Source organism: Pseudomaricurvus alcaniphilus (assembly GCF_011440395.1).
Lineage (GTDB): Bacteria > Pseudomonadota > Gammaproteobacteria > Pseudomonadales > Cellvibrionaceae > Pseudomaricurvus > Pseudomaricurvus alcaniphilus.
Map to the genome: position 1 here is coordinate 1 of NZ_JAAOIX010000015.1, position 55,518 is coordinate 55,518.

General features: G+C 56.4%; 41 protein-coding genes, 1 tRNA gene and 1 pseudogene. 15 read left to right on the forward strand and 28 right to left on the reverse strand.

The genetic code is table 11. The features are described 5' to 3' along the window. Positions 1-3,740: 3,740 nt before the first annotated feature. Entirely contained in the window at positions 3,741-4,163 is a 423-nt protein-coding gene (locus G8764_RS21210; protein WP_166168035.1) for a hypothetical protein, read from the reverse strand. Between the two features lie 567 nt (positions 4,164-4,730). Next, on the reverse strand, positions 4,731-5,039 hold the full coding sequence (locus tag G8764_RS21215; protein ID WP_166168038.1) for a hypothetical protein: 309 nt from the start codon (positions 5,037-5,039) through the stop codon (positions 4,731-4,733). Between the two features lie 369 nt (positions 5,040-5,408). Between G8764_RS21215 and G8764_RS21220 the strand changes: the two genes are divergently transcribed. Next, positions 5,409-6,395, forward strand: a complete 987-nt coding sequence (locus tag G8764_RS21220) for an integron integrase (protein ID WP_166168041.1) — start codon at positions 5,409-5,411, stop codon at positions 6,393-6,395. 13 nt (positions 6,396-6,408) lie between these two features. Here the strand turns inward: G8764_RS21220 and arsJ are convergent, their stop codons facing one another. From arsJ to G8764_RS21235, 3 genes are all read right to left on the reverse strand, one after another. Continuing rightward, positions 6,409-7,638 (reverse strand): organoarsenical effux MFS transporter ArsJ, encoded by a 1,230-nt coding sequence (arsJ, locus tag G8764_RS21225; protein WP_166168044.1) that lies wholly within the window; start codon positions 7,636-7,638, stop codon positions 6,409-6,411. A gap of 4 nt (positions 7,639-7,642) precedes the next feature. Next, positions 7,643-8,647: an ArsJ-associated glyceraldehyde-3-phosphate dehydrogenase gene (locus G8764_RS21230; protein WP_166168046.1), complete on the reverse strand. Its 1,005-nt coding sequence runs from the start codon at positions 8,645-8,647 to the stop codon at positions 7,643-7,645. A 97-nt stretch (positions 8,648-8,744) separates the two neighbouring features. Next, positions 8,745-9,119 (reverse strand): thiol-disulfide oxidoreductase DCC family protein, encoded by a 375-nt coding sequence (locus tag G8764_RS21235; protein ID WP_166168049.1) that lies wholly within the window; start codon positions 9,117-9,119, stop codon positions 8,745-8,747. 143 nt (positions 9,120-9,262) lie between these two features. Here G8764_RS21235 and G8764_RS21240 point away from each other — a divergent pair, with 143 nt between their 5' ends. Beyond that, complete coding sequence (locus G8764_RS21240; protein WP_166168051.1) at positions 9,263-10,075, forward strand: hypothetical protein; 813 nt, start codon at positions 9,263-9,265, stop codon at positions 10,073-10,075. A 283-nt stretch (positions 10,076-10,358) separates the two neighbouring features. Further along, positions 10,359-11,240, forward strand: a complete 882-nt coding sequence (locus G8764_RS21245) for a HEAT repeat domain-containing protein (protein ID WP_166168054.1) — start codon at positions 10,359-10,361, stop codon at positions 11,238-11,240. A 993-nt stretch (positions 11,241-12,233) separates the two neighbouring features. Here the strand turns inward: G8764_RS21245 and G8764_RS21250 are convergent. Together G8764_RS21250 and G8764_RS21255 are read right to left on the reverse strand one after the other, a co-directional pair. Continuing rightward, complete coding sequence (locus tag G8764_RS21250; RefSeq protein ID WP_166168056.1) at positions 12,234-13,259, reverse strand: M14 family metallopeptidase; 1,026 nt, start codon at positions 13,257-13,259, stop codon at positions 12,234-12,236. Continuing rightward, positions 13,256-14,740, reverse strand: a complete 1,485-nt coding sequence (locus tag G8764_RS21255; RefSeq protein ID WP_166168058.1) for a glutamate-cysteine ligase family protein — start codon at positions 14,738-14,740, stop codon at positions 13,256-13,258. The genes G8764_RS21250 and G8764_RS21255 overlap by 4 nt, the downstream gene beginning before the upstream one ends. 487 nt (positions 14,741-15,227) lie before the next feature. Between G8764_RS21255 and G8764_RS21260 the strand changes: the two genes are divergently transcribed. The 3 genes from G8764_RS21260 (at position 15,228) to G8764_RS21270 (ending at position 19,659) form a co-directional block, all read left to right on the forward strand. Then, entirely contained in the window at positions 15,228-17,162 is a 1,935-nt protein-coding gene (locus tag G8764_RS21260) for a DEAD/DEAH box helicase (protein WP_243748944.1), read from the forward strand. Between the two features lie 348 nt (positions 17,163-17,510). Further along, complete coding sequence (locus G8764_RS21265) at positions 17,511-18,425, forward strand: dimethylarginine dimethylaminohydrolase family protein (protein WP_166168061.1); 915 nt, start codon at positions 17,511-17,513, stop codon at positions 18,423-18,425. Positions 18,426-18,429: 4 nt separating this feature from the next. Then, on the forward strand, positions 18,430-19,659 hold the full coding sequence (locus G8764_RS21270) for a Zn-dependent hydrolase (RefSeq protein ID WP_166168064.1): 1,230 nt from the start codon (positions 18,430-18,432) through the stop codon (positions 19,657-19,659). A 175-nt stretch (positions 19,660-19,834) separates the two neighbouring features. Here the strand turns inward: G8764_RS21270 and G8764_RS21275 are convergent, their stop codons facing one another. From G8764_RS21275 to G8764_RS21305, 7 genes are all read right to left on the reverse strand, one after another. Continuing rightward, on the reverse strand, positions 19,835-20,239 hold the full coding sequence (locus G8764_RS21275; RefSeq protein ID WP_166168068.1) for a group II truncated hemoglobin: 405 nt from the start codon (positions 20,237-20,239) through the stop codon (positions 19,835-19,837). 104 nt (positions 20,240-20,343) lie between these two features. Then, positions 20,344-21,090 carry a 23S rRNA (guanosine(2251)-2'-O)-methyltransferase RlmB gene (gene rlmB, locus G8764_RS21280; RefSeq protein ID WP_166168134.1) on the reverse strand — a complete coding sequence of 249 codons (747 nt, stop codon included), beginning with the start codon at positions 21,088-21,090 and terminating at the stop codon, positions 20,344-20,346. A 284-nt stretch (positions 21,091-21,374) separates the two neighbouring features. After that, positions 21,375-23,960, reverse strand: coding sequence for a ribonuclease R (rnr, locus tag G8764_RS21285; protein WP_166168071.1), 2,586 nt, complete (start codon positions 23,958-23,960; stop codon positions 21,375-21,377). 267 nt (positions 23,961-24,227) lie between these two features. Further along, complete coding sequence (locus tag G8764_RS21290; protein ID WP_166168074.1) at positions 24,228-25,610, reverse strand: FAD-dependent oxidoreductase; 1,383 nt, start codon at positions 25,608-25,610, stop codon at positions 24,228-24,230. After that, a complete protein-coding gene (locus tag G8764_RS21295; protein WP_166168077.1) occupies positions 25,607-25,870 on the reverse strand; it encodes a 4Fe-4S dicluster domain-containing protein in 264 nt (87 codons plus the stop codon). Before G8764_RS21295 ends, G8764_RS21290 begins: the two co-directional genes overlap by 4 nt. A gap of 142 nt (positions 25,871-26,012) precedes the next feature. Next, positions 26,013-27,515: a CoA-acylating methylmalonate-semialdehyde dehydrogenase gene (locus G8764_RS21300; protein WP_166168080.1), complete on the reverse strand. Its 1,503-nt coding sequence runs from the start codon at positions 27,513-27,515 to the stop codon at positions 26,013-26,015. A gap of 197 nt (positions 27,516-27,712) precedes the next feature. Then, positions 27,713-28,519 (reverse strand): enoyl-CoA hydratase-related protein, encoded by an 807-nt coding sequence (locus G8764_RS21305; protein ID WP_166168083.1) that lies wholly within the window; start codon positions 28,517-28,519, stop codon positions 27,713-27,715. Between the two features lie 189 nt (positions 28,520-28,708). Between G8764_RS21305 and G8764_RS22375 the strand changes: the two genes are divergently transcribed. The 4 genes from G8764_RS22375 (at position 28,709) to G8764_RS21325 (ending at position 31,789) form a co-directional block, all read left to right on the forward strand. Beyond that, positions 28,709-29,530 (forward strand): hypothetical protein, encoded by an 822-nt coding sequence (locus G8764_RS22375; protein ID WP_207952026.1) that lies wholly within the window; start codon positions 28,709-28,711, stop codon positions 29,528-29,530. A gap of 165 nt (positions 29,531-29,695) precedes the next feature. Then, positions 29,696-29,782, forward strand: a tRNA-Leu gene (locus G8764_RS21315). Between the two features lie 442 nt (positions 29,783-30,224). After that, the gene (locus G8764_RS21320; protein WP_166168086.1) at positions 30,225-30,548 is read left to right on the forward strand and encodes a helix-turn-helix domain-containing protein; all 324 of its coding nucleotides are present in this window, start codon (positions 30,225-30,227) and stop codon (positions 30,546-30,548) included. Positions 30,549-30,550: 2 nt separating this feature from the next. Next, entirely contained in the window at positions 30,551-31,789 is a 1,239-nt protein-coding gene (locus G8764_RS21325) for a type II toxin-antitoxin system HipA family toxin (RefSeq protein WP_166168089.1), read from the forward strand. A gap of 230 nt (positions 31,790-32,019) precedes the next feature. Here G8764_RS21325 and G8764_RS21330 read toward each other — a convergent pair whose 3' ends face one another. The 5 genes from G8764_RS21330 to G8764_RS21350 form a co-directional block, all read right to left on the reverse strand. Continuing rightward, on the reverse strand, positions 32,020-33,435 hold the full coding sequence (locus tag G8764_RS21330) for a PQQ-dependent sugar dehydrogenase (RefSeq protein WP_166168092.1): 1,416 nt from the start codon (positions 33,433-33,435) through the stop codon (positions 32,020-32,022). Between the two features lie 691 nt (positions 33,436-34,126). Further along, positions 34,127-35,404: a TRAP transporter large permease gene (locus tag G8764_RS21335; RefSeq protein ID WP_166168095.1), complete on the reverse strand. Its 1,278-nt coding sequence runs from the start codon at positions 35,402-35,404 to the stop codon at positions 34,127-34,129. Between the two features lie 11 nt (positions 35,405-35,415). Further along, complete coding sequence (locus G8764_RS21340) at positions 35,416-36,009, reverse strand: TRAP transporter small permease (protein WP_166168098.1); 594 nt, start codon at positions 36,007-36,009, stop codon at positions 35,416-35,418. A 69-nt stretch (positions 36,010-36,078) separates the two neighbouring features. Then, complete coding sequence (locus G8764_RS21345) at positions 36,079-37,074, reverse strand: sialic acid TRAP transporter substrate-binding protein SiaP (RefSeq protein WP_166168101.1); 996 nt, start codon at positions 37,072-37,074, stop codon at positions 36,079-36,081. A 192-nt stretch (positions 37,075-37,266) separates the two neighbouring features. Beyond that, positions 37,267-40,641: a glycoside hydrolase family 2 TIM barrel-domain containing protein gene (locus tag G8764_RS21350; RefSeq protein WP_207952027.1), complete on the reverse strand. Its 3,375-nt coding sequence runs from the start codon at positions 40,639-40,641 to the stop codon at positions 37,267-37,269. 136 nt (positions 40,642-40,777) lie between these two features. On the opposite strand from G8764_RS21350, the gene G8764_RS22635 reads away from it, so the two are divergent. Beyond that, entirely contained in the window at positions 40,778-41,155 is a 378-nt protein-coding gene (locus G8764_RS22635; RefSeq protein WP_243748949.1) for a hypothetical protein, read from the forward strand. 15 nt (positions 41,156-41,170) lie between these two features. Here G8764_RS22635 and G8764_RS22640 read toward each other — a convergent pair. Both G8764_RS22640 and G8764_RS21360 read right to left on the reverse strand, forming a co-directional pair. Beyond that, positions 41,171-41,305, reverse strand: a pseudogene (locus G8764_RS22640) (hypothetical protein); the annotation flags it as partial. Between the two features lie 36 nt (positions 41,306-41,341). Next, positions 41,342-42,037: a DUF2914 domain-containing protein gene (locus tag G8764_RS21360; protein ID WP_166168104.1), complete on the reverse strand. Its 696-nt coding sequence runs from the start codon at positions 42,035-42,037 to the stop codon at positions 41,342-41,344. Between the two features lie 229 nt (positions 42,038-42,266). Between G8764_RS21360 and pbpG the strand changes: the two genes are divergently transcribed. From pbpG to G8764_RS21375, 3 genes are all read left to right on the forward strand, one after another. Continuing rightward, complete coding sequence (gene pbpG, locus G8764_RS21365; RefSeq protein WP_166168106.1) at positions 42,267-43,163, forward strand: D-alanyl-D-alanine endopeptidase; 897 nt, start codon at positions 42,267-42,269, stop codon at positions 43,161-43,163. Between the two features lie 7 nt (positions 43,164-43,170). Further along, the gene (locus G8764_RS21370; protein WP_166168108.1) at positions 43,171-44,151 is read left to right on the forward strand and encodes an alpha/beta fold hydrolase; all 981 of its coding nucleotides are present in this window, start codon (positions 43,171-43,173) and stop codon (positions 44,149-44,151) included. Between the two features lie 188 nt (positions 44,152-44,339). Then, the gene (locus G8764_RS21375; RefSeq protein WP_166168111.1) at positions 44,340-47,015 is read left to right on the forward strand and encodes a PAS domain-containing hybrid sensor histidine kinase/response regulator; all 2,676 of its coding nucleotides are present in this window, start codon (positions 44,340-44,342) and stop codon (positions 47,013-47,015) included. A gap of 26 nt (positions 47,016-47,041) precedes the next feature. Here G8764_RS21375 and G8764_RS21380 read toward each other — a convergent pair whose 3' ends face one another. The 4 genes from G8764_RS21380 to G8764_RS21395 all read right to left on the reverse strand — a co-directional run bounded on the left by G8764_RS21380 (position 47,042) and on the right by G8764_RS21395 (position 51,341). Beyond that, the gene (locus G8764_RS21380; protein WP_166168113.1) at positions 47,042-49,375 is read right to left on the reverse strand and encodes a TonB-dependent receptor; all 2,334 of its coding nucleotides are present in this window, start codon (positions 49,373-49,375) and stop codon (positions 47,042-47,044) included. A 72-nt stretch (positions 49,376-49,447) separates the two neighbouring features. After that, a complete protein-coding gene (locus G8764_RS21385) occupies positions 49,448-50,398 on the reverse strand; it encodes an AEC family transporter (RefSeq protein ID WP_166168116.1) in 951 nt (316 codons plus the stop codon). A 183-nt stretch (positions 50,399-50,581) separates the two neighbouring features. Continuing rightward, positions 50,582-50,722: a hypothetical protein gene (locus tag G8764_RS21390; protein ID WP_166168118.1), complete on the reverse strand. Its 141-nt coding sequence runs from the start codon at positions 50,720-50,722 to the stop codon at positions 50,582-50,584. A 97-nt stretch (positions 50,723-50,819) separates the two neighbouring features. After that, positions 50,820-51,341: a nuclear transport factor 2 family protein gene (locus G8764_RS21395; RefSeq protein ID WP_166168121.1), complete on the reverse strand. Its 522-nt coding sequence runs from the start codon at positions 51,339-51,341 to the stop codon at positions 50,820-50,822. 140 nt (positions 51,342-51,481) lie between these two features. Here G8764_RS21395 and G8764_RS21400 point away from each other — a divergent pair, with 140 nt between their 5' ends. Continuing rightward, positions 51,482-52,240 (forward strand): SDR family oxidoreductase, encoded by a 759-nt coding sequence (locus G8764_RS21400; RefSeq protein WP_166168123.1) that lies wholly within the window; start codon positions 51,482-51,484, stop codon positions 52,238-52,240. Between the two features lie 66 nt (positions 52,241-52,306). On the opposite strand, the gene G8764_RS21405 is transcribed toward G8764_RS21400, so the two are convergent. The 3 genes from G8764_RS21405 to G8764_RS21415 all read right to left on the reverse strand — a co-directional run bounded on the left by G8764_RS21405 (position 52,307) and on the right by G8764_RS21415 (position 55,131). Continuing rightward, positions 52,307-53,470 (reverse strand): sulfotransferase family protein, encoded by a 1,164-nt coding sequence (locus G8764_RS21405; RefSeq protein ID WP_166168126.1) that lies wholly within the window; start codon positions 53,468-53,470, stop codon positions 52,307-52,309. Then, positions 53,463-54,479, reverse strand: a complete 1,017-nt coding sequence (locus tag G8764_RS21410; RefSeq protein ID WP_166168128.1) for a hypothetical protein — start codon at positions 54,477-54,479, stop codon at positions 53,463-53,465. The genes G8764_RS21405 and G8764_RS21410 overlap by 8 nt, the downstream gene beginning before the upstream one ends. Positions 54,480-54,834: 355 nt before the next feature. Next, on the reverse strand, positions 54,835-55,131 hold the full coding sequence (locus G8764_RS21415; protein WP_166168130.1) for a hypothetical protein: 297 nt from the start codon (positions 55,129-55,131) through the stop codon (positions 54,835-54,837). Between the last annotated feature and the right edge of the window lie 387 nt (positions 55,132-55,518).

Here is a 55,518-nt window from a genome sequence, read left to right on the forward strand (position 1 = left end):
CCGGCTAGTCGCTCAATGCCGCGAGACTTGTTCTTTAGCAGTAAGCTAGACCTTAATAAGCTCTTGCTTCGTTTCATAACGCCGCTGTAACTGGCGCGAAATACGGAGCTGTTTTTTGTGCGACAATGAGCGCAGCGAACGCACAAAAAACGGCGTAGTATTTTGCGTCCGGTTCACAGCTTTGTTAGCTGCGCGCCGCCCACAAAGTTGATTTGGCCACGTTTTCAGCATTGTTGATTCACCGCGACGATTTTAAGGCTTAGTGGCAACGTACTGCAAAACCCGGAGTTACCAGGTATGAGCATGTCTCGAAAGTTACGCCGAACTATGCGGGCCACCGGGCCCAGTACAACACTGATTAAGAGCTGTGAACCCAAGGAACGAACGCGTGCTGAGGATTCACCGCTACCTAAGTTCAATGGTGCACGACTCTCTACGTGCACCGAACTTGCCACACCCTCGACACTAAAATGTCTATTCATAATGCCTTCCTTGACGGCCCCTACAACCATGACTGCGCCTGCTAACGCCGCTGTAACTGGCGCGAAATACGGAGCTGTTTTTTGTGCGACAATGAGCGCAGCGAATGCACAAAAAACTGCGTAGTATTTTGCGTCCGGTTCACAGCCTTGTTAGCTGCGCGCCAGCAACAAAATTGATTTGGCCACGTTTTCAGCATGGTTGATTCAACGCGGTGGTTTTAAGGCTTAGTGGCAACGTACTGCAAAACCCGAAGCTGTCAGGTATGAGCATGTCTCGAAAGTTGAGCCGAACTATGCGGGCCACCGCGCCCAGTACAATACTGGTTTAGAGCCGTGAACCCAAGGAACGAACGCGTGCTGTGGGTTCACCGCCACCCAAGCTCAATGGTGCACGATTCTCTACGTGCACCGAACTCGCAGGACCCTCGACACTAAAATGCCTATTCATAATGCCTTCCTTGACGGCCTCAAACAACCATGACTGCGCCTGCTAACGCCGCTGTAACTGGCGGAAAATACGGAGCGGTTTTTTGTGCAACAATGAGCGCAGCGAATGCACAAAAAACTGCGCAGTATTTTGCGTCCGGTTCACAGCTTTGTTAGCTGCGCGCCGGCAACAAAATTGATTAGGCCACGTTTTCAGCACTGTTGATTCACCGCGACGGTTTTAAGGCTTAGTGGCAACGTACTGCAAAACCCGAAGCTGCCAGGTATGAGCATGCCTCGAAAGTTACGCCGAACTATGCGGGCCACCACGCCCAGCATAATACTGGTCAAGAGCCCTGAACCCAAGGAACGAACGCGTGCTGTGGGTTCACCGCCACCCAAGCTCAATAGTGCACGATTCTCTACGTGCACCAAACTTTCCAGGCCCTCGACACTAAAATGCCTCTTCATAAAGCCTTCCTTGACGACCTCCTACAACCATGACTGCGCCTGCTAACGTCGCTGTAACTGGCGCGAAATACGGAGCTGTTTTTTTTGCGACAATGAGCGCAGCGAATGCACAAAAAACTGCGTAGTATTTTGCGTCCGGTTCACAGCTTTGTTAGCTGCGCGCCGGCCACAAAGTTGATTTGGCCACGTTATCAGCATTGTTGATTCACCGCGACGGTTTTGAGGCTTAGTGGCAAAGTACTGCAAAACCTGGAGCCGCCAGGTATGAGCATGTCTCGAAAGTTGCGCCGAACTATGCGGGCCACCGCGCCCAGCATAATACTGGTTAAGAGTCCTGAACCCAAGGAACGAACGCGTGCTGTGGGTTCACCGCCACCCAAGCTCAATGGTGCAGGACTCTCTACGTGCACCAAACTTTCCAGGCCCTCGACACTAAAATGCCTCTTCATAAAGCCTTCCTTGACGACCTCCTACAAACATGACTGCGCCTGCTAACGCCGCTGTAACTGGCGGAAAATACGGAGCAGTTTTTTGTGCAACAATGAGCGCAGCGAATGCACAAAAAACTGCGTAGTATTTTGCGTCCGGTTCACAGCTTTGTTAGCTGCGCGCCGGCGAGAAAATTGATTTGGCCACGTTTTCAGCATTGTTGATTCACCGCGACGGTTTTGAGGCTTAGTGGCAAAGTACTGCAAAACCCAGAGCAACCAGGGATGAGCATGTCTTGAAAGCTGCGCCGAACTATGCGGGCCACCGCGCCCAACACAATACCGATTAAGAACCGCGAACCCAAGGAACGAACGCGTACTGTGGGTTCACCACCGCCCAAGCTCAATGGTGCACGACTCACTACGTGCACCGAACTTTCCCCACCTTCGACACCAAAATGCCTATTCATAATGCCTTCCTTGACGGCCTCCTACAACCATGACTGCGCCTGCTAACGCCGCTGTAACTGGCGCGAAATACGGAGCTGTTTTTTGTGCAACAATGAGCGCAGCGAATGCACAAAAAACGGCGTAGTATTTTGCGTCCGGTTCACAGCTTTGTTAGCTGCGCGCCGGCCACAAAGTTGATTTGGCCACGTTTTCAGCATTGTTGATTCATCGCGACGGTTTTAAGGCTTAGTGGCAACATACTGCAAAACCCGAAACTGCCAGGTATGAGCATGCCTCGCAAGTTGCGCCGAACTGTTCGGGCCACCGCGCCCAGTACGATACTGGTTAAGAGCCGTGAACCCAAGGAACGAACGCGTGCTGTGGGTTCACCGCCATCCAAGTTCAATGGTGTACGATTCTCTACGTGCGCCGAACTTGCCACACACTCTACACTAAAATGCCTATTCATAATGCCTTCCCTGACGGCTCCCTACAACCATGACTGCGCCTGCTAACGCCGCTGTAACTGGCGCGAAATACGGAGCTGTTTTTTGTGCGACAATGAGCGCAGCGAATGCACAAAAAACCGCGTAGTATTTTGCGTCCAGTTGACGGCCTGGTTATGAAATGACTGCACACACTCTCCATGCTCTAAGCTTCGGCGCGAGCACGTAGCTACGTACTTGCGCCGTTTTTCACTGCCGAACTATCCGCTGAGCTAAATTCGCATGTGGCAGCAGGAACAGCGCTACCAAAACCCGAATATTACAACAAGCCTTACCGAAGACACACCCCATAAAAACCGCAATTTCTGACTCCAGCGCCGCTCTTAAACTCTGCCCGAGGAACAGCGCTGCCGAGGCAAGATCCGGCATCTTGCTTAATGCCGAGAGGCTTGTTCTTTAGCAAGACACTCGACTTCAATAGACTCTCGCCTCGTTTCATAACGCCGCTGTAACTGGCGCGAAATACGGAGCTGTTTTTTGTGCAACAATGAGCGCAGCGAATGCACAAAAAACGGCGTAGTATTTTGCGTCCGGTTCACAGCTTTGTTAGCTGCGCGCCGGCCACAAAGTTGATTTGGCCACGTTTTCAGCATTGTTGATTCATCGCGACGGTTTTAAGGCTTAGTGGCAACATACTGCAAAACCCGAAACTGCCAGGTATGAGCATGCCTCGCAAGTTGCGCCGAACTGTGCGGGCCACCGCGCCCAGTACGATACTGGTTAAGAGCCGTGAACCCAAGGAACGAACGCGTGTTGTGGGTTCACCGCCATCCAAGTTCAATGGTGTACGATTCTCTACGTGCGCCGAACTTGCCACACACTTTACACTAAAATGCCTATTCATAACGCCTTCCCTGAGGGCTCCCTACAACCATGACTGCGCCTGCTAACGCCCACATAAACGGCAGCCGAAGCGAAGCGTAGGCTGTCCAGTGGAGGCCGCGTTTTTTGCGGCCGGAACGAGTTTGATGTGCTTGTTAAGGCTTTGTTGGAATAACATAGTATTCGTCGATTAGTATTTGCATAGATTGCTCTTCAGTAAGACTTGAGGAAGAACAAAGAACCACGCCATCTACGACAGGCATTGAATATGAATCTCCGTATGCCAGCGGAATACCGCCTACAAATGATACCCCGACACCGCTAAAGTTTTGATCACTGTCTTGTATTAAAAGCGATTTATAGTCATTGCCTTGGCATACTTCATCAGCTGTTTTTTCCCAGCCTGACTTTGATTTGCCCTCTACTTTCCATATGCCACCACTACTTACCTCGCGAATAAAGTACAAGCCGTCAGAAATTGGCTTTACGAAGTCGATCGGGCGGTCGAACTCACTTACAGGGGTAGTAAGGCAACCGGCCAAGATTAACGGAAATGCAATTAGTAATATTTTCTTCATGGTTAATTTTGATGTTTGGTGTGGGTGAGCCTTAACGCCGCTGTAACTGGCGCAAAATACGGAGCGGTTTTTTGTGCAACAATGAGCGCAGCGAATGCACAAAAAACGGCGTAGTATTTTGCGTCCGGTTCACAGCTTTGTTAGCTGCGCGCCGGCCACAAAGTTGATTTGGCCACGTTTTCAGCATTGTTGATTCACCGCGACGGTTTTAAGGCTTAGTGGCAACGTACTACAAAACCCAAAGCTGCCAGGTATGAGCATGTCTCGAAAGTTGCGCCGAACTGTGCGGGCCACCGCGCCCAGTACAATACTGATTAAGAGCCCTGAACCCAAGGAACGAACGCGTGCTGTGGATTCACCGCTACCTAAGCTCAATGGCGCACAATTCTCTACGTGCACCGAACTTACCACACCCACAACACTAAAATGCCTATTCATAATGCCTTCCTTGACGGCCCCCTATAAGCATGACTGCGCCTGCTAACATTTGTATATCCGTCTTAACGACGGTGTCGTCGCGACGGATATTTGGAAAAAAACATTATTCATAGCGCCGCTCTAACCCGATCAATCATTTTCTTTGGGGTAGTATTCTATTTTCAACGGCCGTATCAAACCATAGAGCATGAGCCCTGAGGACACCAAAGCAGAATTAAACAAACCAAAGAAAATTGCTAAGCTCAAGCCAATAAATGGCCCAGCTAAAATCGCTCTAAACCCGGTCAATGGTTGATCGCCCCATTGGAGACTCACAAGCCCTGCCGATGCCAGAAAGCCGCAAATAGCGAACAAAGGAACCAGAGAGACAATCAGGCCAAGCATGACAATTTTGAATACTGCCTTGGTGCGAAGCCTTTTAACGTCTATATTTTGCAACTTGCTCTCCTTGTCATCACAGCATAGCGCTCGTACCCCTCGGGTACCTCAGCCAGCCAGTCCATTCCTTCCGGGGTAATTGATCGGATTCCTGCCGTTTCGCTCATAAGCTTTTACCCCCCAAAAGCTACCATGACTGCGTGCATTTTGTCATTAGATTATGCCGCCAGCATGTGGCAAATACGTCGGGCCGACGGATATCCCCCATGGACGGCGTGCCTCTCAGCCCCGTCATATCTATAGTTTCATACTTTTTGCTGACACTTTCAAAATAACCGTCCCGAAGGCGCTTTTGCTCGAAATTTGGGCTTTATTTAACCACTAAAATTCGGGAGCATTAGGCCCAATGCGAAACAAGGAACACATGTCATGGACGACATCCCCGGGCCACTACCACTTCAACCTGTAAAATTTATGGACAAGTTCAGGGCGTTTATACGTTCCCGCCAATTGGCCTATCGCACTGAAAAAACCTATTGCAACTGGGTCAAGGATTTCATTCGCTTTCATAAGATGGCCCGCCCGGAATCTATGGGGGCAGCGGAAGTGGATCAATACCTGAGTTATTTGGCCCTGCAGCGCAGCGCATCCATCAACACTCAGAAAACGGCGTTAAATGCGCTGGCGTTTCTGTACAGACAGTATTTATCGAGGGATCTCGGCGAGCTCAATTATTCACCCAGCTCTCGCCCTCGCACACTGCCCGTGGTCTTCAGCCACACGGAGGCGATGACGATTATTGAGAAGCTCAGTGGTGTTCACAAGCTCTGTGTGTCACTGATGTACGGCTCTGGCCTGCGAGTGATGGAAGCCGTCAGGCTGCGGATCCAGGATATTGACCTGGCCAACGACTGTATTATCGCAAGGGAAACCAAGGGCAGAAAGTGGCGCCGGACGCTGTTGCCCAGTAGCTTGATTGATGCTTTAAAGTTGCAGATCGAATATGCCCTGCTGTTACACAAGCGGGATCTCGCCGACGGCTTTGGCGCGGTCTATCTGCCCGATGCGTTGGCGCGTAAATACCCCAGTGCCCCAACCGAGCCGGGCTGGCAGTACCTGTTTCCCGCAGCACACCTGGCCATGGATCCGCGCGCTAACATCAAGCGCCGCCATCATATCGGCGAGCAGCAAGTGCAGCGGGCCGTGAAAATGGCGCTGCGCAGCTCCGGTATTTTCAAAAAAGCCGGCTGCCATACCTTTCGCCACAGTTTTGCCACCAATTTGCTGCGAGCGGGGGCCGACATTCGCAACATTCAGGAGATGATGGGTCATAACGATTTAACCACCACCCAAATCTATACCCACGTGGTGGGCATTCAGGAGCGAGGCTTAACCAGCCCGCTGGATGCAACGTAATAAAGAGGGCAGCTCAGCCCCTCACCACTCCACCTTCGGCTACCGCCGGCAACCCCCGCGCGCACCAACCCGCCAACAACACCATCGACGACGACACCAGCAAACAGGCCTCAAGGCCGTACCACTGGTACACCCCGCCCGACAGCACCGTGCCCGCCAAGCGGCCCGCTGCGTTAGCCATATAATAGAAGCCCACATCCAGTGATACCCCTTCTTCCCGGGCGTAGGCAACGATCAGGTAAGAGTGCAGGGCCGAGTTGATGGCGAACACCGCGCCGAACAGCAAGAGTCCGCCCACCACCACCCACTGCGGCGGCCAGGCCAACCAGCAACCCACGGCGATCAGCAGCGGGATGCCCGCCAGTACCAGTGCCCAACTGACCAGTGCAGCGCCCGTAGCAGGTGCATCACCGCGACCGCGGCTGGTGAGGCGCGGCGCTTGCGCCTGGATAATGCCGTAGCCGATAACCCACACCGCCAACAGCGCGCCGACCGCGGTGTGGGACCAGCCCAACTGGCTTTGCAGGAACACCGGCAGAGCCACCACGAACCACACATCGCGGGAGCCAAACAGAAAAAAGCGAGCGGCGGAGAGCCGGTTGACCGCCGGGCATGTTGAAAACACGTCAGTGAATTTGGGTTTAAAGCGGGTCTTGCCCAACTGCCGGTCCAGCAACAGCAAACTGCCCAGCAATACCAGCACCAGTGCGGCGGCCATTACCCCCAGTGCCGCGCGAAATCCCAACTGCGCCAATAGCAGCGCGCCGAGAAAGAAGCCCACACCTTTAAGGGTATTCTTGGAGCCGGTCAACAGCGCCACCCAGCGGTAGAGCTTGCCCTGCTCGGTGCCGGACACCAGCGTCTTGATGCTGCCCTTGGCGCTCATTTTATTGAGGTCCTTGGCAATGCCCGACAGAGCCTGGGCCAGCATTACATAGGCCACGGTCAATAGCGCAGGGTCCACCATCAGCATGGCCAGCGCCACCACCTGCAGCGCCAGGCCGATGTGCAGGGTCGCGTTGAGGCCCAGCCGCGCCGCCAGCCAGCCGCCCACCAGGTTGGTGACCACGCCGAAAAATTCATACAGCAAAAACAGCATGGCCACTGCCAGCGGGCTGTATCCGAGCTGGTGAAAATACAGCACCACCAGCATGCGCAGGGCGCCATCGGTAAGGGTGAAAGCCCAGTAGCTGACCGTGACAATCAGGTACTGGGCGACGGCGCGGGGCAAGGAGCTGAACATTAACTTACAGCGAGCGCGCGACCAGCCGCGCCACCTCCATCATCCGGTTGACGTAGCCAATCTCATTGTCGTACCAGGCCAGCACTTTCACCTGGGTATCGTTGATAACCATGGTAGAGAGCGCATCGACAATGCCGGAACGGGTGTCGTTGGTGTAATCCACCGACACCAGCGGCCGGGTTTCGTAGCCCAGCACGCCGCGCAAGTAACCGTCCGCCGCCTCCTGCAAGGCGCCGTTGACCTGCTCCGCTGTCACCGCCTGCTGCACTTCAAACACACAGTCGGTGAGGGAGGCATTGGCCAGCGGCACCCGCACCGCGATGCCGTTCAGGCGGCCCTTCAGTTCCGGGAAGATCTCCGTAATAGCCGTGGCCGAGCCGGTGGAGGTGGGGATCAGCGACATGCTGCTCGCCCGGGCGCGGCGCAGGTCCTTGTGGTATTCGTCGAGGATGCTCTGGGTGTTGGTGATGTCATGGATGGTGGTAATGGCGCCGTGGCGGATGCCGAAACGCTTGTGGATTACATCCACCACCGGTGCCAGGCAGTTAGTGGTGCAAGAGGCGGCGGTGACGATCTGCTGGGAGCCGTCGTAGCGCTGGTGATTCACCCCCATGACGATATTGAGGGTGCCGTCCTTCACCGGCGCCGACACCACCACCTTCTTTACCCCGGCGCTAAAGTAGGGTGCCAAAGCTTGCTGTGACTTGAATTTACCGGTGCACTCCACCACCAGGTCAACTCCCAGCTCGCCCCAGGGGGTGGCCTCGATGGCGGCATTGCTGGAGTAGCCGAGTCGCTGGCCGTCGATCAACAGGTTGTCGCCGTCGCTGCTGACCTGCCGCTGCCACTGGCCGTGCACCGAATCGAACTGCAACAGGTGAGCCGCTGCCTCGGCGTCGCCGCCCAACTCATTGACATGCACAATCTCGATGCCGTCCCAGCCCCAGGCGGCGCGCAACGCCAGCCGCCCCATGCGTCCAAAACCGTTGATGCCTATCCGCACTGCCATTGGCTGCTCCTTGCTATTCGCTCTATACATTTAACCGGGAAAATTGCATGCACAATAAATCCGCAAGATGACAGTTATATGACAATCAATTCCAGCCCTACAAGCGACCGGTCGCACACAACCGCCGCCGCACCCAGCGCCGATACCAGGCCCCCAGCAGGGGCTTGATCAGCGGCAAGCCGATCAACCACGCTACCGGGGATAACCAGCGCGTGCGCCGCAGCAAGACAATATAGGCATCCAGCTCCCGGTAGATCCGCCCAGACTCGCTGCGCACGTGCAATTCCAGCATGGCCGCCAGCGGATCAATGCCCAGCGCCTTCAACTCCTCGTCGCGGCCGGTGATATCGACCCAGTGAATCCGTCCCCCGCGCTCCCCGGCCAGCCGCTCGAAACGGCGCCGGTCGCGCACGCAACCGGGGCAAGCGGCATCGTAATACACCCACAAAGGTTCTTCCGCTGCTTCTGCCATACCCGCCCCCTGCACTACTGGCCCCGGGCCCAAAAAATAATCTGCGCCGCAGCGACAGATTTTTATCCCGCCCCGGCTCTATAAGTGTACCCCCCCAACGAGCTCCCGGTACACCGAGCTCTTCATACCGCAAGGAGTCAGTCATGACCTTCAAGCACCTGCCATTCAAACCTCTCGCCCTCGCCATTGCCGTAGCCCTGGCAGCCCCGCTGGGCTGGGCCGACGACCACGACGAAGACGACGACGAAATCCCCTTTGATGTCGCCGAGATCTTTTTTGAGTTGAACGATACCGACGGCGATTTAGGCATTCACGCCCTGATCGATGGCGAGCCCTGGAAGCGCCTGGTCATCGAAGACTCCCGCGGCCGCAAGCTGCTCAATGTGCGCGTGCAGCGCACCCTGCGCCGCCAGGGCCTGACCGAGTTTTTCTTTGAGAGCGCCGAGCCCACCTTTGATGAACTGGACCCGCTGGATTTCTTCCGCCGCTTCCCCAAAGGTGAATACGAAGTGGAGGGCGTTACCCTCGACGGCCAGGAGATGGAAAGCGAAACCTGGGTCAGCCATCTCATGCCGGAGCCGCCGCAACCCACCGTCAACGGAGTGCCCTTCGCAACCGAGTGCGATGACGAAGAGCCGGACGAATACAACCCAACTATCGTCGACAGCCTGCCAATCACCATCGCCTGGCCCGACGTCACCATGTCGCACCCGGACGCTGACGGGGCCGGGGCCGGCGTGCAACCGCCAGAGCCGGTAACCATCGTCAATTACCAACTGGTGGTCGAAGTGGAAGACGCTGTCTTCAGCCTCATCCTGCCGCCCGGCGAGACCTCCGTCACCCTGCCCGACAGCCTGCTGGGAATTGGTGATGAGTTCAAATACGAAGTGCTGGCCCGGGAGGAAAGCTACAACCAGACCGCAACCGAAAGCTGCTTTGTACTGGAGCTGGACTAACCCTTCCCAGGCACCGGCTTCGCCGCACGGTGCACACAACCGTGCGGCGACTTATTCGCTTACAACAGCCCTACAAGGAACACAAATGCTCCACGCATAAGTCCACGTCAGTTAGTGCTCACTACGGCCGCTGAACACTGAACACTGAACACTGAACACTGAACACTGAACACTGAACACTGAACACTGAACACTGAACACTGAATACAGAGCACTGAAGACAGAGCACTGAGCACTGAGCACAAAGCACACACTACATTAAGCAAGATAAAAGGAGCGCCAAATGCAGCCCCTGCAGCTTCCAAACCTGACCATTGCCGCAGCAATCAGCGCCGGCGCCCTGCTACTTGCAGCCGTATTAATCGTCACCGACGACTCGCGGCCGGCAACGCCCCCCAACCAACTCGAATCTCTCCCGGCCGCAACCACCCGTCCCGCGCCAACCCAAACCCTGACAAGCTGGCCGAGCACCGACAATCGCACCACTGCAATAACGACCGGCACACAACCGGCAACCTCCCAACCCCAGCGCGCCCTCACAACCATCCACCAGCCAGCGACCAAACTCCACTCCGGGTCGAACCTCACCGGCACTGACCCTGGCCACGATAACTCACTAGACGCCAACCCACTCGACTCGGCTACGCTCGACTCTGCTCTTCTCGACTCTGACACTCTCGACTCTAACACTCTCGACTCTGGCACCCTCGACTCTACTACTCTCGAATCAAGCACCCTCGGCCCGGGTTTTGGCCACGATGACAACAACAGCTACGACTTCCACTCCCTCACCGACACCATTTACGACCCGCAACAACCGCCCAACCAGCGCGAATACGCCATCGAATCACTCACCGACCTCGACCTGCCCCTGTACGACCAAAACCTCGCCCTGCTGGCCCTGTCCCACGCCCTGCAAGACCCCAACCCACTGCTGCGCTCCGCCGCCATCGACAGCCTCGGCCTGATCCAACACCCCCAAGCCACCCAACTGCTGCTGCAAGCACTGGAAGACCCGGCCCCACAACTGCGCGAAGACGCCCTCTACGCCCTGCTAGACCAGATCGAATCCGACCAAATCAACACCCTGGTCAATGCCCTCGGCAACAGCCAGGTCTCCATCCGCCAACTCGCCGCCGAAGCCATCAGCCAGGCAGAGCAGTAAAACTGCACTCCACTATTACATATCGCACGATGCCTACCTCTCCCAAAACCTTCCCTGATTTCCACCAAAACCAACCGCCATCCAGCTAACGTGCAAACATCATCCAGCTGGCGCGAAAGCAGGTCTGGCTTCGGGTGCTTGCTTTCAAGACCCTCGACAGCATGGATGCTGTCGTGGAGCCCCCAGGGATGGGTGCACGGCGAGTCTTGAAAGCAAGCACCCGGAGACAGGCCGGGAGAAGAACTAACACCCAACACCCAAGCACTAAGCTACCGGCTCCCCCTCATCCAGCTAGCGTACAAACATCATCCAGCTGGCGCGACAACAGGTCTGGCTTCAGAGACTTCCTTTCAAGACCCTCAACAACAACCAGCCCCCCATCCGCCAACTAGCCGCCAAAACCAACCGTCATCCAGCTAACCGCAAATATCGTCCAGCTAGCGCAATAGTAGGTCTGGCTTCGGGGGATTGCTTTCAAGACCCTCGACAGCATGGATGCTGTCGTGGAGCTCCCATGGATGGGTGCACGGCGAGTCTTGAAAGCAAGCCCCCGGAGCCAGGCCGGGAGAAGAACTAACACCCAACACCCAAGCACTAAGCTACCGGCTCCCCCTCATCCAGCTAGCGTACAAACATCATCCAGCTGGCGCGACAACAGGTCTGGCTTCAGAGACTTCCTTTCAAGACCCTCAACAACAACCAGCCCCCCATCCGCCAACTAGCCGCCAAAACCAACCGCCATCCAGCTAACGGCAATTATCGTCCAGCTAGCGCAATAGTAGGTCTGGCTTCGGGGGCTTGCTTTCAAGACCCTCGACAGCATGGATGCTGTCGTGGAGCCCCCATGGATGGGTCAACGGCGAGTCTTGAAAGCAAGCCCCCGGAGCCAGGCCGGGAAAAGAACTAACACCCCAACGACTACAAGGCATACGCCAACTATCACCGATAGCGAACTTATTCAGCGCAGCAATTAGTAAAACTCATGCCCAAGTACTAAGCAATCGGCTCACCCCTGGGCGATACCGCATAAAACAGGCAATCGCTCTTGGCGATGGTAGGATTGGTAGTAATCATAAAGGCCTTAAACGGCTGCGCCGGATACAACTTGCCGGCCTCCACTCGCAACAACTTGTGACGAATATCCCGACGCCGGCCATCCACGGCAACAAAACAATCCAGCCCCTGCGGCCCCACCCAACCCAACTGCGTCTCCGGACTCACCACACCAAAATTAAGATGCTCAATATCGGGGAACAACGTGATATCCGCATTCACCGCCGGCTGCAACTCATAGGCCAGACTCGCCTCCGCCTCAATCTCAATGCGCACCGGATTGGTCAACACCTCCAGCCCCCAATCCGCCTTCTCCGGCTGCAAAATCCGCTCGCCATTTACAAAGCGCAACAACCCTTCGTAGGCAGTTTGGTGCGCGTGCTCATCCTGGGCACCGCCACACTCGATGGTCACCGTGGGTACATCCCGCTCTGAATACTCCATCAGCGCCCCCAGCTTCAGATCGGTAATAATCAGGCGCTCGGTAAACAGAGTGGCCAGCGCCTGGTGAGCGCCGTCGTTGCGCACACTGATGGCGAAAGACGGCCCAGTGCCGGAAGTGTTATGGATATCCACCAGCGCCTCCGGCTGGGCCTCGTGCAGGATATCCAGCAATGCGGCGGCGGTCTGGCCCTCGATGCCGTCAAAGGGCTGCTTGAAGCAGCGGTTAAAGTCCCGCCCGCCGGGTAACTGTCGATAACTAAAGCCCGGCGCCAGCTTGGCCGCCAGCACACTGCCGATAAAACACACCAGGTTCACCGCCGGTGTCTGCTGTTGCAGCAACCACTTGTGCAACGCCAGAAAGCCGGACGGCTCATTGCCGTGCAGCAGGGTCGCCAATGCCCGGGTGCGGCTGCGATCGCGACCATCGACCCGAATCAGGGTAGAGTTTTCCAGCTTCTGCAAAAATTCATCGGGGCTGCGCCCCAACTGCGCCGGAGTCGGGTTGTCGAGCAGGTCGATCATATCTTCATACTCCACTCGTGCAGGGGCCGGCGGCTGTCGGAGTTGGCCATATACTGCTCCAGCATCAATTTATAGGCCTCGCGCTTGCCGTGCCGCCGGCGGTATTTTGCGGTCACCGCCCGCTGCCAGCGCGAGCCGCTGATTCCCGCCTCCAGCCGAGCGCCTATCACGCTCAGCAGGCGCCGGATTTCAATGCTGTCCAGCTCCGTTGTCGCCAGCGCCTCCTGTGCCCGGGGCAGCAAGCTGGCGGCGATCTCCGCCAGTGGCTGCTCGCGCAATTCAAACTGATTCTGGCCGGGCCAAATCAGGGTCGCATCGAGACCGTATTTGGCCGCCCGGTAGAAGTTGTGCTCGGCGTAGTGAAACGGCATCACCGAGGCCAGCTGCGGCATTTCATCCACCAGCGCCAGCGCCGCGCCGATCATAAACAGGCCGTTGGCGCTCATATCGATGGCCGTCGGCCCCGCCGGCAGGGCCCGCATCTCAATGCGCAAATGGCCGCCCTCGTTATGGTCGTACACCGCCCGGTTCCAGGGCCAGGTGGTGCCGTGGTGCAGCCGCAACTGCTCCAGCGCCGGGGTGCCACCGGCGGCCAGCACCTGGCGCGGATCCTCCTCGCCGACGATCGGGATAATCGGTTTATAGAGCGCCACCGCGGCGGCAAAGGTCTCCCAGGCACTGCGCACCCAGCCGTTGCCAAAATACACCCGCGGCGGCTGGGACAGATCCCGCTCGTGCTCGGTGCGGCTGTCGATGGACTGTTTAAACAGGGCGATGCGGGTTTCATCCCACAGGTTTTTCTGGAACAGGCTCGGCGAGTTGGCCGCCAGCCCCAGCACCACCGGGGTTACCAGCTGCACCGCGTTGTAGTAGTCCGCAAAGCGACTGGCCGGCACCCGCCAGTGCAACTGGTAGGAAGTATTGGCGCCTTCGAGGGTGACATCATCGGCCTCGAAATTAAGCTCGTCGCGGCCGCCAATATGGATCTGGAAAGGCCCGCCGCGCATCTCGCACAGGGCTTTTGACAACACGTGGTAGCGCGGCACATCGGTCATCATACTGGCGTTGATGTTCTTCTTGCGCAGGGTCGGCAGGATGCCAATCGACACCAACTTGCCCCCCAGTGGCGCAGCCACCTCGTTGATCCGCTCCACCGCCCGGTTCAGTTCATTTTCGCTGCGCAGGAAGGGGGAGCCGCTAAACGGCTGTGGCGACAGGTTGTACTCCAGGTTGAAGCGGTTCAGCTCCATGGTCAGCAGCGGGTCTTCCAGCCGCACCTCGATGCGGCTGTTGATCGGCTTTACCCGACAATCGGCATCGACAATATAGAATTCCACCTCGGCGCCGATCGACCCGGGCCCTTCACCAAAGCCCTGCCGCTGCAGCAGCTGTTGCAATACGCTCAAATCCAGGCGCACCCGGTCACTGAAGTTCTTATAATCGAGCGGTTCAAACTGCTCTTGCGCTATAGATAACCCCATAAAAAGTCACTGTGTCGGCGAATTACCGAAAGCATAAACGCCCCGCCGGACAGAAACAACGTGACCCGGGTTATCCACTTGCCGGGCTCGGGTAAAACCGCGCCCCGCGGCAAAAATTACGCCAATTCAAAAATAGCGCTGCCATTTGCCGGCTAATATGTGTACAATCCGCTCCCTTTTGTGATTTGGGATCACTGGCTAACACGCCTTTCTCTGGGCCGATCGTGACATCCTCGGCGGATGGACGCGATCAATAATGAACGCCCACGACTATGGAATGAGGGGAGTAACGCTCCCGGAACCGTCAACAACCCTGCGGGGTTTTCACAGTTCAACTCACAGCGGTTTTATAGAGGCTTACAGTCACTGCCCCCTCCACCCAATTGAAACTATTGGGTACGACAACTCGTGCATGAGTAAAATCGACGCCTCCGCTGCGCCGTGTCTTGCTATTGCCCGTGAAAAGTGCCCCCCAACAGGTGACTTAATGACCAGTGACTCTATGACCGACACGTCCATAACCGAACAATTTATTGCCAGCGCCACCAAGGCCAGCGAAAGCTCCAGGACCGACGCTAGCAGCAACGACGCCAAGCCCAGCGACAACAACAAGGAAGCCGCCCCCGGTGTGCGCTTTGCCGACCTCGGCCTGGCCGACGCAGTCCTGCAAGCCGTGCACGCGGTAGGCTACGAAACCCCCTCCCCCATCCAGGCGCAGAGTATTCCGCACCTGCTGGCGGGCAAGGACATTCTCGGCATGGCCCAGACCGGTACCGGTAAAACCGCGGCCTTCGCCCTGCCCCTGCTGACCAACATCGACCCGCGCCTGAACAAGACCCAGGTGCTGGTGCTGGCGCCGACCCGCGAGCTGGCCATCCAGGTGGCCGAGGCCTTTCAATCCTACGCCTCGAAGATTCCCGGCTTTCACGTCCTGCCCATCTACGGCGGCTCCGACTACCGCGGCCAGATCCGCGGCCTGCAGCGCGGCGCCCAGGTGGTGGTCGGCACCCCCGGCCGGGTTATGGATCACCTGCGCCGCGGCACCCTCAAGCTCGACCACCTGCAGAGTGTAGTGCTGGACGAAGCCGACGAAATGCTGCGCATGGGCTTTATCGACGACGTCACCTGGATTCTCGACCAGACCCCGAGCGAGCGCCAGGTGGCCCTGTTCTCCGCCACCATGCCGCGCGAGATTCGCAAGATTGCCGACACCTACCTCAGCAACCCGGAAATCATCAAAATCGAGTCGCAGACCAAAACTGTTGAGAAGATCGAACAGTTCTACTGGCTGGTGCGCGGCGTCAACAAACTGGACGCCCTGACCCGCATCCTCGAAGTGGAAGACTTCGACGCGATCATCATGTTTGTGCGCACCAAGAATGCCACCGCCGAACTGGCGGAAAAACTGGAAGCCCGCGGCTACTCCGCGGCGGCCCTGAACGGCGACATGAGCCAGCAACTGCGCGAGCGCGCCATCGAGCGCCTGAAGAGCGGCGCCCTCGATATCATTATCGCCACCGACGTCGCCGCCCGCGGCATCGACGTATCCCGGGTCAGCCACGTCATCAACTACGACATTCCCTACGACAGCGAAGCCTACATTCACCGCATCGGTCGCACCGCCCGCGCCGGTCGCAGCGGCAAGGCCATCCTGTTCGTCGCACCCCGCGAGCGCAACATGCTGCGCACCATCGAGCGCACCACCCAGTCACCGATCACCGAGCTGGCACTGCCCACCAAGGCCCAGGTGGCGGACAAGCGCATCAATGAATTCAAGCAGCAGATCAACGCCGCCCTCGAAGAACAGGACCTGGGCTTCTTCCGCGACGTACTGCTCAGCTACAGTGAAGAGAGCCAGGCCGAGCCGCTGGACATCGCCGCCGCCCTGGCCTACCTGGCCCAGCTGGACAAACCACTGCTGCAACCGAAAGACATCGTCGAAGACAAGCCGGTACGCAAGGAGCGCGACTTTGACCGCGATCGCGGCGAGCGCAACAGTCGCCGCGGCGAACGCGGCGAGAGAAGCGAACGCAAACCCCGCGAGCGCGCCAGCGATGCCGAACTGGAAACCTTCCGCCTGGAAGTGGGCCACGAGCACCAGGTGCGCCCCGGTGACATCGTCGGTGCCATCGCCAACGAGGCGGACATTGCCAGCTCCCACATCGGCCACATTCGCATTCACGACAACTTCACCACCGTCGACCTGCCCAAGGGCATGCCCAACGACCTGATGCAGCACCTGAAAAAAGTGCGCATCCGCGGCCAGCAGATCAACCTGTCCCGCTTTACCGGCAGCGTCCCGGCGGATGATTACAAGAGTGAGAAGAAGCGCAGCTTTAAAAGCCCGCGCTCACACGACCCACGCCACCCGGCCGAAGCCCGCAAAACACGGGTGAAGAAGCCACATCGCGGCCAGGGCTAACAGGCCCGCCGCACCTCGGTTAAAAACACGGTCAGCAGCCCTCCCCAGCGGCGGCTGACCGCTGTTCCTGTTTCTCCCCAGGAACCTGCTCCCCATTTTTATACTCGTGCACAACCCGGATAAATCCGCGCTAAACGCGCAGCAGCCATAATTTATCCAATCCCCAAAGCCCACCGGCACCTGGCCCTGCGCCCCCGCGCGTGTTTTTCTGTTGCCCCCCAATCGACGGTGGTTCACGCGGCGCCAAATCCGTGTAAAACTGCAATCGTTGCCTGGAGAATCACACCGTGAAGCGGATTACAGCGGCGTGCACCAGGCGTGCTGCAGCAGACTCTGGAGTGTTAGCCAATGACTGAATTCACCTTCCAGAACCGCCAGCGGGGCGGCGGCACCACACCATTGCAGGACTGGGGTATCGACTCCGAAACCGGCGTCCTGCGCGACGTCCTACTGGGCCCGCCGGACAACTTCCAGTGGCTGGCCAGCAACGCCACCTCCCGCCGCTCACTGCGCAAAGGCTTTAAATTTGACCAGCAGGCGGTATACCGGCAACACGCCGCAATGCGCGCCTGCTACGAAGCCGCCGGCGTCAAGGTGCACATGCTCGAGCCCGACCCGGCTCTGCCCTACCAGATTTTTACCCGCGACTCCTCGGTCATGACCCCCTGGGGTGCCATCGTCAGCCAGATGTCCAACCACTGGCGCCGCGGCGAATACGCGGAGATCGTGCGCTTCTACCAGCGCCAGCAGATTCCGGTCTACGACATGATCACCAGCGGCACCTTCGAGGGTGGCGACTTCCAGGTGATCAAGCCCGGCGTGGTGTTGTGCGGCTATTCCGGCGACCGCACCTCAAAGGCCGCCATCGACCAGGTATCCGCCTGGTTCGAAGCCGAGGGCTGGGAGTTCTTCAGCTACGAATTCGATCCCTTCTACCTGCATATCGACGTCGTCTGCTCCATGCTGACCGACGGCCTGGCCGCGGTATGTGTGGATGCGGTCGAACCGGAGCTGATCCAGTGGCTGTCCGGCCACGGCATCGAAGTGGTGGATATTTCTTTCCGCGATGCCATCCGGCACATGGGCTGCAATGTGGTGTCACTGGGGGGCGACCGGGTGTTGCTGCCCGAGGAGGCCACCCGCTTGCAAGAGATTTGTCGCGCCCACGGGCTCGAGGTATTTTCGGTGGACGTTTCTATGATTTCAGCCGGTGGCGGCAGCCTGCACTGCATGTGCCAGCCACTGCGCAGAGACAGGGTATAAGGCGATGTCGCCCCGGATAAACGGCGAGCGCCTCTGGCAGACGCTGATGACCATGGCCGAGATCGGTGCCACCCCCAAGGGTGGTTGCAACCGCCAGGCCCTCACCGACCTCGACCAACAGGGCCGCGACCTGTTTGTGAGCTGGGCCAAAGCCGCCGGCTGCAGCATCCGCATCGACAAGATGGGCAATATTTTCGCCCGCCGGGCCGGCCGCGACAACAACCTGCCGGCGGTGGTAACCGGCTCACACCTCGACACCCAGCCCACCGGCGGCAAGTTCGACGGCGTCTACGGGGTACTGGCCGGGCTCGAGGTGATCCGCAGCCTGAATGATCACCAGATCGAAACCGATGCCCCGCTCGAGGTCAGTGTCTGGACCAACGAGGAAGGGGCGCGCTTCTCCCCGGCCATGGTCGGCTCCGGGGTCTGGTGCGGTGAGTTCAGCCTCGACTACGGCCACAGCCGCAGCGACAAGGAGGGCTGCCGCCTCGGTGACGAACTGCAGCGCATCGGCTATCTGGGCCCGGCCGACTGCGCCCCCTTTCCGATTAAAGGCTTTATCGAGTTGCACATCGAGCAGGGTCCGATCCTGGAGCAGGAGGAGTTAACTATCGGGGTGGTACAGGGCGTGCAGGGCATGAACTGGTTTGACCTCACCCTGCACGGCTCACCGGTTCACGCCGGGCCGACGCCAATGGAGCAGCGCCGCGACCCCTTTATGGCACTGCACCCTATCCTCAGGGATCTCTACGTCCTGGCGGAGGAGTTCAAGCCCTGGTCCCGGGTCACCTTCGGCGACCTGCAGGTCGCTCCCGGCTCACGCAATACCGTGCCGCAAACCCTGACCCTGGCGGTGGACTTGCGCCACCCTGAACAGGTGACTCTGGATACCATGGAGGCTCGCTTGCGCCAATTGGTGGAACGGCATTGCCAGTCCCTCCAGTTAGCGTTCGACATCCGCGAGGAGTGGCGCTCCCCGGCGGTATCCTTCAACCAGGACTGTATTGATGCGATTGAAACCGCGACGACTGCGCTGGGCTACAAACACAAGGCGATGTTCTCCGGCGCCGGCCACGATTCGGTCTACGTCTCGCGTGTCGTGCCGACGGCAATGATATTTATTCCCTGCAAGGACGGCATCTCCCACAACGAAGCCGAATACGCATCGCCCCAAGATATCAGCGCCGGTGCCAATGTGCTGCTGCACGCCCTGCTGCAGTTGAGCAAGGCCTGAGCTCGCCGCGCCACAAGGACTGATAGTCGTTCTTTCGTAGCCGCTACCTGAACCTGGTAGGGGCCACCCCTGCGGGGCGCACCATCATGGCGGCATTTTTCATTCGAGACTGTGGCAGGGCCAGACATGATTGCAATAAGAGGTCAATGTCCCGGGCGATTATGCTGCCGGACAGTCAATCCCGGTTGCGACAGAACTCCGCCGGCACCTCCAACTGCTTGAGCAAGTAATCCTTTAAATCCTGCGGGTAGTCCTGGTCCTGCAGCGCTCTCTCCATGCACAACAGCCAGGCATCGCGCTCCACAGTACCGATTGGCAGATGTTTATGCGCCGCGGGAATTCGAATCGGGCCGTACTTCTCCCGGTACAGGGTCGGGCCGCCGGTCCAGCCACAAAGAAAGCGCGCCAGCTTGTCCTCGGAGACGCTCAGGTCAGGCGCGTGCAGGGCACGAATACCTGCCGCCTCCGGCAAGCTGTCCATATAATAGTAGAAGCGCTGCACCAGCTTGAGAATACCCGGGTACTCGCCCGCGGCTTTGTAGGTGGCGTCGCCCTTGCCGTAACGCGGCTGTTCACTCATCTAACACCTGCACCAAATCTTGCCCTGACGGCACCTGAAACCAAAACCCATGAGCCCACAAGCTCAACCAGCTCTGCCCTGCCTATCGGCCCCAGGCATTATCCCTATCCCAACTGCCGCTGCCGCACCGCCTCGAACAGGCACACCCCGGTGGCCACCGACACGTTCAGGCTGCTGACCTCGCCGGCCATGGGAATCTGCAGTAATTCGTCGCAGCATTCCCGGGTCAGGCGGCGCATGCCGTCGCCCTCGGCGCCCATCACCAGTGCCAGCGGCCCGCGCAGGTCCGCCTGGTAGAGCGACTGCTCCGCCTCGCCGGCGGCACCCTTGATCCACACCCCCAGTTCCTGCAGCTTTTTCATTACCCGCGCCAGGTTGGTCACCGGAATATAGGGCAGCACTTCGGCGGCGCCACAGGATACCTTGCGTGCGGTCGGGGTGAGGCTGGCGGAATTGTCTTTCGGCGCAATCACCGCGTGCACGCCGGCGGCTTCGGCACTGCGCATGCAAGCGCCGAGGTTGTGCGGGTCGGTGACCCCGTCCAGTATCAGTAACAGGGGGTCAACCGGCAGTGTTTCCAGTAGCTGGTAGAGAAATTTTTCATCGTGCAGCTCACCGGGGAAGCTCATGGCCACCACCCCCTGGTGGTTGCCCTCGGCGGCCAGTTTGTCCAGCTCTTTGCGGCTCACCTGGCGCACCTTGATATCGGCGCTGGCCGCCGCCTGCAACACTTTCTGCAGGCGTTGGTCCTGGCGCCCCTGCAGCACCAGCACTTCATTGACGCGCTGCGGCGCACTCTTTAGCAGCGCCTGCACTGAATGCAGGCCATATACGGATTCCAGTTTTGCCACGCTATCTCTCGAGTCAGTCTGTTGCCGGGTGGAAACCCCGGGTGGTTTGAGTTTGGGATCGGTCAAAAAGCCAGCTGGTGTCTATCCAGAAACGCCGTTTTTGGTATGCCCGCGCAGGTGGCGGGCCGGTGTGCCACATTCCAGTAACTGCTTGAACCCTATGGATCCCCGCCTGCGCGGGGATGACGGCTTGGTTGTTACTTTTGATCGCTTTACCACTACTGGACCCCGCCTGCGCGGGGATGACAAAACAACAGCCTGGGTAAACGGGGACTAGCTACCCACTAGCTACCCTGCTTGGCCGCCCCGGAGCCAGACTTGCCGCGCCGGGAGCGCCGGGACTTGCCCGACTTCGGGGTGGCCTCGGCTTGCGCAGCGGATTTCGCCTTGGCTGCAGCTTTTGCCTTGGGTGCTGCTTTTGCCTTAGGTGCTGCTTTGGTCTTGGGTGCCTGGGCCTTGGAGCCTGATTTTGCCTTGGACGCTGCCTGGCCTTTACCAGCAGCAGCACCTCGACTCCCGCCTTTGCTGCCGCTTTTACGGCTGTCGCCGCGCTTGCCGGACTTCTTCTCGCCATCGGCGGCGGCCAGGCGGGCGCGATTGCCCCGGGTGTTGATCTTCTTGCTGTCGGCGGAATCCTTGCGGTTGCGAGTACCGACACTGACCAACTCCAGGTCCACCTTGCGGTCGTCGAGATTGACGCTCGCCACCTGCACCGTCAGCTCGTCGCCGAGCCGGAATACCTGGCCGCTGCGCTCACCGATCAAGCGGTGGTGGGCCGCCTCGAAGTGGTAGTAATCGTGGGGCAGGTTGGTGATGTGGACCAGCCCCTCCACGTAGAGATCCTTCAACTCCACAAACAGGCCAAAGCTGGTAACCCCCGCCACCACGCCGCCGTAAGTAGCTCCCACATGGTCTTGCAGGTATTCGCACTTGAGCCAGCTGGTGACGTCGCGGGTGGCGTCGTCGGCGCGGCGCTCGGTCAGCGAGGCCTGTTCGCCAATCTGTGCCATATCGGCCACGCCGTAGGGATAGATAGTCTTCTTCGCCAGCACACTGGCGCCGCGCACCCGCTTCACCTGGCGCGAGGATTTGTCCGAGCGCACCACGTGGCGAATGGCGCGGTGCACCAGCAGATCCGGGTAGCGACGGATGGGCGAGGTGAAGTGAGCGTAAGCGCTGTAGGACAGGCCAAAGTGGCCCTTGTTATCGGGCTGGTATTTGGCCTGGCTGAGGCTGCGCAACATCACGGTCTGGATCAGGTTGCTGTCCGAGCGCCCCTCCACCATCTGCAGCAGCTTCTGGTAATTTTGCGGCTTTGGCTCGCCCTTGCCCGGCAAGCTCAAACCCAGTTCACCGAGGTAAGTGCGCAGGTTTTCCAGCTTCTCTTCCCGCGGCCCTTCGTGCACCCGGTAGAGCGCCGGCAACTCGTGCTTTTCCAGGAAGCGGGCGGCGCAGACATTGGCCGCCAGCATGCACTCCTCGATCAGTTTGTGGGCGTCATTGCGCACCACCGGCACGATCTGTGAAATCTTGCGGTTCTCATCGAACTCAATGCGGGTTTCCACGGTTTCAAAGTCGATCGCACCGCGCTTGTTGCGGGCGCCGCGGAAGGCCCCATAGAGACGGTGCAATTCTTTTAACTGCTTGAGCACCGGCCTGGTTTTTTCCCCGACCTGACCCGCCAGTGCCTCGCCCACCTGGGTATAAGTCAGGCGCGCGTGGGAGTGGATCACCGCTTCGTAAAACTTAAAGCGGCTGACACTGCCCGACGACGACACAGTCATTTCACAGGCCATGGCCAGGCGGTCTACCTGCGGGTTGAGGGAACAGAGACCGTTGGACAGGGCCTCGGGAAACATCGGCACCACGTAGTCGGGAAAATACACCGAGTTGCCGCGCACCTGGGCCTCGTGATCCAGTGAACTGTTGACCGGCACGTAGTGGGAGACATCGGCGATAGCCACATACAAGCGCCAGCCACCAAAGGTTTTGCTTTCACAGAACACCGCATCGTCGAAGTCCCGGGCATCCTCGCCGTCGATGGTGACAAACGGCAACTTGCGCAAATCGACCCGGTGCTGCTTGTCGGCTTCCGCCACTTCCTGGGGCAGCTGCTTGGCCTCCGCCTGCACCTCGCTGGGCCACAGGTGGGGAATGCCGTGGGAGCGGATGGCCACATCGATCTCCATACCCGGCGCCATATGATCACCCAGCACTTCCAGCACGCGCCCCACTGGCGGGCCGTTGCGGGTCGGCTGCTGGGTCACTTCGACAGTGACAAACTGGCCGCGCCGGGCGCCTTTGCCGGCCCCGGATGGAATCATAAAATCCTGTGACAGGCGCGGGTTGTCGGGGCGCACAAAGTCGATACCGCTCTCGCTGAAATAGCGGCCCACCACCTGGTTGGTGTTGCGCTTCAGCACCTCGACAATGCTGCCTTCACGGCGGCCCTTGAAATCGCTGCCGGTTTCCCGCACCAGCACTTCGTCGCCGTCGAGCACGCCGCGCATCTGGCGATAGGAGAGGTGCAGGTCGCTGCTGCCATCGGCAGGAATCACAAAGCCAAAGCCGTCGCGGTGGCCCTGGACGCGGCCGCGCACCAGGCCCATTTTGTCGATCACGCCGTAACCTTTGCGGCGATTGCTGAGTAACTGCCCGTCCCGGGACATGGCGATCAGGCGGCGACGCAGCGCCTCGATGGAGTCTTCGTCGGTCAATCCCAGTTCGTCGCAGAGCGCTTCGTGAGTCATGGGGCCGCTTGCCTGTTCCAGTACCTCCTGAATATATTCCCGACTGGGGATGGGGTTCTGGTATTTTTCGGCTTCACGTTCCTCATAGGGGTCGCGAATGGTTTGCTTGCGTTTGGTCAAAATAGGATCCTGTGTGGCTTGGCAGTTAGTTGCCGGTAACCCCCAACTATACCGGAAAAGCGTGACCTTATAACCAGTAAACCGGTAAACACGCTGAGTTTTCGCGCTATTTAGCAACAAAAGCGTCAATCCGCCTTGTTCGCACCGCCAGAGCGCCCCGGCGGCCCATTTTTTACGTTGCGACGCGCCAGTTGTTCGGCATTGGTTTGCGCGAACCTGGCTTATGGCCTCCGGTTAAAGCTTGCCATTACTACTTGCCAGTACTCACTAATAGTCCTTCGGCAGTTGTGCCTTGCGCTCTTCCAGCCGACTCAGCATCTGCTCGATGCTGGTCAGTTTGGCTCGCGCCCGCTGCTGGGCACAGCCGGCTTCGCACTCCAGGCGATCAAGGTAGAGCCAGTCACTGTAGGACACCCAATCGATGGCCCGGTTGTTGAGCTGGTTGACCACCTCTTTCCCGGTCAGGGTGGCGCAGGCCAACTTGCCCGCCTGCAGGTCCGCCAGCAAACTGGCAACGGTGTCGCGGGCGCATTTTTTGTTGTTGCCGATAATGCCCCGCGAACCGCGCCGGCTCCAACCGGTGACATAGGCGCCGGGAATTTCCGTCACCCGACCGTCGAGATTGGCAATCACCCCACGGCGCTCGTCAAACGGCAAGCCCGACAAGGGGTAGCTGCGGTAGCCGATGGCGCGCAACACCAGCCCCGTATCCAGAATCGATTCCTCTTCGGTGGGGCGCGCCTGCAAACGCCCCCGGGCATCGTGTTGCAAGTGGTTGCGCACCACCAGCAACTGCTCCACCTTGTCTGCTCCCAGCACTTCCACCGGCGAGGTCAGAAAGCGCAGCACGATGCGCTTGCGGGCCCCGGAAGCAGGACGCGCCGCCAGTTGCTGCAAGGTGCGCACCTTACGGCGGGTGGCCCAGTCGGCACCGTCCATCACCACTTCATTGGCCGCCGGCAACTCGTCTGCATCCACCAGGACATCCACCCCCGGCAACTCGGCCAGCGCTTCCAGTTCGGGATTGTGAAACGCGCCCTGGAAGTGGCCGCGGCGGCCGAGAATCACCACTTCCTCAATACGACTGGCCGCCAGAGTCACCAATGCGTGCTCGGCAATGTCCGTCGATTGCAGCGCCGCCAGCGGCTGCATCAGGATCCGCGCCACATCGAGGGCCACATTGCCGTTGCCCACCACCACCGCGCGCCGGCAGGACAGGTCGAACTGCAACTGGCTGTAGTCCGGGTGGCCGTTGTACCAACCGACAAACTGCCGCGCCGCCCAGCACCCCGGCAACTCCTCGCCGGGGATGCCCATGCGCACATCACTGCTGGCGCCGACGGCGTAAATGACCGCATCGTACCAGGCCTGCAACTCGGCCACGCGCACGTCGCGGCCCACTTCGACATTGCCAAAATACTGTACCCGGGAGTCGCCCAGAGTGAGGTTGAACTGGCGCTCGATAATGCGCTTCTTCTCTGGCCGATCCGGCGCCACCCCGGCCCTCACCAGGCCCCAGGGGGTTGGCAGGCGCTCGAACACATCCACCTCGAAATTCAACTCTGGTTGGTCCAGCAAGTGCCGGGTGGCGTACAGGCCCGCCGGGCCCGCCCCCACCACCGCCACCCGCCATTCTGCCGCGGCTTTCACGACTCGGACTCGCGGAAATACTGGCGGTTGATGGCGGCGTAGTGTTGCCACTTCAGCGGCAGTGCCCCGGCTTCGTATATGGCCAGCACCGGACACACATCGACACAGGCGGCACAGTCGATGCAGGCCGCGGGATCGATATAGAGCTGTTCGGTGTCGTCGTAGGCGGGGTCGTCGGGGCGCGGCCCGATGCAGTCGACCGGACAAATGTCAACGCAGGAGGAGTCCGCCACACAGGCCGCGGTAATCACGTATGCCATTTGAGTTCACCCGATTATTGTTAATAATGCGTTTGAAACGGCGTAGACGTTCTGTTTACAGGGTCAGCTTGTTTGTGCTTGGAAAGCTCCTGATGCTAGCCCTTTATAATGGGAATATAAAGGGCCTGGTAAAAGCGTGGTCTCACTCCATCGTCGGCATGACGAAGTCCGCGCCAGCGCGGATCCCGGTGGGCCAGCGCTGGGTAATGGTTTTCAGTTTGGTGTAGAAGCGCACCCCTTCCGGACCGTGCATATGGTGGTCGCCAAACAGCGACTGCTTCCAGCCGCCAAAGCTGTGGAACGCCATGGGCACCGGGATCGGCACGTTAATACCCACCATACCCACCTGGATCTCGTGGGCAAAATTGCGCGCGGCGTCACCATCGCGAGTAAAGATGGACGTGCCGTTGCCAAACTCGTGGTTATTGATCAGCGCCGCCGCTTCAGCGTAGCTGTCGACGCGCACAATGCACAGCACCGGCCCGAATATTTCTTCGCGGTAGATACTCATTTGGTCAGTGACCCGGTCGAACAGGCTGGCGCCGATATAGAAGCCGTCCTCATAGCCTTCAGTCTCCATTTTGAAACCGCGGCCATCCACCACCAGTTCAGCCCCTTCGCGCTCACCGGCGTCGACGAAGCTGCGCACCCGGGCCAGGTGTTCGGCGGTTACCAGCGGCCCCATTTCTGCTTGCGGATCAGTGCCCGGCGCCACCTTGAGGGTTTTTAATCGCTCCACCAGGCCATCGCGCAGGCGATCGGCCACCTGGTCACCCACCGCAACCACCACCGAAATGGCCATGCAGCGCTCGCCGGCGGAACCGTAGGCGGCCCCCATCAAGGCGTCCAGCGCCTGGCCCATATCGGCATCGGGCATGACAATCATGTGGTTCTTGGCCCCACCCAGGGCCTGCACCCGCTTGCCGTGGCTGGCACCGGTGGCGTAGATGTACCTGGCGATGGGTGTGGAGCCGACAAAGCTCAGGGCCTTTACCTGCGGATGCGCCAGCAGCCCGTCCACGGCCTGCTTGTCGCCGTGGACAACGTTAAAGACACCGGCCGGGAAACCCGCCTGGCGGACCAGGTCGGCACACAACAGCGCCGCGGAGGGATCCCGTTCTGACGGTTTCAAAACAAAGGTATTGCCACAGGCCAGCGCCACCGGGAACATCCACATGGGCACCATGGCGGGGAAATTGAACGGGGTAATGCCGGCCACCACCCCCAGCGGCTGGCGCAGTGAATGACTGTCGATGCCAGTGCCGATATTTTCGCTGACTTCCCCTTTCAGCAAGTGCGGGCCGCCGCAGGCAAACTCCACTACCTCCAGGCCGCGGGTCACTTCACCGAGGGCATCGGAGTGCACCTTACCGTGTTCTTCACTGATGATGCTTGCCAGCTCGCCGGCGTGTTGCTCCAAAAGATCCCGAAAGCGGTTCATGATGCGGGCGCGACGCAGCGGACTGGTGGCCGCCCACTCGGGAAAGGCGGCACTGGCCGCGGCAACCGCCTGCTCGATTTCGGCCGCCGTGGACATGGGGACTTCGGCGATTACCTTGCCGGTGGCCGGGTTGTACACCGGTGCAAGGCGTTCGCTGGTGCTGGTCACCATTTCATTGTTGATGAAGTTCTGGATTTTTTTCATTGTACGTAGCTCCTCTTTGCGAGGGTCCCGTTGAGAGAGTTGTGTTGCGAGGGTCACGCTGAGAGAGTCAAGCTTGTCGGGCAGCAGCGGGCGCCTCAGGAGCACCTCCCGCTGCTGCCCCGACCAGACTGCCGCACTGGCGGATGACGACAGGGCAACAATGACCAAACTCCAACCCTGCTTGAGACCCCAGCTCCCTATTTATCGGGGTAAAACACCGGTTCGCGCTTCTCGATAAAGGCGCTGACCGCCTCCTTGTGCTCGGCTGAACTGCGGCAGCGCATAAAACTTGTCACCTCCTGCCGGAGATAATCGGTCGGCGGCTTGGTAATGGCAATATTGAGGTTCTGCTTGATCCGGCCCAGGGCCTCGGCGGGCCCCATTGCCAGCTGTCGAGCGACACCGTACACCTGCTGCTCCAGCTCCTCATCGGGCACACAGCGGGTCACCAGACCCATGCTGGCAGCCTCCTGGGCCGGCACTTTTGGCGTCAGCAGACAGAACTCCCGCGCCTGGGACACCCCCAGTAATTGCTGCAGGAAGTAGGCACCGCCAAAATCCCCGCTCAGGCCGATATTACCGTTGGCAAAACAGAGCTTCGCCGACCAGTCGGCAAAGCGAAAATCACAGGCCGCGGCCAGTGACAAACCACTGCCGGCGGCGGTGCCGCGAATCATGGCAATGGTCGGCTTTGGCATCTTGTGCAACAGCATGCTGATCTCAGCCCCCAGCTGCAGCAGGCGCTCGCTGGACATACCGCGCTTGCCGGACTGGCGGGACTTTCCGCCCATGGCATGAATGTCACTGCCGACACAAAATTCCTTGTCGGCACCGGTCAGCACGATGGCGCCAACCTGGTCGTCCTTGGCGGCGGCACTCACGACCTGGTGCAGCAATACCGTCAATTGACCGTTAATCGAGTTGCGCGCCTGCGGCCGATTCAAGGTGATGGTCAGGACCCGGTTTTCCAAGCTGGTCAAGACCGTAGGTTCGTTCTTTTTCATAATTGATTCCTGTGTATGCCGCACCTGGACGGCAGGAAGGGATATACTGCTACCATTCTCGAAGGCAGTCGAGAATTTAGATTAAGTTTCGCAGCCTAGTTTAGTATGCAATTTCTATATATAACCACTAAATTGTGTTGTTATGGGTCCGGTAACTGACCCGAATAATCCAGCAGGAGAAAATAGACGATGGCCAAAAAATCCTACTCAGCAAAAATTTCTTCCAAACTGGAGGAAATCAACAAAACGATTGAAGAGCGCTTCAAGAAAGTCCACGACCGCGCCAACGCCCTGCGCAGTGATTTCGGTACCCCCCTGAAGGAGTATATCGACGAATTGCAAGCGGTGGTCAAGAGCACGATCGATCTTAACAAAAAAACCCTCGACAAGGGCCTCGAAGTCAACAAACACTATATTGCCAAGGTGCGTGAGACCAGCGAAGCGGCCATCCAGCACTCCCGGGAGGAGTTCGAGAAAACCGCAGCCGACATCCGCGCCGCCCTGGACAAGGCCGTAGAAGATCTGAAATCCGAAGCCGAAAAGCAGACTGACAGCGTCAAGGACAGCCTCAAAAGCGGCACCTCACGCCTGGAAGAAAGCCTCAACACCCTGAAAAAAGCCGCCCACGACGTTGGTGAAACCCTGGCCTCAAAGCGCTCCGGCAAAAAGGCCGCCGCCAAGCCAGCCCCGCAGCCAATGGCGCAACCGGCAGCCGCAGTAAAACCCAAGCCCGTAGAGCCCGCAGCACCGGCAGCCACCCCACCGAAAAAAGCCCCGCCAACCCCCAAAGCCCCGGTCGCCGCAAAAGCTCCTGCCGCTAAAAAGGCTCCGGCCGCCAAGAAAGCAGCAGCGCCTAAAAAGGCTCCCGCAGCCAAGAAAGCGCCAGCCGCTAAAAAAGCTCCGGCCGCCAAGAAGGCTCCCGCGGCTAAAAAGGCTCCAGCGGCCAAAAAAGCCCCGGCGAAGAAACCTGCCGCCCCCAAAGCTCCACCAGCCCCAAAAGACGCTGAGTGAAGCTTGCCTGGCAACAAGCAACCCGTTTGTTGCCAGGCCTACCGGCCCCTGGTAACGCAGCCAATCCGGCGCCAGTAAAAAATCTTGCACTTTGTGCCAATCCGCAATTGACAACACCGGCCGAGGTATTTATTATGCGCGGCCTTAACGGGGACAACCCGTTATGCCCAGGTGGTGAAATTGGTAGACACGCTAGCTTCAGGTGCTAGTGCTCGCAAGGGCGTGGAGGTTCAAGTCCTCTCCTGGGCACCAATTCAGAAGGCCCCGTTCTCAGGAACGGGGCTTTTTTTATGCCCTGACAACGGTTCGGACTCCCGGCCACCGATCACAGACCGGCGGCGTTCACTGCGGCGCAAAGCGATGCTTTGCAAACGCCTGGCTCACCCTCTCCTGGGCACCAATTCAGAAGGCCCCGTTCTCAGGAACGGGGCTTTTTTTATGCCCTGACAACGGTTCGGACTCCCGGCCACCGATCACAGATCGGCGGCGTTCACTGCGGCGCAAAGCGATGCTTTGCAAACGCCTGGCTCACCCTCTCCTGGGCACCCCCACCGACAGCTCCCCCCTCCAGTAGTGAGCGACACCTCTGCTTACCATATCTAGCGATAAAGATAAGCAGAGGTGTCACAAATTACATTTACTTTAATTTAAGTGGGCACTATACTTATCATAATTTGACAAATTGGTAGCTGTAATGCCCAAATTAGAGCCCGATCAAAAGCGAAGTGCTGTAGTCTTCCCCAAAAACAGGAAGGTTTTAGAGCAACTCGGCGACAACATTAAACTGGCCTGTAAACGCAGAGGATATACCCAAGTTCTGATTTCAGAGAGAACCGGGTTAAGCCGTCTGACTATTCGCAAGATTGAACATGGGGATCCTAAAGTTTCCATCGGTCACTATGTCGCCGTCCTCAGTGTTCTGGGATTAACGGACGATTTTGCGAGGGTTGCCAATGACGATGAACTCGGCCGCAAACTCCAGGACATCAAACTGATGAGCAAAAAAAAAGGTAAATAGCAATGAGTACGGCAGCCTATGTCTTTGCTGACTGGGAAGAGTTTGATGAACCTACTCTAGTGGGTACTCTGCGATCCTCTGCCATCAAAAATAAAGAGCATTTTAGCTTTCACTACGACAACGATTGGCTGCAGTCTCCCTATGCGCAAAAAATCGATCCAGACTTAAATCTCTATTCGGGAGAGCAACACAGCGCGGACGCCAAAAACTTCAGAACCTTTCTGGATTCCTGCCCAGACCGCTGGGGCCGACTGCTCATGAAGCGCCGCGAAGCTATTATTGCCCGCCAGGAAGAACGCCGGCCAAATGTACTCTACGAAATAGATTACCTACTGGGCGTCCATGACTATTACCGTTTGGGGGCATTGCGATTCAAGCGAGACATGAAAGGGGCGTTTCTGGATAATGACGAAAAACTGGCGGCACCACCTATTTCTTCGCTACGAGATCTCGAATACGCGGCTCAACGAGTTGAAGCCAACAGCAATACAGACGAACCTGAATACTTAAAGTGGTTAACCATGCTGATGTCTCCGGGCTCCTCTCTGGGTGGGGCTCGGCCCAAAGCCAGCGTTGTCGATGAAAACAAACAATTGTGGATTGCCAAATTTCCCAGCCAGCACGATGATCATGACATTGCCGCCTGGGAATTTGTTGTTAACCAATTGGCCCTTGGTGCCGATATTCAGATGGCAGAATGCCGGATTGATAAATTCAACAGCTCTCATCATACATTTTTGACCAAGCGGTTTGATCGCACGCCAGACAGCCGCTTACATTTCACTTCAGCCATGACCCAGCTTGGATACTATGATGGTGATTATGACGCAAGCTATCTGGAGCTGGCTCAGTTTCTTACTGAACATGGAGCCAACACAAAAAAAGACCTGGCACAATTATGGCGACGCATTATATTTAATATCGCCGTTTCGAATACGGATGATCACTTGAGAAACCATGGTTTCATTTACAGCAATGGTGGCTGGTTACTATCCCCCGCCTACGACATCAACCCGGTCACACCCGCTAATGGCCTGCACCTGAATATCACCGATGACGACAACAGCCTTAGCTATGAACTGGCGATGGACGTTATCGAATTTTTCCAACTCAGCACATCAGAGGCTCAGCTTATAAAAGAAGAAGTGCTGACTAGTGTTGCCCGCTGGGAAACAGTGGCAAACTCTATCAATATTAGCCGAAGTGAACAGCGGAATATGGCAAGTGCATTCAACGTCTAAGCCAGCATCACACACTAATCCGCGCTAACAAAATAATGCCTATGGAACGTGAGTGGAACGCAGAAGTTATCGCCACTCATATCTTGTTGTTTTTATTATCTTTATTCAAGTGACCACGGAAGTTCAAGTCCTCTCCTGGGCTCCAATTCAAAAGCTCTGACCCACGGATTAAGGCTTTTTTTATGCCCTGAAAACGGCTCGGACTCCCGGCCACTGCGGCGCAAAGCGCCTTACTGTGCAGCGAGAGTTAAAATGTGCCCCTTTCCGTCGATAGTGACAACCAGGAGAATACTGCCATCAGGAGCGACACTAATATCACGAATTCGGCCGCGATCAGTCAAAATTATATCTGAACTAATCACTTCACCATTCTCGACGCTATACATCTGCAAGTCTTGAATTCCCAATCCACCCACCAGCAATTTATCTTTCCATTTTGTAAACATATCACCGGTATAGAACGCCATACCCGCCGGTGCGATAGAGGGTACCCAATAATGTTTAGGTTGCTCCATACCCTCCTTCGCGGTTTCATGTGTGATGGGTGTACCGTCATAATTCATGCCGTAGGTAATTTCTGGCCAACCATAGTTTATTCCACGCCTGATCACGTTAAGCTCATCACCACCTCGTGGCCCATGTTCCGTTTCCCAAATTAAACCTGTGTTTGCTTCGATGGCCATGCCCTGCGGATTACGATGACCATAGCTCCAAATTCCGGGTAACGCGTTATCTGCATCGACGAATGGATTGTCCTCAGGAATACCACCGTTTTCATGCAAACGGAATATCTTTCCATTGGGCGAATCCAAATCCTGCGCTGAAGGGCGATCCCCGCGATCGCCAGTTGAAAAATAGACATAACCATTATGAACAATAATTCTTGACCCAAAATGACGACCTGAATCCGTATGAGTCGTCACATCAGCTTCGAAAATATCCTGGTGTTCGATCCAATACCCGTCCTTGATTTTTCCCCGTGCAATCTTGGCATTACCCTTTTTACCGTCTTTCGTACTCGCGTAGGCCAAATAGATCCAGCCGTTGTTTTTGTAGTCGGGATGAAGTGTGATGTCGAGCAAACCACCCTGAACATGGTGCCATATCTCAGGAAGGCCTTTAACTGCTTCAATCAGCTTGCCAGAGGCTGATATATGCAATAACGCCCCATCTCTTCGAGTTACGAGCATGGACCCATCAGGCAGATACTCAACGGCCCATAATATTTCGTCAGCGATATGCAGGGTATCAATACGAAAGGTGTGACCCATGGAAGTCAGGACATTTGATCGCGTATCATCGCGTTGCCCATCCTGATGGAAGTTGTGACGCTGCTCTGCAATATAAATAACCAGTGACCGTACCTCAGCGGGCGACAACGAATTTCCCCATGCGGGCATGCCACGTGCAGTGGCGCCCTCAGAAATGATGCGCGCAAGCGTTTCGGTCGTCCCATCCACCAACCACGTCTCATCCAGCAATGATCCAGCCATACCTCCGGATAAATCAGCGCCATGACACGATGCACATTTTTCCGCAAATAATTCATCTGCTTGAGGTGCTGCGCCTGTTGCGGTTGCTTTCACGCAGATTAACAGTGCCATCCAGAGTGCTTGCTTCATCATCAATTTGCCACTTTTGAACATTGAAAATTTCCGGTGCTTACAACCCTGACGAATTGCTCTGCTGGAAATAGCAGACAACTCTGTCCACCATGGGCGAAGTAAGTGCACCCCGGGGAAAATCTTAATCTGCTCTGCCCCCGCTTTTATGACTGCAAATGCTTCCGTTGGAGTTAGGCAACCGGGCAAAACTTACAACCCTTAATTCAACGTCGCCTCAATAACCTCTACGCAGGTATTGGGAGAAACCACGACTTCCCGTAAAATCCGGCACCTCCTCCGATGTAATGCCACGTAAAATTGCCATCAGGGGACATTTTTCCAGAAACATGTCCATCCTGGTGTGCATTGACAGGCGCCGTTACCTCGTAACATTTTATCAGGCAAAACAATTATTGTATATTATCGATTGTTAACTATTGATAATTTTGGGTGCGTTATGGGGCGTCTATACACACTTATACATCGCTGACATAAAGGTGGGTACATCACCATGTTTGTGATTGGTGAGATCCGCCCCAGGTGCGAGCCGTGGCAACAGGAGGAGTAGGAGCAGACGGCAATCAGAATAGAGAGCTTGTTTTTCTGATTTTTCATATTCGATTTCGACCTGCTAAATAACCAATCTCAGATACGAAAAATCAAACCGAAAAGCACGAGGTGTCGCCCCACAGCCAGCGATACTCCTATATTCGCTGGCCAACTGAATTGCCGGCTATCTAAATAGCAAGTGAGGAAGCCAGAGTGAGATCTGCGGAAACACCGTGATCAACAGCAGTACGATGACCAGAGGTACCAGGAATGGCATGGTTGCCTTGACGCATTGCTCGAAGCTCACATTGGACACTTTCGACAATACATACAACACCATGCCGATAGGCGGCGTCAGTAAACCCAACATCAGGTTGAGAATAACCAGGATTCCCAAATGCACGGGATCGATACCCACACTGTCCGCAATCGGCATCAGCACCGGTACCAGAATAGTGATCGCCGCAATCGTTTCCATGAACAGGCCCACCAATAGCACCATGAACATGATAATCAGCAGTAAGATCAACCGGTTATCCGTCAGCCCCAGCAATGAATCGCCGAGTATGCCTGCCACCTGATTCGCGGTTAAAATCCAGGCAAATATTGTCGCTGCCGAAACGATTAGAAGGATTGCCGCTGATGTTTCTATAGTATCCATTGACACCCGCAGAATATGACGCCAGGACAGGGTGCGGTAAACGACGGCCCCGAGAAAAAGCGCGTAGGTAGCGGCCGCAACAGCAGCTTCTGTAGGCGTGAACGCGCCCGTCGCGATCCCGCCCACAATGATGACCGGGGTCAATAGCGGTAAAAATGCTGCTTTAAATGTGTGCCATACCCGGCACAAATCAAAGTTACGATCACGCGGATAACCCCGGCGACGCGAGTACCAGGCCACCATGACCATAAGTGCTCCCGCCATCATCAAGCCGGGCACGAGCCCTGCCACGAACAACTCACCAATCGAGACAGAGGCCATCACGCCAAAGATAACCAGAGGCAATGACGGCGGAATGATAGGGCCAATCGTCGATGAAGCCGCGGTGACACCGACGGCAAAATCGCTGTCGTAGCCCGCATCGCGCATGGCCTTGATTTCTACATTTCCCAGGCCACCGGCATCGGCCACGGCAGCACCTGACATACCCGCGAAGATTACGCTGGCGCCAACGTTTACATGACCCAGTCCGCCATGCATCCAGCCGACAAGCGAACGGGCAAACGCAAAGATCTTGTTAGTGATTCCGCCAGTATTCATTAAGTGGCCGGCGAGGATAAAAAACGGAATAGCCAGAAGTGGGAAGCTGTCGATGCCATTGATCATGCTGTGCACCACCGCAACGCTTGGCATCTCGTCAATAACGATGTAGATGAGTGACGCACCCGCCAGGGAAACCGCAACGGGCACCCCGAGTACAAGAAAGACGACGAGCAGAATAAACATTATCAATAGAGCCATGGGGACAACACCTAAATTTCTTCAGTTGGTAGTTGGTTCAATTTTTCAGCCATGACCTGCTCAGCCGGAATTCGGGTGTAGCGATACGCTCGCACGGCAGCGAATATCACCATGGCAAAACAGGCAACCACCACTGTGTAGTAAATTATACTTTTGGGCAGGTCGACTGATACCATGCGCTGTGCATGGGTGCGTTGTGCAAGTTCGATACCCAGGATTCCTATGCAACTGAAGAATACGGCCACGCTGGACTCCACGGTCACGGTCAACCACTTGGCCATTCTGGCGGACAGGTAACGATAAAAAAATTCCAGGTAAATATGGCTGCCCTTGCGCACGCAGGTAACGGAACCCAGAAACCCCAGAACTATTAGCAAATACCTCGCAATCTCTTCTGTCCAACCGAGACTGTCATTGAGTACATAGCGGGTAAAAAACTGCAGTGCGACTATAAAGAAGAGTGCGACGAAGATGACAAGCACAGGAATGTCGTAGATCCGTATGTCAGTGATATCATCCGACACTTCTTCCACTGACTCAATCGCGTTGTCTACGGCATCTCTCTCCATATCGCCAGTTTTATTATCTGTTGTTGGTTTTGACATAATTTACGATCCCCTGGGTCGCATCCATACCGACGAGACGCTCTCAACGCTGAGAGAAATAGAAAATTTCTACTCTTCTATGGCCTGCAGTCTCAGCAACACCTCTTTACTGAAAGGCATACTGCCGCCCATCAGGGCAGGCTCCACTACGGCAATAAAAGGTGCGCGATCGACCTCCACAACCTCGACATTCCGATCACGAAACCACTGTACGAGTTTTTGCTCGGTCTGTATAACTTGCTCCGTTACCCAGTACGATGCCTCTCGCAATACGTCGAATAGAATCGCGCGATCTTCCCCGGTCATTTGCGATAGCCTGTACCCGGACACCACCGTCAGGGTTGAATTGGTAATATGAGCAGTCAGGCTGATGTGAGATTGAACTTCAAACAGTCTCTTTGCCTGAATAGTCAGTAATGGGTTTTCCTGGGCGTCAACCACACCTTGCTGAAGCGCCAGATACACTTCGGCAAATGCCATTGGCGTTGGATTTGCTCCGACTGCTTTGGGGAAGAGGACATAAGCCGGTGCATTTGGTACCCGGATTTTCAGATTCTTCATGTCGATGGGGGATAAAATCGGCTTGTTCGCAGTCACGTGTCGTGCACCGTAGTAGCTGATCGCCATCACTTCGTTGCCACCGCTTGCCCTGGAAAAGCCCTGTGCCAGCTCTTTAAAGAGGCCACTGTCCCGGTAGGCCTTCCAGTGGTCTATACCCCGCAAGGTGAAAGGAAAGTCGGTGATAGAGATGGGGCCGTAGATCGATCCGGCGAAACCGGCTCCCGTATAAATGACATCCACAATTCCCAACGACAGGGATTCGTTCAATGCGTTTTCCTTTCCCAACGACGAGGCCGGAAACACCCGCATGTCGTAACGTCCATTGGTGCGCTCCTTAAACAATTCTGCTGCCATTAATGCACCCTTGTGTAGCGGATGCCCTACTTCATACACATGAGCAAACATCAACTTTTTTTCTGCCAGAGCTTGCCCGGAAAATGCAACTGCTACTGCGAACACTGCGATGAATGCGAACGCCAACTTGCGCTGATAGTTACCAGTCATAACGATTAATTCCCTCCGGGATACCGGTTCCACTCCCCTCCCGCCAGTTAATGAAATCAGGAAAAACCCAATCTTCACTGTCATGCATGCTGCCTGCTGAGCGGATGGTGAACAATAACTGCAGCAAGGTGCCGCTGAGCCAACGCTCAGATGGGATCGACAGTCCACCAGCCGGTTTTTTTTCGTGTGGTTTTATTGATTCACAATACCGATAGTAAACTGATAGTTATACTCGCCGGGCTTGACCCGATATTTTTCCAGCGGTGCGCCCAAGGCTGACCACGAATCAGTGCCTCCTAGGCCCGATTGAATCAGATCTATATTCAGCGTATGAAAGCCCTGCTCAATCAGGTCATAGGTATGTTTTGCTTCATCCAGATTCTTCTGCGACCAGGGCCAGATGGACATACTTAAGGCCTGCTCGCCGTCGACCCTAATAGTCATTCCAGATTGATCATCTTCAAGTTGCCACCAGTCTATGTCGGTGCGATTACCATTCTCTTGTGGAACCATATAGTGGTATATCATCTCGCTAACGCTCGCGCGATACACACCTATTTCTGCGCTTGAGTTTCGGTCAGAGTAGTTTTCGTGGGGCCCCCGGCCATAATAGGCAACGCTGTCGAATGCGTTAGCAATACCGACTTGCATACCCAAGCGTTTCATTGGCGGCAAATTCTTATCTGCCTTGAGACTCAGCTCGACGCTGATGTCTCCTTTTCCGCTAATCAAATAGCGGTGTACCAGATGCACTTTATCTTGATAACCCTGAACGATTTCGACTTTAGCGCCTTGATTGGTTTTCGTGTGCCTGAAGCTTTTCACTTCGAGCATGTCCGCCGCATCTCTCCAAAAAGCAAGCTTTTGGTGCGACATCCACGCCCCCTTATCATTGTCTGTCTGTGCTCGCCAAAAGTTTGGTCTCATCGGAGCAACAATAATTGAATGGCCATTAATTTCAAGGCTGCTCATAGCCCCCAACTTTTTATCAAAGCCGACCTTCACCCTCGAATTGGCAAGTGTTAGATCAGCTTCGGTATCCGTAGTTTGCAGGCCAGGGCCGCTTGGCAGTGTTTGCGCTTTTTTCGCGATCCTCCAGGGTAGCTCAAATTTTTCCTTCGCGACTTCATGACCTGCCGGTGCCCAGTCTTTCGTATTGCGAGTTACTGCAGACAAGCGTAGCCAATAACGCACCCCTGGGGCGAGTCTCGGTTTGACGTACTCGAGCTGAATCGCTGTGGTCGCCTGGGGCGCCAGGTCAATTTCGCCAATTTTACCTTGCCCAATAACCTCACCGTCCGCATACATCTGCCAGTTAAAATCGAATTGACTTAAATTGGTGTGGAACAATCGGTTAGTGATAGCCACCTGGCCATTTGCCAGATCCAGCGCCTTGAATTGCACTGGCTGAAAAACATACTTGGCATGGTAAAGCTCGGGGCTCGGCCTGCCATAGGAGTCAACAATGCCATTTTGGTTAAATGCCCCGGAATTGGGAACATCGCCAAAGTCACCACCGTAAGCGAGGTACTTCACCCCTTCCGGCGTGGCATGCTCCAGTCCTTGATCCATCCAGTCCCAAATATATCCGCCAATCAAATTTTTTCGCTGCCAGACAAGCTGCCAGAATTCATCCAGATTACCCAGGGAGTTGCCCATTGCGTGCTCATATTCACACATGAGTATGGGGCGTTTAATGTAGGGGCTGTCAGATAGCCCTTTCAGGTAGTCAATACTCGGATACATGCGACTAATGACATCAACGTAAGGAGGATCGGTTGGGTTAGCCATTGGCGTCACGCGCCCAAGCGCCTCCATTTCCTCTGGCACCCAATACCAACCCCGTGGAGGCTGGATAAAGTCCGGATGTTCGGGCAATCCTTGCGCACCTTCGTAGTGGACAAATCGGCTCGGATCAAAATCATGTATCCAACCCGCAGCGGCGGCATGGGCGGGCCCCATTCCCGACTCATTTCCCAAAGACCAGGCAATTATCGACGGATGGTTTTTGTCGCGCTGAACCATGCGAGTTATCCGATCCATGATGGCGGGTAGCCAGGCAGGGTCATTAGCAAACTGGCCGCCAAATAAATGGCTCTCGACATTGGCTTCATCCATGACGTACAAACCATATTCGTCACACAAATCGAGAAAATACGGATCGTTGGGATAGTGCGCGGTGCGGACAGCGTTAAAGTTAAACTGTTTCATTAACTTCACGTCTTGTTCCAGATCCGCGCGCGTTAATGCCTTGCCGCGCACTGCGTGATGGTCATGACGATTCACACCGATAATCTTAATGCTCTGGCCATTGACCAACAGCTCACCCGTAGCGGCGTCTATCTTCACGTCGCGAAATCCAACTCGACTACTTTTCGCCTCAACCAGCGCGCCATCGCGCTCGAATAACGACAGTACCAGGGTGTACAGGTTGGGTTGCTCAGCCGACCAGAGTAGCGGCGTAGCTACTTTAAGGTTGAGCAAATCAAATTGAATGTTTTCGCGCTGCGGATATTGCTGCATCACCTGATCTGCCGAGACAGTTACCGGTTTGGATAGGACTGCTTTATCGTCATGGTACAGTTGAGCTTCAAGCCGCCAGCCTTCCAGTTGCCGGTTATCGCTAATCGTCAAAAATGGTCGAATACGAAGTTCGGCTGATTGATAGTCAGCGCTCAGTACGGGACGGGCAAAAAAATCCTTTATGGCAATCTTCGGGCGGGCAAGCAGCAAAACTTCACGGTGAATCCCACTCAATTTCCACATGTCTTGCCCTTCCAGATAACTCCCGTCGCTCCAGCGCATAACCTGCAAGGCCAATTTATTTGTACCGGGTCTGACGTAGTCCGTAACATCAAACTCGGCCGGCAGGCGGCTACCCTGACTGTATCCAACTCTTTGTCCATTTACCCAGACATAAAAAGCCGATGAAACACCGCCAAAGTGCAGAATTACCTGTTTCTTTTGCCAACCAGCTGGCAAATCAAAATGACGAATATATTTACTGACGGGGTTGGCCCGCGCTATTTTAGGCGAGGTATCAGGTAGCGGATTGATACCGCCTCCTGAATAGAAAGGTAGTTGGGTATTGGTGTAAAAAGGAATATCAAAACCAAAGAGTTCAACGCTGGACGGAACGGGCAATCTTTGCCACTCACTGGCATCATAGCCGGGTGCGACATAGGCCAGGTCAATTTCCTCGTCATCATACTGAAACTGAAATTGCCACTCGCCATTGAGATTGACATAGTCGCTGCGTTCACGATTCAAGCTAAGCGCTGCGTCAACACTGCTATAGGAATAGGGGACTGCCCGTGTGGGCATCCGATTCCGGGAGATAACTTCCACCGACTCCCAATCCTTACCGATATAGCCGCTCCTCACATGGGGCGATTCCAAACTGCTCGAATCAAGCGCCGCGCAACTGAGGGGCAAGAGCAGACAAACTAATGCCTGGAGACCGCAATTTCTCAACATTTCCCAATGAAACTTCTGACCGACGTTCATCAAATTACCGGCCAGTTCGCATGCAGGGCCGTTTCCAGGCTGGTCGTGATCGACATACACACCTCGCTTCCGACACGAATCATCAGTGAATAGTATAGGGACACCGATTTATTGTCTACTGTTTTTTGTTGACAATAGTAGTGCGTTAGCTCACTAGAAATCACACTACTTGTCACGGGTGTGGCAGCGGCCTTAGATGAGCAGATTGATGAGTTTCACCGCCAGACGGGAAATGCTGGCAGGTATCCGCCAGAGTTACCTCGATGCCGACTGGCTGGGGAAAGGTAAAGTACTGGATGGATTTGTTGCTGCCACCCACTATGAGGGGAAATATGCTTGCCGGTTATTGAACGGTACTGAGCTTCGGAAAAGCGCCCAGGATGTAATCGATGGCCTACGGGTTGCTGATGACTTGTTGCCAATTCGTCTACAGGGGCTCGATACAGACTGCGGTAGTGAGTTTATAAATTTTGACGCGCTGCATTACTGTGAAGATAACCGCATTACGTTTACCTTTTCGATTCTTATCGCATTTACTTTTTGCCGATTTATGCTCGCGCCAGAAGCTGTTTGATTCCTCGCCGAGCAAGCTACCCGCTGCATCACTGGATTCATGCTCGGTAACGGCCGATGAAAAGGAGACATCCAGGTCCTGTTCTCGCAGCCGGTGATGATTTGTTATCTCCAGTCTGTGTGAATTTCGCCAGGCAGATAAATATTCCATTGCCTATTTCAGGTGCTATGGTTCGATTTTCGGTCCTCAGTTTCCCGGCTCAAACGTGAACCCGGCCTTTGCCAGCAGGCGATTGCTGCTGTCTCGCAGTTCCACTTGCCAATCACCGGCCAGTCGCTGCTCGATATTCTTGCTGGCGTAACTGCGCCAGCGATTCGACCAGACCCCGATATTGACCGTATTGACAATGCGATTCCGGTGTTTCCAGACGTAGCTCAGGTGCTCATCCTTAATATTATTGACGTCGGAATAGGCGAACAGCCGGGCGGGTGAATCGTTGTGCAGCTTAATATCCTGCAGGCCGCCAACCGGCTCCAGTTCCTCGACTCCGCTGCAGAGGATAAACCTGGCCACATTCGGCGACAGAATCTGCACCGATTGCGGGTAGAATACCGGGTTGCTGGCGGCGGGTGGCGCATCCACAACAACCTCAGGGCGGTTGTAGTTTGGAGTTGCGGCCTCTACACTGGCCGAAGGCTGCTTGGCGCCGGAATCCCTAATTGCCTCAGTGGCGAACGGTTGCGAGGTTGTTTTCTCATCAACCAGGACAAGGCTAATTGCATAGACACTGGCGACCAACAAAATTAGTACCAGTACCAGCGCGGTAATAATCCGCTTCCAGTGATAGTCGTACAGGAGTTTGCCGGTTTTTGGGTCTTTCAAGCGATAGTCGCCGCTGCTGGCTTGCAGCAACTGCATGGGTGTCAGGGCGGGGTCAGGCATGAAGGGACCTCCTTAGGGCAAAACCACGGCCTGACATCGACACTACCGGGCTAATAGAAGTGTCATTGGGGGCAGGCATGTTGGGGTTTTCTTGCATCTGCAGGTAGTTTGATCCGCTACTGTCGGCAGGGGCCAGCACAATAGCTGATAAACGTGCGATGTTAGCACAAGGCGCCCGGTTTAGGCGTTTAAGAGAAGTAGTTTTACGTTTTTAAGAGAAATTGATTAGATGAGTGGTTATTTCCAGTTAGGGGTTCGAACCATTTGGCTGCTGCTGGCTTGCCTGCCAGCTGGCCTCCACGCCAGCACGCCAGCAGCGGTAAATCTGGCTTCCGTAAGCGCTGTAGTGGTGGATCTGGAGCGGGACGAGACGCTGTTGTCACAACACGATGACATTCAGTTGCCGGTGGCGTCCATTACCAAGCTGATGACCGCCATGGTGGTACTGGATTCAGCTGCCGAATTGAATGAGTGGCTGGAGATTCGCGACTGGACCGGCGATCTCGAAAAAAACGCCTTTTCACGCATTCGCGTCACCTCCCAGGCCCGTCGCCGGGACCTGCTGCGCCTGGCGCTGATGTCCTCGGAAAATCGCGCTGCTTTTAACCTGGCCCTGCACCACCCGGGTGGTCTGCCGGCTTTTGTCGCGGCCATGAACGCCAAGGCCAAAGCGCTGGGTATGGAAAACAGCCATTTTGCCGATCCCACCGGTTTGTCGATCGAAAACCGCGCCACGGCCGCGGATTTGGCCGTTATGCTGGTGGCAGCCTACGGCTACCCGTTGCTGCGAGAGTATTCCACCACCCGCCAGTTCACTATCAATTTTCGCAAGCCTCGCTACCGCCTCGGCTATGGCAACACCAACCCGCTGGTCAGCAGTTCGCGCTGGCAGGTATCACTCACCAAAACCGGCTACCTGACCGAGAGCGGACGCTGCCTGGTGATGGTCACTGAAATGGACGACAGGACCGTGGGCCTTGTGTTGCTGAACTCCTTTGGCAAGCGCTCGCCGCTGGGTGATGCCGGGCGCATCCGCCGCTGGCTGGAAACCGGCAATGCGGGCACGGTTGCCAGGGCGGCGCAGGAGCACCGACAGCAGGTGCTGGACAAGGCTGGCAAGTTGTAACCGGGCAGTGGACTTTGATCGTGACAACTTCCGGCCACCCTGGTACCTGCGCAATGGCCATGTGCAAACCATCCTCAATAGTCAGGGTCCGAAAAAGCATCGCGCCGGTAAAATCGCCAGGTCACTGCAGAGTCAGCGACTGACCCTGGAGGCAAAGGACGGGGTCAAGCTGTTGGCTGATTTCGACCGCGCGCCGGTCGGCAAGGGCGCGCTGGTGGTGCTGATACACGGCTGGGAGGGATCCAGCCAATCCAGCTACCAATTGACAACCGCAGCAACCCTGCTGAATATGGGTTTCGACGTCTTGCGACTCAATCTCAGGGATCACGGTGATTCCCATCACCTCAACCCCGGGCTTTTCAATTCAACCCTGACCGGGGAGGCGAGCGAGGCCATAGGCCACTTTCTCGCTATGCGCAGCTACCCCTGGGTTTGCCTGGCCGGCTACTCCCTGGGCGGCAGTTTTGCCCTGCGCATCGCCGCCGACGCCGGTGCAGAATTGGGAATTACCGCAGTGGCGGCTGTGTGTGCCCCGATCGAACCTTGCAATGCCATGCGCGCCCTGAACGAAGGCTGGTTTGTCTACGAGCGATATTTTTTCAGGAAGTGGACGCGATCACTGCACAGGAAACTACAGCATTTTCCGCAACTGGAATATGGCGATGACCTGAAAAAGGCGCGTCGACTGGATGATATCAATAGAATGTTTATTCCTGCGCACACGCCGTACCGTGATGCGGAAGAGTATTTTGCTGCCTACGCTTTGTCTGGCAAGCGCCTGATCAACCTGAGCATGCCCGCCTGGTTGGTGCTGGCCGCCGATGATCCAATTATTCCCGTCGCCGATGTTAGCAATATTGCTGCGGAAGTACCCTTGCAAATTCAGGTTACCCGCCATGGCGGGCATTGCGGCTTTATCGAAAATCTGCGCGGCGACAGCTGGATAGAGAAATGGCTTGTGGAGTTATTCACTACCTGCCTTGATTAACAGCTGCACTCTGTAACTGCGCGTTAATGCACCACCCCTCATTGTAGCCCCTGACACACATGCAATGACGCGCAATTCGTTAACATACATTACAATCCAGTGTAGAGTGAACATATCACTGCCTGCCGAAATAGCGACCTCATGGCACGCAGGGCGCACAAGGCACAGGAAAATCAAGAGCTTAGCGCATGGCCAATAAGACCGAAGAACCCAGGGAAATAGAGCAAATCACGTCGGCCATAGAAGACGGTTTTGGTATCTGTCCGTCTTTCTTTATGCTCGCCGCCGATTCGCCGGCGGTGGTTAGGCACCTGTATGAGCAGGCCAAATTCGCCTATCTGGAAGCACCGTTTCCAGCGCTATTCAAAGAGGAGCTCTTCGCCTATCTATCGCGCTTTTGCATGGCACCCTACTGTATGCTCCGCCATTCGGCGTTTCTGATTGAGCGTCCTGCGGGGGATCAGGCAAGTGCGACACTCAGCCCCGCCGACGTAGTGCAGCTACTGCAGACACCGCTACCGAGCAATGAACAGCTGCTGGATCATCTCGATGTCTTAAGGCGTGCCGGTGGCCTGCAGACAGAGGGACTGGTGCGGGGCTCAAAGATCGAGAAGGCGGTCTTCTTTGGCGGGGTGTCCCTGTTCTTGCAGAAAGGACCGTTCCTCGCCTTTAAAACAGAATTACGTCGATTCCTCGGGGCGACGTCCTACTTTCGCTTTTGCACTTTCCTCGCCTTTATTCGCACAGCTCACTACTGGACCGAACTGCACGAGACCTTGAGTGTCGAGTCGGACGTCGATCAATTGCTGATTGAAGAACCCGCACTCGCCTCCTGGCTGAACAATTACCGGGAAAACGTGGCTGTAGAGCTCGAGGCCAACGCCGAGAATATCATTGCCGAGCTTAAACTCGCTGTTAAACACACTGAGGCGCAGAGAGCTGGCCTGAGCCACATTATTGAAACCTCGCTTAACGAAATCTACATTTTCAGCGCTGAAACCCTGGGGTTTGTTCAGGTCAATGAGGGCGCGCGGAAGAACCTGGGCTACACGTTTGATGAATTAAAGGCGTTGACACCGCTCGATATCGAATGCAAATACACCGCGGAGCGTTTTCAGGCACTGCTTGACACGTTGCGTACGGGACAGCGACAAATGCTGGAATACACGGCCCGGCATCGGCGCAAGGACGGTAGTGAGTATCCCGTTGAAGTGCACCTGCAGTATATGGCGCTTGATGGCACATCGATGTTTGTTGCGATCGCCCTGGACGCCACGGAGAAGCGGCGCACGGAGAGTGCACTCAAAGAAAGTCATGAGCTACTCGAACAACGGGTATTGGAGCGAACGGCTGAATTGAGGGAGAGCCAACAGGCATTGAAGCTGGCAATGTCCGCGGGAAAACTCCACACCTTCAAGCACGACCTGAAAACCGATCGGTTAATAGTCTCACCGGAATTCGATGGCCCCGCAGGTGGCAGCGGCGCTATCGGGCAGTTGCCAGATTGGCTGGCAGCCCTGCATCCGGATGACCTGCCCCGTTTTTCAGAGCAATACCGGCGGCTTACCGAAGAAGGGCAAGACCTGGCTGATGAGTATCGAATCCCCCAGCCGGATGGAAGCGTTCGCTGGATAAGCTTGCGAGCCCAGGGTTTTAAAAACAACCGAGGCGAGGTTGAACGTATTTATGGCGTATTGGACGACACCACGGACACCAAGCTCGCCACGGCGGCATTGGAGGAAGCAAAATCGCTGGCAGAACGCGCGACCGCAGCGAAGTCGCGGTTTTTGATGGCTGCCAGCCACGACTTGCGCCAGCCGCTGCAAGCCCTGGGGATGTATCTCGCCACGCTCACACACCAGTTTGACCAGCCCGGACTCCGGCATCTCACCGATCAAATGCGCGTATCACTCGATGCGATGGGCGAACTGCTCAATGCGCTACTCGATATCTCCAGGTTCGAAGGCGGCTCGGTCACGCCAAACAAGCGAGACTTCCACCTCGGCGAGCTGCTGGAGCGGGTTGTCACCAACAACATTCAACAAGCCGAAAAAAAAGGGCTGCAGCTCGACTACACACGTGAAGATTGTGTACTGCACAGCGACCCCGCGCTGCTGGAGCGCGTGATCGATAACCTCCTGATCAATGCAGTTCGCTATACAGAGCGGGGTCGCGTCTCAGTCGACTGCCAGTGCAGTCATGGGATCGCGCGAATTACGGTGACGGATACAGGCATTGGCATCACCAGCGATGCCCTCGAGAAGATCTTCGAGGAATACTACCAGCTTGATAATCCCGCGCGCGACCGGCGCAAAGGATTGGGGTTGGGGCTGTCAATCGTCAAGCATATTGCACGCTTGCTCGATCACCCCTTCGATGTCCACTCGATACCGGGCCAAGGGTCGACGTTTTCTGTATCGGTGCCTGTCGGCAACAAGGATACTGCACAAAGAGAGCCTCGTGCCCAGGCGGAGCCAGCGCCCCATGGCAACAGCAAACCCCGCGTTTTGCTCGTAGACGACGACCCTTTCATTGTCTATTCGACCAAATTGTTGTTGGAAAGCACCGGTGCACAGGTTAACATTGCAACCAATAGCAGCGAAGCCGTTGCGATCCTGGAAGCTGGCTTTCAACCAGACTTCGTTATCTCTGACTACTGGCTGCCCGGCCTTTCCGGGATCGACCTCATTCGCCGTGTCCGAGAGGTAGCAGCAAAAGAAATCCCTGCAGTGGTGATAACCGGCGATATGGCCGTACCTGAAGTCGAGATGGCCAGCCTCACCAACTGCACCATTCTCCACAAGCCCGTCGACCCCACTCGTCTCATCGCGATGATTGAGAATTTATCGCCAGCAGGAACATAGCCAACCGCACATCAAACCAAGGCCAACTACCGGGGGTATCTTGCGGTTAAGGCGACGCCCACCAGCCGGTCAGGCCCGGCGATAAAGGTCGGCAAACCGAAGCTGTCGCCGGTATTGCCGGCGTCCAGCAGGTAGTCCTTGTCTGCGAGATTCTTGCCGTAGAGCTCTACAACGTAGTGACCTGCCTTCGACTCATAGCGCAACGACAAATCCCAGATGCCATAGCCCGGCTGCGCCTCGTCCTGGGTATCATCAAACGCCTGCAGGTTTGGGCGGTCGTTGTCGTCGTCAAAGAATATTGCTGACTTGTAGCTGTAAGACGGGGTGATGGAGAACCGCCCGGCTTCGGTCGGGAAGCTCAGGGTCACACCGATGGCCGCGCTGTGATCCGGGCTCAGGCGGAACTTGTGCCCGGCAAACTGCTGTTGGTTGCCGGAGTCATCGCGGCTGTCGAAGCGGCCGTAGTTGTAGCCGTAACTGAAAAAGGCCCGCAGATTTTCCAGCGGTTCGGCATCAATGAACAATTCCAGGCCGTGAGCCGTGGCCGACCCCGCGTTCAGTACGACCACTGCCGCTGCGCCGGGCGCAAACAGGGTGGTTTGGAAGTTGCTGTACTCGTAGTAGTAGACCGAAGCGCTGATATTGATGCGGTTATCCATCAGGGCGTAAAAGCCGCCGACTTCGTAAGAGTCCACTTCCTCGGCGTCGAGGGTTTCGGCTTTTACAAACTCCTCACCCCCGGGGGTGTTAAAGGCGATGACCTCCGGGCGGCGGCCCCGTGAGTAGCTCGCCCAGAGATTAAGGTCGGCACTGAATTGATAAGACGCCACGGTACGCCAGGACCAACCCGCAAAGTTATCGCTGGCGCTGACCAGCTCACCGCCCGGCGAAGCGGCGATAAACAGGGTGTTACCCGGATCGTGTGGGATCAGGGCGGGGCCGGGCAGCGGGCTACCCAGGCTGCGGCCGTAGTAGGACGTTTTTTTGTCGTCCCGGGTCCAGCGCATGCCGGCGGTCAGTTCCAGCTGTTCGCTGACGCGCCAGGTAATATCGCCAAACAGGTCGAGGGATTTGGTGTCGCTGCGGTTGGCGAACTCTTCCTCATACAGCTCACCAGCAGGCGGGTTGCCCGGTTCGCTACCCCGGCCCGTAGCGAGAAACTCCAGGAAGAAGGGCAGGCCCTGGCCCTTGTCTGTCGCCAACGGGACGTACTGCTCGCCCTCTTCTGCCAGGTAGTTGGCACCGAAAAACGCCGAAATTTGGCCGTCGCCGTCATAGTTGAAGCGGATCTCCTGGCTGAACTGCTCGCCCCTGGCCAGCTCCGAGGCAACCAGAATGTCGAAATGAGAGCCGTCGCCATCGAATACCTCGTCCGCCTCAAATTCGCGCCAGCCCGAGATAGAGGTGAACGACCAGTGGTCATTGATATCCCACTCCAGAATGCCGGTCAGACTGTCGAGTTCACGCACCAGCCCCAACTCAGCGCCGTTGCGATAGCCGCCAAAACTTGCCAGGGCCGTGCCGCTGAAATGGCCGGTATCGCCGCCCGGCGGTGCAAAGCGGTTGTTTTTAAAGGCGGTGCCGGGTGCTGTGTCTCGCTGGTGGTTGGCAATCAGGTCAAGACCCAGCGTATCCATCAGGTCGGCGCGCAGGGAGAGGCGGTAGGCGCGCACCTCCGCGCCGTTATAACCTTCGCCACCGAGCAGGTTTTCCACGTAGGGGTCGCGCCCCTTATCGACCCACGCAATGCGTGCGGCCAGCCGTTCGTCAATAAGGGCACCACCGAGATGGCCGCTGACTTCCCGGTACCTGCTGTTGCGCACACTCTCGCCATAGCCAAGCTGTATCTGCGCCTCAGGTTCGTAGTCGGCCTTGCGCTGAATGACATTGATGGCGCCGATCAGTGCGGCGCGACCAAACAACGTGCTCTGCGGACCTTTCACCACCTCGACCCGCTCCAGGTCGTGCAACTCAAAAAATGAGCCCCGTGAGCGGGAGGAAGAAACCCCGTCCTGAAACACCGCGATGCGCGGCTCGATGTGCGACTCGCCACTGTCGGAGGTAATGCCGCGAATCACAAAGGCGGGGTTGTTGGCACTTTGCTCCTGCACCTCCAGGCCCGGAATAAAACCGGCCAGCTCATCAAACTGCTGTATGTTGAGTTCAGCCAGCCGGTCGCCACTCATCGCATTGATATTGATGGGCACGTCTTGCAGTGACTGCTCCCGCTTCTGGGCGGTGACAACCACCTCTTCAATCTGCGCTTGCAGGGGCAGTGCGGTGATGGCCAACAGTGCGGCAGTGCCGCAACCATACGCGTTCTTGTGCAATGCCGTGCTAATGCTTGCAGAACTCATCATAGCCGGGATACCCCGTAGTTATGATGTAACTTTACTGCTGGCTTGTGTTTGCTGTCCAGCCGGAATATTTCTTCAGAGAGAAGACGATAGCGCTGGCAGCAGACTCAACATCAGGGTGACGCTGAAAAAAGCCAGCACAGTCGTGAGCAGCAAAATGCTGGAACACCAGCGCTGATGACCGTATTGCCCGCCGATAATCGGATACATACTGAACATTGGCGCGGCGGTGAAAATAATGGCCGCCTGTTTCAGCTGCGGATCCATTCCCGGAAACAGAAAGATCACCAGCGCCAGTGCCAGCAGCGGCTGGAATACCAGTTTCGCGCCACTGATCAGCAGGGCATCCCTGGCCCCAACTGCGAATTTCGATCCTGCCAATGAACCGCCGATAACGACCAGTGCCACCGGCGCTGCGGATGCCGCCAACAGCCCCATCCCTTTGTCTATAAAGTCCGGCACAGGGACTGAAGCCAGAGCGGCGACAATGCCGGCAGCCACCGCGATAAGGATCGGGCTCTTAAACAGCCGATTGCTGACGGTGACAAGCAGTTTTTTGTAGTTGGTACCCTGTTCATCGGTGGTTTCCAAAAGCGCAAACGCAAGCGGAAACAACAGAATGTTCTCGACCAGCAGACACATAACAAAGGCCTGGGCAGGAGCCTGCTCAAAGTACTGCAACAGCACCGGGAATCCGATAAACGCAGAATTGGGAAAAGCGCCGCCCAGTGATTTAAGCCCGGCCAGGCGGGTACTGTCTCGCAACAAATAGCGACTCACCAGGAAGACCAGCAAGAACGAACCCAATAAGCCGATGCCATACACCAGCATGTAATCGACATCGACAATCCGGGCCAGGTCGATCTGCGATATCTTCTGGAAGATCAGCAGTGGCAGCGCAAGGAACAGGACATAAGCGCTCATCCCGGGCAGAGCCTCTTTCGGGACGATGCCGTACCTTACCACCAGAAAGCCCAAAAGAATCACAAGAAAGATGGGCGCGGTAGTACCTAACATGGTCAACATAGACAAACAATGATGCATCCTGGTTTTGCGAAGCCCGCGTTGAGCTCCACAGCAAATAACGACGATACCCGCGCAATGGCCGGGAATCAACCAGGGATGCAATCAGCTCAAAGCCGGAGCGCAGGCCAAGCACATATTGCTGTTTCGCGACGGATTGCTTCAGGACCACCAGCTCGGACCCGGCTAAAGGTCTATAGCCATCGCCGGGCGCACAGTAATATGCTCCTGATTAATTTCAACCGGCTGTTCGAGTACATATTCACCCGCTCTGGCAATATGAACAGGATCGCCAAACACCTTGCGACCGACCAGCCACAGGTCCATACCTTCGGCGCCAATTACCTAAGCAATGGCGCGACCAATAGCAATGGACACACCGGTCACGAATGCCGCTTTACCTCGAAAAAATTCGCTCACAAGTTCAGACCCTGGTTTGCGTAAACAGGGGGTGCTGTGGACTCAATCCATCGGCAAAGAAAGCCGCTCCCCCGGTATCGGTAGCGGGAAATCTGTGTGCACCGTTCAGCAAGAACGTCAGTTTGGACATGCGCCACACGTCGCTGCGCTTGCAAAATTGCACCTGGTAACGCCCAAACATCAATTCGTCCTGGGTACCCGGTGAATTGTCGCCAATGCGCAAGTACATGATCGCACCGACTTCAGCGCTGCCGTTGTCAGCCTGTACGGATAACCGTGGAATACCGAACAGGTGCAGCCTGCGCTGGTAACCACTCTCCAGGGCAGTTACCCAGGGTATATATTGATCCCGTGACCCCGACCACATGCCAAAATCAAATTCCGCCTCTGGCCAGAACAGGTCTTCCAGGCCACTCCAGTTCATCCAGTCTACGGCGCAGGTATAGCTTTCCAGCAACTGCCGACAAGCCTGCTGATCCAGCAGGCCGCGCAACTGGACCCGCTCCGCGTTATCGATCTCTTTCATTATTGAATTCCAGCGTGGTTATCTATTCCGACCTCCAGCAAGACTACCGGCCCACACAAAAAAGTCAATCATGATTGCTTTGTATTTTCCTGTGACGTATTCTTGTGATACCTACAACCACCAATAAAGAACCTACAACAATGAACAAGCTCGACAAAAAAGTGGTCATGATTACCGGCGCCGCCGACGGCATAGGAGCAGCGGCAGGCCGTGCCCTGGCGCTAGCCGGCGCAACCATCGTCGCCACAGACATCAATCTCGATGGCGCCAAGGCGCTGGCAGCATCGCTGGGCAACAACGCCATCGCCATGAGCCTGGATGTGTGTGACGAAAACGCCTGGCAGTCGGTCATCAATAAGGTAATGCAAGATTTCGGCAAGCTGGACATCCTCGTCAATAATGCCGGTGGCGCCGGCGCCGGCACCATAGAGGATATCTCTATAGCCGATTACAGAAACGCCATGAGGCTGAACGCCGACAGTGTGTTCATCGGCTCCAAGCTCGCCATCGAGGTCATGAAAGGCACCGGCGGGAACATTATCAATGTGGCATCTATTCACGGCATTCGCGCCGCCGCCCACGCTGCGTCCTATACCGCGGCCAAGGGCGCCGTACGCCTGCTAACCAAATCCGTCGCCCTGCACTGTGCGCAACACGGATACAACATTCGCTGTAACTCAATCCACCCGGGTTACGTATTGACCACGCAGATGCTGGACTGGCTCGACAAGCAGGAAGACCCCGCTGCCGCGCGGGAACAACTGGTGGCCCTGCATCCGATCGGCTATCTTGCCGAGCCCGAGGACATTGCCAATGGTATCCTGTTTCTTGCCAGCGAAGATTCGCGCTTTATGACCGGCAGTGAGCTGGTAATGGATGGTGGATTTGAGCTGGTTTGACTGCACTGTCGGTTAAAACTTCAGCACAAGCGGCGCGCTGGCTGCACGCCGCCTGGCTGCAAAAGATCAGCGCCAGCGCTCTTCCAGCGCATCGTTAAAGGCGATGTACTCCGCGAAGTCCCTGCCAATTCCCGCTTCACTCAAACCAAATTGTTGCAGCGAGTAGACGTGCTTGCCGTACTTGTTCTGCGAGTTGTGCTTGTCCCAGTCCAGCATGCGCCCCAGTGAGGCGTCACTGAGCGGCTCACCGGCGCACTGATACATCTGGCGCAACGTTCTTTCCGGTGCGCGAACCAATGGCAAAAAGGGCACATCCAGGAAGCGATCAGCGGCCTGGGTGGCACGCCAGTCCAGATGTGCCTGGGTAGATTTTTTCAGCCCCTCGACATAGGCAACCGGATCCGGCAGGCGTTCAGTAAACGGCTGGTAAAAACATTCCAGCAGACGCAGGCCGGAACCCACCGTATCCAACGGGGTGCGGTGGGTCATCAGCAAGCAAGCATCCGGGAAGATGTCGAGCAACAGATGTTCCAGCCCGCTGTAGAGGGGGCTTTTCAAAATCCAGCGTTTGCCCGGATCCGCCAGCCCCTGCCACTGCAGATATTTGAGGGCTTTAAGCAACATGTCGAACTGGGCTTTGACGCCGACCTCGGGCAACCAGGCGAGATAACTGTCCAGCGGTGCCCAGCCGTACCACACGGGTGTGATCAGGCTGTGCTCCAGAATATTGCTCTCCTCTTCCGGCTCGTGGGTCTCGAAACTGTGTCCACACTTGGTTAGCGGCGATCTGGCATCAAACCAGCGAGTGTATTGGTCGGCGTCATCAATGCGCGCCTGGGGAGACTCCGACCGATCGCCACTGATCAGTGATGGATTGAGCGCTTTCCAATAAGTGAGGTAATTGAAATCACCAGACGCGGCCAGCAGCTTTTGCGTCTTGGTCGATCCGGTGCGAGCCATGCCGCAGATAAATATGGGGCGATCAATTTTCTGCTCTTCAATCTCCGGGTGCGCCTGAAAATCCCGCGCCATTCGCAGACGGTTTTTCAACACCCGCAGCAGGCGCTCCTGCAGCATAAGCGCCCCCTCCTCGTGCGGTTGCCCGTCGACATTGTAGGACTCAACCAGCTTGCTTAACGCCGGCAAAACAGCGGAATCATCAATATCGATTCCCGTCTCGGCACGAGCTGCCTGCAACATCTGTACAGCGGTTAGCGGTAAATCAGCCATTTTTATTCACTCCTGCAATACATTGCGGCCGAATTGGGCCAAGCTTGGAAATCACCTGGATGCCGGGCTCGGCCTGCAGCACATCCGGAATTCGGTTGACCATGCACGCCGAGGAACTGTGCAGGGAATCCGTGCGATCGACGCGGATCTTGGTGGCGGGTCGACCCAGCACCTCCCAGACCATGTGCTCGGTCTCACCCGGGCGCAACACTCGCAACTCGTTTATTGACAGCGCATTGATACCCTCACGGGTGGTAACACGAGTAGTGATACGGGTACCCAAACAGATACCGGGCTCAATATCCCTGCCCAGGGCATGGCTGAATACGGGTTTGTCGTCGAAAACCGGTTCGCGCTCCTCGACCACTTCAATGACCTCCAGCCCCAGCGCCCACAGCACCTGGTGTGGCACTGTCTTGTAAATACCCGCCAGCAACCCCTCGTTGCGCTGGGCGAATTCCTCGGGCGTAAAAGTGCCACCGCACACTTGCAACAATTCGAGTCCTGCGGCCTCACCGTTGGTCAGGGTTCGGTGCACCAGCCCCTCCAGCTGACTCGCGGTGCCGGCCGCGATCAGCCCGGACCAGATGCGTGATGAATCCCAGATTCCGGTACCGGTAAAGGTCACCCCGGCGTTTCTCGCCATACTATCCAGCTTATCCGCCAGCTCGGGTCTCGAGCCCCAGGGAAAATTGCTCTCTCCGCCGTGACAGATAATGTTGATACCGGCTCCGGTCAGGCGTTCATAGGCAGGCCAGTTGTAGTCCAGCCGGTCGCCGACCGAGTGAATGGCAATGTTGGCGCCGCTGGCCGAGTAATCGGCGGTGTCGCAATCCTCAACGATAATGCCAAGGGGGGCTGCCAGCCCGGCGAGGTCACCGAGATCGCGCCCGACTTTCGCGCCGGCGCGATTGTAAGCGGCGACAATTTCCCAGCCTTTGTCGACGATAATTCGCACCGCCTCCAGCGCGTACTGCCCCGTGCCATAAATGGCAATTTTCGGATTCATAGTGATTTCTCTATAGTTATATACGCATTTTTATGTGTGCTGTGCCGGCCTTCCCGCAAATGAAAAACCTGTTGGGCGCCGGCAACCTCAAGCTTGCCTTACCACAGCCGAAAACACAATATAAAAACATTCAGGATTGCTTTTATTATAATCGGCCATTGCGGGCCTGTCGCAGGGGGATGGCGTCGGCGCACCCGCAGCTATTTGGGGGTAAGCTATTTGGGGGTAAGCTATTTGGGATTCAGTTCTTGCGGGGTGCGATCGGCAGCCGCAACACCTGGTCAGTGTGCGACACAGAGCCCTGAATGGGATGGCCGTGCCGGGGCTGCACGACGCTGAAGGGCCCAATCAGCTGTCAGGCAAACAACTCATTTATCTTTGCGATGACCTGCAGGTTTACCCGATCTTCGCCCAGGCAAACGGTCGCACACAGACAGCATACGGTGGAGAAACGAAAACCACTTTCCCTGACCCGCACCCTGGCCTGGTCCGGCGCCGGTTGATAGTCGGCATCTATCCGATAGGTCGGTTCCTGTGTATGCAGATGGTGATTGCCGTCGGGACGAGCCGTAATACTGCCGAAGCTGCCGGCAATGCACAAATCGTCACGATTGGCGTGACTCAGTAATTCAAGAAGTTGGCTCAGTGACATAACTTATCTCCCAAGAGGAGTTTTTATGTCACTAGCATAGCCCCACCGGTGCCCACTGAGTATTGGACCTTGGTTTACTGTTTTTCCGACTTTAGTCTATAGGTCGTCCTAATTACGCCTATGAATAAGCCAGCTATCGGCGATAGCAAACATATACCCTGTAGGCCTTGGGACAGCAGCTTCGCTCCCGGCCTGACTCCAGGGACTTGCTTTCAAGACTCGCCGTGCCCAAAGCACTCGCTGCGCTCGCGGGGCAGGCTCAGGTTCCATATATGGTCTCCTCCTCGTTTGCAAGGCCTCGTATCAGATGTAAAGTCAGGTTGCTTCCATATATCCGGCCTGTTTTAGGAGCTTGTTTGCTCTTGGCCCTGATGAAGTTTCGCGCGT

Excerpts from the sequence above, each read along its gene's own strand:
- G8764_RS21220 (WP_166168041.1), top strand. The coding sequence starts at position 5,409 with ATGGACGACATCCCCGGGCCACTACCACTTCAACCTGTAAAATTTATG.
- G8764_RS21260 (WP_243748944.1), top strand. The coding sequence starts at position 15,228 with ATGACCAGTGACTCTATGACCGACACGTCCATAACCGAACAATTTATT.
- G8764_RS21325 (WP_166168089.1), top strand. The coding sequence starts at position 30,551 with ATGAGTACGGCAGCCTATGTCTTTGCTGACTGGGAAGAGTTTGATGAA.
- G8764_RS21345 (WP_166168101.1), bottom strand. The coding sequence starts at position 37,074 with ATGACTGGTAACTATCAGCGCAAGTTGGCGTTCGCATTCATCGCAGTG.
- G8764_RS21335 (WP_166168095.1), bottom strand. The coding sequence starts at position 35,404 with ATGGCTCTATTGATAATGTTTATTCTGCTCGTCGTCTTTCTTGTACTC.
- G8764_RS21340 (WP_166168098.1), bottom strand. The coding sequence starts at position 36,009 with ATGTCAAAACCAACAACAGATAATAAAACTGGCGATATGGAGAGAGAT.
- arsJ (WP_166168044.1), bottom strand. The coding sequence starts at position 7,638 with ATGTTCAGCTCCTTGCCCCGCGCCGTCGCCCAGTACCTGATTGTCACG.
- G8764_RS21240 (WP_166168051.1), top strand. The coding sequence starts at position 9,263 with ATGACCTTCAAGCACCTGCCATTCAAACCTCTCGCCCTCGCCATTGCC.
- G8764_RS22635 (WP_243748949.1), top strand. The coding sequence starts at position 40,778 with ATGAGCAGATTGATGAGTTTCACCGCCAGACGGGAAATGCTGGCAGGT.
- G8764_RS21255 (WP_166168058.1), bottom strand. The coding sequence starts at position 14,740 with ATGGGGTTATCTATAGCGCAAGAGCAGTTTGAACCGCTCGATTATAAG.
- pbpG (WP_166168106.1), top strand. The coding sequence starts at position 42,267 with ATGAGTGGTTATTTCCAGTTAGGGGTTCGAACCATTTGGCTGCTGCTG.
- G8764_RS21390 (WP_166168118.1), bottom strand. The coding sequence starts at position 50,722 with ATGGACCTGTGGCTGGTCGGTCGCAAGGTGTTTGGCGATCCTGTTCAT.
- G8764_RS21320 (WP_166168086.1), top strand. The coding sequence starts at position 30,225 with ATGCCCAAATTAGAGCCCGATCAAAAGCGAAGTGCTGTAGTCTTCCCC.
- G8764_RS21210 (WP_166168035.1), bottom strand. The coding sequence starts at position 4,163 with ATGAAGAAAATATTACTAATTGCATTTCCGTTAATCTTGGCCGGTTGC.
- G8764_RS21265 (WP_166168061.1), top strand. The coding sequence starts at position 17,511 with ATGACTGAATTCACCTTCCAGAACCGCCAGCGGGGCGGCGGCACCACA.
- G8764_RS21305 (WP_166168083.1), bottom strand. The coding sequence starts at position 28,519 with ATGAAAAAGAACGAACCTACGGTCTTGACCAGCTTGGAAAACCGGGTC.
- G8764_RS21415 (WP_166168130.1), bottom strand. The coding sequence starts at position 55,131 with ATGTCACTGAGCCAACTTCTTGAATTACTGAGTCACGCCAATCGTGAC.
- G8764_RS21245 (WP_166168054.1), top strand. The coding sequence starts at position 10,359 with ATGCAGCCCCTGCAGCTTCCAAACCTGACCATTGCCGCAGCAATCAGC.
- G8764_RS21375 (WP_166168111.1), top strand. The coding sequence starts at position 44,340 with ATGGCCAATAAGACCGAAGAACCCAGGGAAATAGAGCAAATCACGTCG.
- G8764_RS21250 (WP_166168056.1), bottom strand. The coding sequence starts at position 13,259 with ATGATCGACCTGCTCGACAACCCGACTCCGGCGCAGTTGGGGCGCAGC.
- G8764_RS21405 (WP_166168126.1), bottom strand. The coding sequence starts at position 53,470 with ATGGCTGATTTACCGCTAACCGCTGTACAGATGTTGCAGGCAGCTCGT.
- G8764_RS21300 (WP_166168080.1), bottom strand. The coding sequence starts at position 27,515 with ATGAAAAAAATCCAGAACTTCATCAACAATGAAATGGTGACCAGCACC.
- G8764_RS21395 (WP_166168121.1), bottom strand. The coding sequence starts at position 51,341 with ATGAAAGAGATCGATAACGCGGAGCGGGTCCAGTTGCGCGGCCTGCTG.
- G8764_RS21400 (WP_166168123.1), top strand. The coding sequence starts at position 51,482 with ATGAACAAGCTCGACAAAAAAGTGGTCATGATTACCGGCGCCGCCGAC.
- G8764_RS21330 (WP_166168092.1), bottom strand. The coding sequence starts at position 33,435 with ATGTTCAAAAGTGGCAAATTGATGATGAAGCAAGCACTCTGGATGGCA.
- G8764_RS21295 (WP_166168077.1), bottom strand. The coding sequence starts at position 25,870 with ATGGCATACGTGATTACCGCGGCCTGTGTGGCGGACTCCTCCTGCGTT.
- G8764_RS21230 (WP_166168046.1), bottom strand. The coding sequence starts at position 8,647 with ATGGCAGTGCGGATAGGCATCAACGGTTTTGGACGCATGGGGCGGCTG.
- G8764_RS21410 (WP_166168128.1), bottom strand. The coding sequence starts at position 54,479 with ATGAATCCGAAAATTGCCATTTATGGCACGGGGCAGTACGCGCTGGAG.
- G8764_RS21270 (WP_166168064.1), top strand. The coding sequence starts at position 18,430 with ATGTCGCCCCGGATAAACGGCGAGCGCCTCTGGCAGACGCTGATGACC.
- G8764_RS21275 (WP_166168068.1), bottom strand. The coding sequence starts at position 20,239 with ATGAGTGAACAGCCGCGTTACGGCAAGGGCGACGCCACCTACAAAGCC.
- G8764_RS21360 (WP_166168104.1), bottom strand. The coding sequence starts at position 42,037 with ATGCCTGACCCCGCCCTGACACCCATGCAGTTGCTGCAAGCCAGCAGC.
- G8764_RS21235 (WP_166168049.1), bottom strand. The coding sequence starts at position 9,119 with ATGGCAGAAGCAGCGGAAGAACCTTTGTGGGTGTATTACGATGCCGCT.
- G8764_RS21385 (WP_166168116.1), bottom strand. The coding sequence starts at position 50,398 with ATGTTGACCATGTTAGGTACTACCGCGCCCATCTTTCTTGTGATTCTT.
- G8764_RS22375 (WP_207952026.1), top strand. The coding sequence starts at position 28,709 with ATGGCCAAAAAATCCTACTCAGCAAAAATTTCTTCCAAACTGGAGGAA.
- G8764_RS21380 (WP_166168113.1), bottom strand. The coding sequence starts at position 49,375 with ATGATGAGTTCTGCAAGCATTAGCACGGCATTGCACAAGAACGCGTAT.